We start from the raw sequence: 57,671 nt of genomic DNA, 5'->3' as shown, positions 1-57,671 counted from the left end.
TTCCTTCAACTATATATTTTTTTATTAGTTTTATAGCTTCTCTAGCACATTTAATTTGAAGATTATTATCTTGCCAATGTCCTATCCTTGAAACCATTTCATCAGTATTTATTCTCTTTTCATCTATATTTTCATTATAATAAATAGATTTATATATAGAAGTTTTTCCTGCACCATTAACTCCTGCAAATATAGTGTAATTTTTCATATTAATTACCTATAACTTTCATTTGCTCTCTTTGTAATAGGATATTAGATAAATTTGCATAAAAATCTTGTTCTTCTTTTGTTTTTGAGTTTAAAAGCAATTCCATAATATCAGTATAGGAATACTTTAAAAAAATATCATATAAATTGATATACTTATTATCCATATAATCCTCCTTTAGAACTTAATTTATAAATTAATTATATACCAAATAATTAAAATAATAAACCTAAGATCTAATAATTTGGGTTCCCATAGATACGCTTCACCTTACCATAAGTAAAAAAATTTAGACTTTCAAATATACATCTTAATCAGTATTATTTCAAAATGAAGTTTTAATTATATTTTTTTATAAAAAAATAACTAACAAAACATTTATTATTTTGAATAGCTACTTTTCCAATATATTATTTGCCTAATTAGGTATTTTTTTATCTTGCCATATTAGCTTGCCATTTTTTAAATAAATACCTTCTCTTAACACTTCTGTATTATCATATATATTTACTTAATTTAAATCTATTAAGTCTATTAATTTTTACAAAACAAACTTTTTTCATTAGTGATGATTTTCGCTATCGTAACACCATTTTGCTATTTCGGCAATAAGCTCAAGAGGTAATGGCTTGCTGTAAGGAAACTGAACTGCGCCTTTACTTGTCTTGTATTCTGTAAGCTTTTCGCTAAAATGCTCTACAGCTTTATCTCCAGGATATAATCCAATATGCTTTTTAAATGCTGCAAAATGAATTATATTTTGTTTATTCCAATAAGTTGGCATACTCCAAGAAATACGTTCTTCTGCATATGGGAGTGCTTCACGAATTGTATCTCTAATTTGATTTAATAATGGCCAAAGCTCCTCTGATTGCATACTAATATAGTCGTCAATAGTTTTAGGTTTCTCACCACAGTAATGTTCTTGGTTGGTATTCTTGAACTCTTTGCCGCATTTATCACATTTCCACATATTAGATCTTCCTCACTCTCACTCTAATTATTATCTTCATTATAAATATTTTACTCAATAACTTATTAATTTATATAGCTTATAAAAATTATTTGCTTTATTAATTATAACATATTCTGTAAACAAATCATTGATTATTCAACTTTATAACTCTATTAATGAAATAGGATTAAGATTGCAATTATCGCTGGTGTAGAAAGAATTATCACTGTAATAATGAATATTAATTTTATATATTTACTTATTGTATTTTCTTTAATTAAGCTAATTCTTAAAATCAATAATGAAGCAATTAAAATAATAATAGCAATAATACCATATGCCATAAAGGTAAATGTACCTGTCATTGTTGATTTTCCAACACTAACTTCATATGAATTTATTTGATATTTTCTTATAGCTCCTATACATGTTATTAATATAAATAATATAAGCGGGTAAAATTTCTTCACTAATCTCATATACCAAATCACCTCTCTATCATATTTCTACACAAATAAACCTATACCTTTATATCATAATTATATTTTCAAAAAAATAAGATAGACTTTTAAATTCTATCCTAGGTAATTAAAACTCGAAAACTGAAGGAAAGAAATTATAAATAGTTATCTACATATAAACTTTTTATAAATTATCTAAAAGTAAAAAGAAGCTTGTCTCCCTAAATAATTAGTTCAACAAGCTTCTTTTAATATTTATATTATGCTAAAAACATTTTTAAATCATCTTCAACATTTGTTATTCCACCGATTCCAAAGTTTTCAACAAGTACTTTAGCAACATTTGGTGAAAGGAATGCTGGTAGAGTTGGTCCTAAGTGGATATTCTTAACTCCTAAGTATAGTAATGATAATAATACTATAACAGCTTTTTGTTCGTACCATGCAATGTTAAATGCTATTGGTAATTCATTGATATCTTGTAATTCAAATACTTCTTTAAGTTTTAATGCAATTAATGCTAATGAGTATGAATCGTTACATTGTCCTGCATCTAAAACTCTTGGAATTCCACCGATATCTCCTAAATCTAATTTATTATATTTGTATTTTGCACAACCTGCTGTTAATATAACAGTGTCTTGTGGTAATGCTTTTGCAAAATCTGTATAGTAGTTTCTTGATTTAGCTCTTCCGTCACATCCTGCCATTACGAAGAACTTCTTAATTGCTCCTGTCTTAACCGCATCTACAACTTTATCTGCAAGTGCAAATACTTGATTATGAGCAAATCCTCCAATGATTTCTCCCTTTTCTATTTCTGTTGGAGCCTTACAAGTTTTAGCAAGTTCAATTATTTCTGAGAAATCCTTAGCTTGTCCATCCACTCCATCTATGTGCTTACATCCTGGGAATCCTGCAGCTCCAGTTGTAAATACTCTAGCCTTGTAGCTATCCTTTGGTGGTACTATACAGTTAGTTGTCATAAGGATTGGTCCATTGAAGCTTTCAAATTCTTCTTTTTGCTTCCACCATGCATTTCCATAGTTTCCTACAAAGTTATCATATTGTTTGAATTTTGGATAGTAATGAGCTGGTAACATTTCTGAGTGAGTATAAACATCTACTCCAGTTCCTTTTGTTTGCTCTAATAATTGTTCTAAGTCTTTTAAATCATGACCTGAAACTAATATTCCTGGCTTGTTTCCAACACCTATATTAACTTTTGTTATTTCTGGATTTCCATAAGTTCCAGTATTAGCACTATCAAGTAGAGCCATACCGTCTACCCCTACTTTACCTGTTTCTAAAGTTAAAGCAACTAACTCATCTGCAGTTAAAGTATCATCTAATAACTTAGCTAAAGTTTCTTGCATAAATGCACTTACTTCTTCATTGTCATAGCTTAATTCATTAGCATGTTTCATGTATGCTGATAAACCTTTTAATCCATAAGTTATAAGTTCTCTTAAACTTCTTACATCTTCATTTTCAGTTGCTAATACTCCAACTACTGTTGATTTTGCATCATATTCTTCTCTTGTAGTAGCTGTCCATAATGCTGCTTCTGATAAACCATCTTTATTTGATAATTTAGCTAATAATTCTTCTTTTATTTCTAAAACTCTTTTTACTCTATCATAGAATATTTCATCATCAAAGTTAGCATTAGTTATAGTTGTAAATAGATTTATAGTTATGAAATGGTTAACTTCAGCTGAAATTTCTTTTCCTTCTTTTCTAAGTCTAGTTGTAACCTCTGATAATCCTTTTGTTGTATATACTAAAAGGTCTTGCATTCTAGCAAGGTCTGGTGACTTTCCACAAACTCCAAATTGAGTACATCCTGTACAACCTGCTGTTTCTTGACATTGGAAACAGAACATTTTATTTTCCATTTAAAAATCCTCCTCGATAATATAAACTTAATTTATTTCTTTCTTGATTACATTATATGAGGATTTTAATCGGAATTCGGTAACAAGCGTTACCAAAGAATTAAAACTTTTAAAATTAATAAATTAATTTTGTAATACTAGATTAATTATTAATAAAGCCTCTTCCTTTCCATTTTCCTGTTTTCCATCTTATTAGTACTAGTATTGCTCTAAACCATTCATCTATAGCAAATGATATCCACACTCCTACAAGTCCTAAATTTAGTTTTACTCCAAGGATATATGCTAAACCAACTCCAAATGTCCACATTGAGAATACTCCTATATATACTGGAAATTTAACATCGCCTGTTGCTCTTAATCCATTAATTCCAACTATATTTATACATCTTCCTGGCTCTAATATTATTTCTATTATAAGTACCATTACTGCTATATACATTATTTCTGAACTACTTGTTAAAAGTCCTAAAATACTTTTCCCTAAAATAGCTATTAAGAAACTTATAGATATTGATACTATCATTGCTTTTCTTAAGGTATAAATACATAATTTATATGCTTTGTTATCTTCTTTACTCCCTACTAAATTCCCTATTAATATACTTCCTCCTTGCCCTATTGCTGATGCAAATATATAGCTAAAACAAACTATTGTACTAACATAGCTTTTGGCCGCCATACTACTTACCCCCATAAGATTTATAAAACTCGTTATAACTAATTGAGATAAATTATATGAAATTTGTTCAGAAGCTGATGGAATACCAATCTTAAGTATATTTATAAGATGAATTTTAGGAAATGGTTTAAACATAGATATCTTAAATTTATTTAAAATTAAATTATAAATTGCTTTTCCTAAAATTATTAATCCTACCATCTTACTTAAAATAGTTGCTAGAGCTGCACCTGCAACCCCCATACTTGAAAACCCAAGTTTCCCAAATATAAATATATAATTTAGTATTATATTTATAAGATTCATAATAATAGTTGCATTCATACATATCTTAGTTAAACTATGGGCTCTTAATATAGCCGTAAATGTCATAGTTATTGCTTGGATAAATATAAATCCACCAACTATTTTTAAATATTGATTTCCTAAATATATTAACTCTGGAGGGCTATTTAATAGCTTCATCATTCTAGATCCACCAAAGAACATTACGAAGCTTATAATTAAACCTATAATAGAATTTATACCTATAGATATTCCTGCAACTTGAATTATAGTTTTTTTCTCACTTTTTGCTCCTAGATATTGAGCTATTAAAATAGATGTACCAGCTGTTATTATTCCAAACATAAGGTTTAACATCCATATTATTTGATTAGCAACTCCTACTGCTGCAACAGAATTATCAGAATATCGCCCTAACATTATTGTATCTACGCTACCTAATAAAGAAAAAAGTGCACTTTCTATAAATAAAGGCCATGTTACCCTTTTTAATTCTTTCTTTAGATTCCCCTCAATTTCCATAATCTCCTCCATACCTTAAAGTTATTCTTATATACTGAAATTCATTTCTTTTTGTATTATACTGTTATTAATACTATTTTTCTCGTTTAAAATTGCTTATAATTATAATAATTCTGCTCTATTTTTTAAAAGGAGATATCATGGATACTAAAAGCTATTTACAACTTAAAGAACAAGTTAATCATGGAAACTTAAAATTACCTATGGAAGTTTATCACGTGGAGTTTAGAAATTCAGCTGATTTTTATTCACACTGGCATGATGAAATGGAGTTTATATACATACTTGATGGTTCTGCAGAAATTTGCATAGATTTTAAAGTATTTAATGTAACTACTGGAGATTTTATTATTATTCCTAATGGAGCAATCCATTATATGATAGGTAAAGAAAATACAAAAATATCTTATATAGCCCTTGTATTTAGTCTTTCATTAATTGAAGGTAATACTTTAGATTATTCTCAAATTAATTTTGTAACACCAATGATCCAAAATAAATTATTTTTTAAAAATGTTGTGACCAAATCAGATATAGGACATTCAAATATAGTTAATGCTTTTAATTTGTTAATTGAAAGCTACAATAATAAAGCTTATGGCTTTCAGTTATCAATTAAAGGAGCTTTATTTTCAATTTTTTCAACTATCTTTAAAGAAAATTATGTTAGCCTAAATGTAGATCAAGATAAAAATAATGACTTAGTTAAAGTTGAAAAATTAAAAGAAGTTATTAAATATATTCAAATCAATTATAAAAATTCTATATCTATTAAAGAATTAGCTGATATAGCACAGTATAGTGAATATCATTTTTTACGATTTTTTAAAGCTCAAACAGGTAAGACTTGTACTCAATATATAAATTATTTTAGAATTCAAAAAGCAACATTACTTTTATTGGATACAGATTTACCTATAACAGAAATTGGCTATGAAGTTGGTTTTGGTGATGTATCTTACTTTATTAAAATCTTTAAAAAATTCTTATCAATATCCCCTACTAAATATAGAAAAACAAATTTATTTTAGTTCACAGTGCACAACTCACAGTTCACAATTTTCAAATCTCAACTAATTAATAACTGTGCCTTGTGAACTGTGCACTGAAAAATGCTTCTAAATTCATGTCATATGTTCATTTGAAAACTTAAAGAAGTAAAACAAAAAAGTAGTAGATAGTTAAACTTTGAAAACAGCTTTACTTCCTTTATTTGTTGAGCTTACTTCAAGTTTAGTTTCTATTCTATCTTTTAATTCTTGAACGTGAGAAATTACTCCAACAATTCTTCCATCATCTTGTAAGTCTATTAAGCATTCAATAGCTGAATCTAAGGACTCTGGATCTAGGGTTCCAAATCCTTCATCTATAAACATAGTATCTAATTGTATGCCCCCTGAATAACTTTGCACTACATCTGCAAGTCCTAAAGCCATAGATAATGATGCTTTAAAAGATTCGCCTCCAGACAAGGTTTTTACATCTCTAGATTTACCTGTATAATTATCAAACACCTCTAAATCTAACCCTTGACCCTTTCGCTTATCCCCTAACTCTTCTTTTCTTAAAAGCTCAAATCTGTTGCAAGTCATTTGTGAAAATCTTATATTAGCGGCTTCAATTATATCTTCAAAATAAGCTGCTAGAACATATCTTTCAAAACTTATTTTTCTTGGGTTATCTCCATTGATTACTTTTGCAAGTTTACCTACTGTCTTGTATCTTTCTTCATCTTGATGTATTAATTTATTATAATTAATACATTCTCCAATAATCTTTTTATTTTGGCTTATTCTTAAGTAAATTTCCTTTTCAGATTTTTCTAAGTTAATTCTCTCATTATTTTTAACTTCCAAAATCTCTTCTATATTTCTTATGTCAATCTTATTTAAATTCTTACATTCTTCTAAAGACAAATTATAAATTTTTTCAGCATTTGATAATTCAATATTAAACTTACTTATATCCTTTTCCAAGCTATCTATTTCTATTTCTGTCATCCTACTTAAAGAATAATCATTATAATCTTTAAAACCTAATTGTAAGACTTTTTCTTTAAATAACTTCAGAGCTTCATCTAATTCTATCTTTGAATTTTTAACCATTAATTCTAATGAATTTTTATTTCCATTTTCTTTATCATAAATAGTTTTAATATTGTTAAATTCCTTCTCTGCCTTTAAATAGTCTTCTTTTAATTTTTCAAGATTTCTATTTATCTTTATTTGTTCTTCTTCTAACTCATCAACACTTCTTATTGTTCCTTTAAATTCATTAACTATATTTTGTAAGTTTACTTCTTGAGCTTTCACTTCACCTTCTTTTGACAATAGTTGCTTATTCCTATTTTCTAGCTCAACTCTCAATTCTTCAGTATATTTTTCTATGTCTTGCTTTTGCTTTAATTTAGATGATTCTAATAATACTATTTTTTCTATTTCTTGTTTTCTTTTAATTATTTTATTTAAATTATTGTTATTATTCTTAATTTCAGTACTCACCTTATCTATAGATATTTCAACATTATCTTCAAGATTTTCTTCACTAAATATTTCTATAAATATAGGTTTTATAGCTTCATCTTTAAGTGAATTTATTTCTGATTGGATTTTAGTAAGTTCCCTATAATAAGATTCTCTTTTTTCATACAGCTTATCAACTAATACCTTTGCTTCTTTTACAGCTGCTTCATTTATACTATCAGCTTCAATAACTGCAAGCTTTGGATGATGAATAGATCCACAAACTGGACAGCTTTCCCCTTCCATTAAATCTTTAGCTAATATTCCTGCTTGATTTCTTCTAAAAGTTTCTTCTAATTTCTCATAATTTTTTTTCTTTTCTTTATATTCTTTGTCTGCTTTTTCATAAAATTCTATTCCCTTTAAATGTCTTTGACTTTCTAATTTATACTTTTCTAATGAGCTTAAAAGTTTATTAAGTTTTTCTTGTTTAGAGGTATTAGCTATTTCTTCTATAGATAGTGTGTTTTTTTCTTCTTTTAATTTATTAATACTTTCTAATTCTTCTAATAATGATTTTATTAAATCATTATTCTTATTTCTATCCACATCAATTTGTTTAATTCTTTCAATAATATGCTGTGATTCTTTTTTTAGTTTATAAAGCTTTTCTTTATTACTTTGATAGTTTAATGATTTTTCTTTTAATTTCTCAATTTCATCAAGTTTTTTTCTTAAATCATTTTTTAATTCTTCTTTTTCATTTTCTATTTTTAAATTTCTTTCTGCATTTTCAAATTGTTTTTTATATTTCTCTAAATCTTCTATACTTTTTTTTAAGGTTTCTTCAACTCTAAGTAATGCTATTTTCTTTTCTCTATATTTATCTTCAAAACTTAAGGCTGTTACAGCTTTTTTACCATTCTCTAATTTTATACTTTTAGTTTTATATTCATCCTTTAATAAAGTTAATTTATCTAAGTCTAATTTATACTTTTCTAAATTATCTATTTTTTTATTTATATCATTGGCTAAAACTAACTCTTTTGAGATATTATTAATTTCTAAATTTATATCTTTTAAATTTTTCTTTATTAAATCTTCTTCAACTTCATCTTTATTTACTGCATCTTCAAACTTTGAAAGTATTAATTCTATATTCAAATCCTTAGCATTTATAATTCTTCTTAGTTCATCATCATCTTCTCTACATAAAAATGATTTTACTCTATTTTCTCTATCTCTTTGTATTTGCTCTATAGACTTTTTGAGATTATTAGCTTCTATTTTTATATTTTGTTGTATATCTGAAAAAACCTTAGTTCCAAAGATTTTTCTAAAAATCTCTTCTTTCTTATCACTATCTGAATTTAATAACTTTTTGAATTCACCTTGTGGAATCATAACTAATTGTTTAAATTGTTCACATGTAATTCCTAATATTTCTTCAATTAATTTAGTAACTTCCTTTGGTCCTGTTACTGTTTTGTCTCCAATTTTAATTTCAGCAGAAGGCTTACTTTCTGTAAATCCATCACCTCTTTGCTTAGCTCTAAAGTATTGTGGTGATCTTTTTATATAATAATCCTTATTTCTAAGTGAAAACCACAGTTCTACTTCAGTTGGAGTTAATTTATCGGCAAAGTCACTTCTTAAATTTTTACCATCTCTTTCACTACCACTTGCTTCTCCATATAAAGCAAAATTTATGGCATCAAAAATTGTAGTTTTTCCAGCTCCCGTATTACCTGTAATAACAAACATATTCTTACCATCAAGGTTTGCTTCAAAGTCTAATTCTTGTTTTTCTGCATATGGTCCAAAACCTGTTATTACTAGTTTTCTTATCTTCACCTTACTCTCCCCCCTTTTCTGCTGACTCTATTATTTGCTCAATAATATTCATCTCATCTTCACTACAAACTTCATCCATTATATCTTCATAAAAATTCTTAAATAAAGTTATTTTAGATTTTTCTTTTATATTAGTTGCTACATTCCTACTACTATTTCGTGAAACTCTTTCTTCTCTAGTTAGCTCCATAACATTTGGATATATACTTCTAAGCTTTGCTATTGGGTCTAAAAGCTCACCTTTATCTTTAAGTATCACCTTAATATAATCCTCATAATTTTCAGATGAATTATCAAAACCTTTAATAATTTCCTCTAATGTTCCAGTTTTTATTCTAAAATCTCTTCTAGGTTTTAAGTTATAAATTTCTAACTCTATATCTCCCTTTTCATTTATGTCTACAATTGTTATACCTTTTTTTTGATTTACTTCTGAAAATGAATATTTCATAAGTGAACCTGAATATCTTATTTTATCGCTTCCAACCTTTTGAGGCCCATGCAAATGTCCAAGTGCTGTATAGTTAAATTTTTCAAAATGCTTTGAATTAATATATTCAGTTCCACCTATGGAAAGAGGCTTTTCTGAATCACTTTCTTCTAATGTTTCAAAGTTATCTTCTTTCATTTGAGTTACATAACCATGAGCAACTGCAATATTTCTTTCATCTTCATTAAAATCATTTAATATTTCAGAAATTATTTTTTGCATAGCCAAATCATGGTTTTTTATATTTTCATCTTCAAATAAGTCTCTAACAACAGGTACATCTGCATATGGTATTGGGTAAAAATTAACTTTCCCATGCTCATCTTCTAAAACTATTTTCTCTATTTTTCTTTTTAAATTCCCAACTATATATAGCCCACTATCACATAATAATGAACTTGCAAATTCAACTCTTTCATTGCTATCATGATTTCCTGCTAAAGCTATTACCTTAGTATTTAAATCCTTAACTATTTTTCTCATAGTTTTATTTAATAATTCAACAGCATGAACTGGTGGAACTGACCTATCGTATAAATCACCTGCAATTATAACAACATCTGGTTTTTTCTTTTCAATTGCTTCATAAATTTGATTTATTATAAATTCTTGATCTTCTGTCATATAAAATCCATTAACAAGCTTTCCTATATGCCAATCTCCCATATGAAAAATCTTCATAATATCACCTCAAATATTTACATAATATAGGTAATTATATCACATTTATGTTAATTAATATTTTACAAATAACAATTAATAACTTATTGTGAATTTATAATTTTTCATTTATTTTCTTTAAAGACAAAAGATGCCTTTAGATATAGTATTACAGATATGAATATGAAAATTTTATTATGGTATTATTGATTTCTTATATTATATAATTAAATTATAAGTTAATAAGTAATCGTGAAAAAGTACAAAGATTATTTATATAACAGGCTGTTAAGAGGTGATGATAAATGAATGATATCCAAGTAATTATATGGCTTTTTCCTATACTTTTTATTTTCCATGATTTTGAAGAAATAATTTTTATACAACCTTGGCTAAGTAAAAATAGATATTATTTAAGTGTAAGATTTCCTACATTATCAAAAAAGCTATTACCTCATTTTGATAATATTACAACATCATCTTTTGCCCTTGGAGTAGCAGAAGAATTTATTTTAATTAGTATAATTACAGTTGTTTCATATATAATGAATTCGCATAGACTATGGGCAGGATTATTTATTGCATTTACTTTACATTTAGTAATACATTGCTTTCAGGCATTGATAATAAGAAGATATGTGCCTGCTATAGCTACAAGCATTATTTGTTTACCTATATGTATTTATATTATTAAGTATATAGTGCAATTATTTACTTTGGATACCGTTGTTATATACTCAATTTTGGGATTTATAATTATGGTAATCAATTTAGGCATTGTTCATAAGTTTATGGATGTTTTTAGCAAGTGGTTAGCAAAATATGAAAATAAAGGTTAACGAATAATCTTATACCAATTGAATAATAAAAACTCCAAAATATCCTTTGGAGTTTTTATTATTGAACCATATTACAATATATTATACATTCTCAAAAAATTTTATCTCTAATAATTTTTATAGGCTTAAACTTGATAATATATACTTCTCTTCTAACTAAATTTCAAGAAACTTTTTCAAATCAGCTGATAACTTTTTTGCATCTTCGTATCCTTGATTATATATTAATTCTAATTTTTCTTTATCTTTTTCAAATCTACTAACTTCTAAAGGACTACTTGGCCTTATAACAAAACATTTTCCTTCTGCTTCTAATTCATCTATTTTATCTAATGTATCATTATATATTTTATATCTATTTTCCATGGCATTAATAAGCCCTTGATGATTCTTATATTTTCTTTTTATTATAGGCATCATCTTGTTTTTGCCTTTTCTATATCCTTTATGCTGAGTTAGTATAACAACATGCTTTTTAATTCCATCATCTATTGCCTTTTGTATTGGTATTGGCGCAGCTATTCCACCATCCATTAGCTTTTTATTATCAAAGTCAATTACTTTAGCAACTAATGGTAATGAAATAGATGCTTTTATTGCATCATATCCATCTTCATTAAAATCTTTAATATGATAAAATTCAGGAAGTCCTGTTTTACAATTTGTTGCTCCAACTATAAACTTAGCTCCGGAATTTTTAAATCCTTCATGATCAAATGGCTCTAATTCATTTGGTATAATATTAAATAGCATCTCCATACCAAAAGCTGATCCAGTTTTAATTAAATTGCTAAAGCTTAAATATCTCCTATCATTTATATAATTTAAATTTACTCTATAATTTCTCTTATGTTGCTTTGAAATATATGAAATACAGTTACATGCTCCTGCTGATACTCCTACGCAATATTTTATATCTATTTTTTCGTCTAATAATAAATCTAATACTCCAGCTGTATAAACGCCTCTCATTCCTCCCCCTTCTAGAATAAGAGAGGTACTTTCCACATTTTCCACTTTAATTCCTCCAATTTTTTTCAAATAACAATTTACACTGCACAATTACCAATTATAATATTATAATATCACTTTTTTAAAATATATTCGAGTAATCATCTTATACAAAAAATTGAATTAATTTTCATTTATATAAAAATAAAAAATTGAATTTTAAGTTTTATAATGTAAAACTTAAAATTCAATTTTGAAAATATATTTTATTTAAAAATCTCTTAAAAATTTTTCTTTATAATTCTTTCATTTCTAATTACTTTGACTTACAAAATCTTATGCTGCTTCACTAGAAAATACTTCGTATATATCTTTTCTTCTTGCTTTTGATAATGCTTTAGCTAGTGCATATGAAATAGTTCCATCAACAAAATGATGTAAAATAGTTCCTACAGCTACTACAACTATAAATTGATAAACTGAAAAACCAAATGGTATAACTATAAGTCCTTCTAAAATTCCATGAATAGGTGCTGTTATAGCTATTGCCTTCTTAAAGTTTTTATCCTTTGTAACTATTTTTGCTCCTATATATCCAACTATTATATGCATAGACGCCCTAGCTGCAACAACTAATGGAGTTGTTATAAAGAATCCAAGTGCAGAACCTACTCCTACGAATATAGCCACAGATGGTGATATTAGCATCGCTAAAAACATTGGAACATGTGAGGCTATAGTTGCTGTAAAAGGTCCTATAACTATCTTTAAAAATCCAAATTGTGTTGGAATTATAATTGCAATTGCTGTTAATACTGCTGCAAAAACCATTTTTCTTACTCTTTCTCTGCTTTCCATATAAAAAATCCCCTCTCCATACTAGTGTATATACATTAGTATATTATATATGTTTCCATTTGTAAATATTTTATTTGCACTATTATAAGCAAAAGAAACTCATTATAAAATTTAATGAGTTTTTTTGTTAATATTTTTATATTTATTTATAGATTTTTTTCCTGTATTTATGCTTATATTTACTGGATAAAATATTCCTTCATATACTTTGTTTATTTTATTTCTAGACAAAATAAATATTATTATAAACGGGCTTATTATAATTAATATATTTTGTATTATACTAATATTCCATCTTGGTATGAAGAAATAAACTAACACAACTAAATAAATATGAAAAATATATATGTTCATAGTTGCTTTACCTATTTTTGAGAAAAACTTTTCTTTACTAGGAACTAAACTTATAACACAAATACTAAACACAATTGCTGAAATGTATAATAATACTCTAAATATAGTTCCTTTTATTAAAGATAATCCCAATGCATTATATGAATAGGAATTATATAAAAATTTATAATCTACAAATTTATTCTCAACTATAAATACTGCAAATAATAAAAATAACATTAATATAATTATGGATAGTTTATTATTAAAAGTTTTTATCTTATTTAAATGTTCTTCTTTAGCATAATAACCAAGTAAAAAAAATGGCAAAAATACAATGGTTCTTGATATAGACAAAATACTTCCTATACTAGGAATTAATCCAACAAAAATTCCTATAATAAAGCTGACGCCTAAAATATATCTTATTTTAAGCAAATACTTTAAAGAAACTCTCCAAAAAAATAAGCTTAATAAATACCACAGTGTCCATCCTGGATATATTAAAGAAAACATATTTTTCTTAGTACCTATATAAACAGCTAAGTACCAAATCATATTAAAAATTACATAAGGTATCAATAAATTTTTGATAGATTTTCTTTTCATTTTATAAAAATTCTTTGATAGATATCCTGAAATAAATATAAAAAGTGGCATATGAAAAATATATATAAAAATATATATAGACATCAAAATATTACTATCTTTTATGTAATATTCAATTACATGTCCAAATACCACAAAAAATATTAATATAACCTTCAAATTGTCTAACAAATAATTTCTTGTTTTAATATTTCTCATATATCTTCAATAAAATCTAAAATTATTTTAGATTCGTTTTCTCCTTTACCTATTACTAATGTTATAATATCTGAATGATATTTATCCTCTAAAATCTTTAATTTAGCATTTCCACCTAAATCCCTTATCTTATTTACAAAACTAATAGAATTTTCAATATCTATTAATGGGTCCTTTTTCCCATGCAAACACAAAACTGGTATATTAATATCATTATTTTCTAATAATTTTATAGGATTTATTTCTATTAATGATAATTCCTTTCCTAAATAATTTTCTATTAACAGAACCGAGTGTTTTGACTTACATTTTTCAAAATCAAGAACTCCTGCTAATGTGATCAACCCACAAAAAATGTTTTTCTTAATATTAAATTCTTTTTGTTTCTTAAAATTAAATACTAGATTGGTTGCAAGCTCTCCACCAGCTGAAAACCCCATAACTATAACTTTTTTATTTTCTATTTTACATTGATTAGATAAATAATAGCTTATTGCTGTAAATATATCATTTATTTGCTCAGGATATTTATATAATGGTGCAAGTCTATAAGCTGGAAGTACAACGGTGTACCCTTTATCGCAGAAAAACTTTCCTATATAACTTGAGGTTTTGGGGCTTCCATGCCACCATCCTCCTCCATGAATAAAGAATATTATAGGTTTATTTATATCTCCATTATAAACTCTATAATACTGTTTTATATTTTCTCCATATTTATAAGTTTTAAAATCAACTTTTTTACTTTGTATATTTTCATTTAAAATTTTGTATGTTATTGGTAGCATCTTAAACTTTTCTTTTATTCTGTTACTTATCATATTTTTTCTCCTGGAAATTTTATATAACTTGCATAGGATCCATTAATATCTAATATATTTATTAATATATCTGCTTAGATTAATACTCTACATTATAAATTACTTAAATACTAATTTTAATTAAGTGTAGGGTATTTATTGCAGCTTATATACTAATTTACTATACGAGGTAATTCTATGTTAGACAATAATTCTTTTATTCCTCTATTATTATCTTTAATAGCTGGGATGTCCACAATAATTGGAGCCCTTATTGTATTTTTTTCTAAAGCTCAAAATAATAAACTTATAACTTTCGCCTTAGGATTTTCTGCCGGGGTAATGATTACCGTTTCATTCACAGACTTATTTATTTCTGCTGAAGACACTTTAATGAAATTCACTGGTAAGTTTAATGGAGTTATATTATCAATATTCTTTTTATTAATTGGAGCATTTATGGCCCTATTAATAGATCAGTTAATTCCTGATAAGCCTAATATTATTCATTCATCTGGGAAATTATATAGGGTTGGATTTGTATCAATGATTGCCCTAATGATACATAACTTTCCTGAAGGTATTGCTACATTCGTATCAGGCTATGAAAATACTACTTTAGGTATATCAATAGCTTTAGCAATAGCACTTCATAATATTCCTGAAGGCATTTCAATAGCTATGCCTATATATTACTCTACTAAAAGTAGATATAAGGCCTTTAAATATACTTTCTTTTCTGGTCTTGCCGAACCAATAGGTGCATTGCTAGCATTTCTATTTTTAAGACCATATATAAATGAATTAATCTTATCAGTAATTTTCGCAGTAGTGTCAGGTATAATGCTTTATATTTCATTTGCTGATCTTATACCTGCTTCTAGACAATATGGGTATAATAAAATTCATGTATTTTCAATTTTTTTAGGAATATGTATAATTCCATTAAGCCACATTTACGTGCATTAAAGGTACTCTCAACCAATGAAAATTTAATTATCAATTCTTAATGGGCTGTCTATGCGACAGCCCATTTATCTATCTTCCATCTTCAACCATAAGATATCCCATATTAGGCTCCTTGTTTACTAAACCTATAATATATATGGTATAAAATTTTCCATTTCTAAGAGTTTTTTGACTTATATATCTTGACAACCCTATTATGGCTGAAAAGCTAAATTTAAAATCATATATTGCTGGTGATAACGGATAATATCCAGTTTTTTCTAAATACTCTACATTTCCGAAAAGTATCGTATTATTTGGCAATGATAATGTTAATAAAGGTGCATTAGGTGATAAATGTATAAATCTTAAAAAACAACTTGTTAATTCCCCCTCAACACTTGCATCATTTAATACAAATATATCAATATTATTATTTAAAGATACTATACTAATGGTGCTTGTAGTATTAGGTAAAATTTCTATAGTTTTACTAAACAAAGGTCTAGCATAAGTCCCTGCAGAATATATTTGAACTTCATAACTATCTGATGATATATTTTCATAGCAGGTTATATCTGAAAATACTAAATTTTCTCCCATTAGATTTCCTGTTAAATAAATATCTACAGCTTGTTCTGATGGTATAGCATGTAAAATCCTTATTTTGCTTTGTAAGTTTGGTAAATTTTCACTAAATAACAAATCTATTCACCTCACTCTTTATTAGAAAACTTTAAAGTTAAGCTAATTATTTTCCTTATTATTAAGGAAGCTATTGGATACGGAATTTTATATATTTTTAATGTAGACATTATAGAACCATAATCTTCCTCTATCTTTTTGAAAATATTATCTATATCGCTATTATTAGATTCTCTATAAATACTTTCATAATCATTTCCTAAGTCTAAGTCTCTTAAAATTTTCATATGAGGAGGTTCGAAGCTATATTTATCGCTATTTATTGATTCATTTATTTTTTCATAATCTCTTATATAATCATCTATATTTTTATTAATATTATAATTTATATCCATAGGATCTAATTTAAAATTATTTTGGAATCCACTATTCATATTAACTGAATTCGGTATATCATAAGTTGGTGGTATATTAGCAGGTTTCAAATTAGTATTGTTTGGATATCCAAAAGTAGGAACCATATTTGTAAAATTCATATTTGTATTAATCGGCATTCCAAATGCTCCTTCCATAGTCATAGGAGCCATGCTAATAGGGTTCGGAAATCCATAGGTTGGTACCATATTTGTAAAATTCATATTTGTATTATTAGTCATTCCAAACCCACCATCCATGGTCATAGGAGCCATACTAGTAGGATTCGGGAATCCATAGGTTGGTACCATATTTGTAAAATTCATATTTGTATTATTAGTCATTCCATTAGTCATACCTATATTTGTAGAATTCATATTTGCATTAGGAGAATTCATATACATAGGAATAAAGTTGTCATTATTTAAATAGTCAGAATCTATATAAGAAAACTCATTAGTATTTATATTATCATTAATATTCTGCCAACTACCGTTAATACTATTTGTATTATTATTTGTAATGTCATTTGGCATTCCAAACATTCCAGTATTCATATTTCCGTTTGTTGTTCCAAACATTTCATTTCCCATATTATTGCTTTCCCATACATTATTCATGTTATTAATATCACCTGTATTAGACGTTGAATTTAAATTCATATTAGTTCCTATATTATTTAAATTATCATTTGAACATTTGGCCTCTTTATTATATGAATATAGCTCTTCCGAAATAGTTTCTGATGGATACTCCAACTCAAAATTGTTATTTCCATTGCTATTATTATTTTGATTATTTTTTGTTCCATAGTTACTATTATTCATACCATTATTAGATAAAATACTACTAGATATATATCCACTCCCATTAGCAGTGCCTTGATTATAGCTATTAGTAATTGTATTAGTATCATAAGTATTAAGTGTATTTTCACCTGTATAACTAATGCTTGGTATATAATCTATTGATTCTAGAAAACTTTCATCTAATTTTTCACCATTTTTAGGTGAAGAGAATCCTAATATAAAATTATTAGTCATACTACTTATATTAGGAGAGTTCATATTTACTATTGGAAACCAACTAGAATCTTTTTCTGCAAATGGCTCTTTTATATTTAAAGGTATAAACTTTAAATCGTCATCATCTTCTTTTCTATTTGAATTATTATAATACATATATTTCCTCCAAAAAATCTTTCATTATAAGTATATGTTTTATATTTATATATGTTTCCTAATATTACATTAGAACCTACTACTTTTTACTTTAATAATCACCATCAATATATTAACTGAATAGGATATATGGGAGGTAGTGCTATGTTTAATTTAATGGATAATTCTTTACGAAATCTATTTATAGGACTTGATAAGAAAGTTCCTATATTAAATAAAAATTATATAATACCAATTAATTTTGATAATGCTGCTACAACACCTGTATTCAAAAGTGTTGTAGATAAAATTACTAAAGCATGTGAGTTTTATGGTTCCATAGGTCGAGGCCTTGGACAAAAATCAGAGTATTCTACAAAACAATATTTAGAATGTAGAAATTATATACTTGATTTTTTTAACGCTCCAAAAGATAAGTACACTGTTATATTTGTAAATAATACTACTGAGGGAATTAATAGGTTATCAAATATATTAATAGAAAATAAAAATGATATAATTATAACTACGCGAATGGAACATCATTCCAATGACCTCCCTTGGAGAGGAAAATGTAATTTAAAATATATAGAAGTAGACAATAATGGTAGATTAAATCTAGATGAGTTACAATACTTACTAGAAAAATATAATGGATTAGTTAAATATGTTACAATTACTGCTGCTTCAAACGTAACAGGATATATAAATGATTTGTCCTATATATCAAAACTTGTTCATAGTTATAATGCTAAGCTAATAGTAGATGGTGCTCAAATAGTAGCTCATAAAAAAATTAATATAAAGGGTTGCTCTACCGATGATTCTATAGACTTTTTAGTGTTTTCTGCTCATAAAATGTATGCTCCATTTGGAAGTGGTGCAATAGTTGGTTTAACGGAAACCTTTGAAAGATTAAATTCTGATTTTAAGGGGGGAGGAACTGTAGAAACTGTTTTAGATGATTCTGAAATATTATTACCACCTCCTGAAAAAAATGAAGCAGGTAGTCCTAATTTTTTTGGAGCAATTGCATTAGTAGAAGCAATGAAGGAAATTGATAGAATTGGATTTGATACTATTGAAAAAAATGAAAAGTTATTGTTAAAAAGAGCATTGAACGGATTAAGCTCTATACAAGGGGTTATAAATTATGCTGATATTGAAAATATAGACGACAGGCTAGGAATAGTAGTTTTTAACATTGAGGGAATGTATAATGCTGAAGTAGCTAAACTTTTGGCTGATCTTAGAGCAATAGCTGTAAGACAGGGAGCTTTTTGTGCGCATCCTTATGTAAAGAGATTGCTTAATTTAACTAATTCAGACTCTGTTAGGCATTTAGTTGATTCAACATGCAAAATGCCAGGAATGGTTAGAGCAAGTTTTGGATTATATAATTCGCTTAGAGAAGTGGATTTCTTTTTAAATACTGTGGATTTAATATGTAGATTAAGATCTTAAAATTTATTTTATATTTTAAGAGTTAAGCTAAAATAGAATATCTTAATAATCTAAATTACAAAGTCTCAATTGAGACTTTTTTGCTTAACTCTTCATAATTTGATTTATTTTCTTCTTGCTATTAAAAATTTTATTTTTATTCCTTGTTCACTAAACATATTTTCATGTTCTGTTCTAACATTTCCTTCAAAGTCACTATTATGTAAATCATATGTAATATATTCAATCTCAAAATTTGTTTCTTTAAAATACTCTACCGATTCTTCAAATAATTCATCATCATCTGTTTTAAAATATATTGTCCCATTTTCTGATAAAAAGTTCTTATAATTTTCTAACTGTTTAGTATAGGTAAGCCTTCTTTTTTTATGTCTTTCTTTTGGCCATGGATTACAAAAATTTATGTATATTCTTTCTATAATATCTTCTTCGCTAAAAACATCATTAATTAATGATATTTCTTGTGCCATTAGCTTTAAATTATCTATGTTTGTATATTTATCATTATATGCCTTTTCTATATTTCTTTTTGCTAGCACTAATACCTCATCTTTAATATCAATGGCTATATAATTTATATCCTTATTTTCTGAGCCATGAACAGCTATAAATGTTCCTTTACCACATCCAAGTTCCAAATATATAGGATTATCATTATTAAACAACTTTCCCCAATTTCCTTTATTATCACTTGGATTTGTTATAAAAAAATTGCAATCTTCTAATTCAGGTCTAGCCCATGGCTTTTTTCTTAATCTCATTTTATTCACTCCATATTATATATATACCTCAATTAATAACTAAATTATTATAATCTATAAGATTAAAATTTATTAAGCTTATTTAAATAAAGTATTAAAATTAAAGCACATATATTATTTAATTTTTTATATAAATTACTAAAATACTATTCATACTTAAAAGCTATAAATTTCAAAAATAGCTTATTTAAACATATAATATTTGTTACAACTTATATAATTCATAATTATTATACATTAATAATTAATAGTTCACAATTCATTGCTTACAGTTTTTTCAGTTGATACTAAAACTATTAGCAGATAGCACTTTAGTATATTTAATACTAATTATATTACTTATATACATCAGCTGCTAATGCTTCAAGTTTTTCATAATCTAATATTGTATAGCAATCATTTTCTTTCATTAAAATATTTTTATCGCATAAATTATTTAATGTTCTTAATAAATGTCTATAACTTGTTCCTAATAGTTCTGAAATTATAGTTAAAGTTTCGTCAAATCTAATAACTTTACTATTAGAATTTCCAATAGAAATAATATAACTTGCTAATCTGCTTTCTAATGGATACATTAAATTTATAGCTGAATTTCTTGAAGATCTTTTCAGCTTTTTCCCTAATGAACTACACAAAAAATTCAAAAGCTTCGTATCTTCATGATATATATTCTTTAATGTTTTTAAGGGTATTCCTAAACATACACATGGCTCTATTGCTTCCACATTACAGCTTGCAAGGTCATTAGTTATTAATTCTAGATCTCCTAATGTATCTAATTCTTTATAAAAGTCTAGTAATAATAACTTCCCATTTTTCAAACTTGAATATACCTTTGCTTTTCCTTCTACAAAAAACATAAGATATTCTACCTGACCTCCATCTCTAAAAATTAGTTCTCTTTTGCTAAAAAATAAAAGCTCCAAATTACTTCTTATATTATCATTAAACAAGTCTTCTATATTATGAAGTTTTATATACTTATTTATCAATTCTTTATCTTTTATCCTTCTCATTTTTTCTCCTTAATATAACAGTTTAATTTATATATGATAAGTATGACATATGTCCTAATAAAAATTAATCATTTTATGTTAAATTTATAAAAAAGATTTAAGGAGATTTTATATGTATAACTTTCTATCATTATTTACTGGAATTTTAATAACTCTAATGGTTAGTTTAAATGGAATTTTATCTGGGCGAATAGGCAATTACTCCTCTACTTTAATTGTCCACTTAAGCGGCTTTATTGTTATATCTATATTTATAATATATAAAAAATATAAAATTGATATAAAGAAAAGTATTCCACTAGTTTTATATAGTGGCGGAATAATTGGAGTACTTACTGTGATTTTCAACAATATAAGTTTTAATGTCCTAGGTGCTTCTTTAACTATATCAATAGCTTTATTAGGACAGACATTATCATCTCTAATTATAGATCATTATGGATTGATGAAGATGAAAAAAGTTAAATTTGAAAAGAAAAAACTATTAGGCGTATCTTTTATTATGCTTGGAATCTATATTATGACATTTTTCTAGGAGGTATTTATATTATGTTATATATTTTATTAGCAATTTTATCTGGAGTATCTGTTGTTATATCAAGAATCATTAATTCTAAACTGGCTGAAGAAATTGGAACTTTTCAAGGAACATTTTTTAATTACCTTACAGGTTTAATAACTTCTACCATATTCCTACTTATAACTAAAGATTATATAAATATTCCTCCAATTCATGAATTAAATTTGCCTATATATTCTTATTTAGGAGGAAGCATTGGTATATTGGTTGTTGTTTTATCAAATTATACAACTCCTAAAGTATCATCTTTTTCCTTAACTTTACTAGTTTTTATAGGCCAACTTTCTATTGGAATTATCATAGATTACTTTAATAGTAATACTTTATCAGTAGGAAAATTAATTGGTGGACTGTTCATTTTAATAGGCTTAACCTACAATATAGTAGTTGACCAAAAAATTGAAGAATCAAAGTCTATTGATATGTTAACGTAAATTAATATAAAAAGAAGTTGTCTTAAACTTTAATTTAAGACAACTTCTTTTTATAATTTCTCGTATATATTAGTTTTGACCAAAATATCTATCTAATAATCCCTTAAATGCTTGTCCGTGTCTAGCTTCATCTTTACACATTTCATGAACTGTATCATGAATTGCATCTAAGTTTAATTGTTTTGCTAATGTTGCTAAGTCTTTCTTTCCTTGGCATGCTCCATGTTCTGCATCTACTCTAGCTTGTAAGTTTGCTCTTGTATCTGCTACTACTACTTCTCCTATAAGTTCTGCAAATTTTGCTGCATGTTCTGCTTCTTCAAATGCTATTCTCTTATATGCTTCTGCTACTTCTGGGAATCCTTCTCTATCTGCTTGTCTTGACATTGCTAAGTACATTCCTACTTCTGTACATTCTCCTACAAAGTTAGCTTGTAATCCTTCCATTACTCTTGGATCTACATCTTTTGCTACTCCTACTCTATGCTCATCTGCCCATGCTAAATCTGCTGATTGTTCCACAAACTTATCAGCTCCTACCTTACATACTGGACATTGTGCTGGTGCCATATCCCCTTCATGAACGTATCCACATACTGTACAAACAAATTTCTTCATAATCTAAACTCCTCCTAATTTCCACATTATTTATATAATTAGATTATATATAATATTTATTAAATTATATATAATCTCTTTTCGATGTTTTTATTATATAATAATAATTATTACTTGTAAATAGTTTTTCTTAAATTTAATAAAAAATTTCTAATATTTAGTATTATACTATACTTCGTAAAAATATAATTAATTTATAATTAGCTTTAATACTCATTTAATATGGAATAACATTATATAATTATAATCAAAGGGAATCTAAAATCAAAAGAAGATAGGTAACAAGTGATAAATGTTAGATTTTTAAAATAAAACATCTATTACTCAGTACCTATCCCCTATCATCTATAAGATCAAAAAACTATTATTTGTCTATTTCAAATTTTGAACCTTATACTTATAAAACTTGCTACTACCATATTTATTAGTGTTTTATACTAATTACTTAGTGCTATTCACCAATATATTAATCTCTATATTTATTTACTTCTTTTTTTACGGATACTAATAGCTTATTAAGTTCATGTATTTCTCCATCTTCTATTAGTTTATTTAATGAACTCTCATACCTACTTGCTTCTGCAAATTTCCCAAGAGACGTTAGCGTTAATATATTATGCATTATACTTGATATTATATCAGATTTTATTTCAAATAGTTTTTGAGCATCTTTTATTTCGTCCTTTATATCTAACATTTGTTCATCTAACTCAAAAGCTGCATCTGCTGCCTTCTTTAGTTTTTCTCTTACATTGTCAGGCAGTTGCTTTTTATATTTATAATTTAAAGAATGCTCTATTGTTGCCCAAAAATTCATGGCTAAAGTTCTTATTTGGAATTCCGCTAAAATTTCTTTTTGCCCTTCTGCCATATTAATTGGATATTTTATTATCATATGATAACTTCTATAGCCACTTTCTTTTACGCCTCTAACATAATCTTTTTCATAAAGAATTTGCATATCCTTCCTTGCTCTTAATATTTCTACAACTCTATCTATATCATCCACAAATTGACACATAATTCTAATTCCAGCTATATCTTCAATTTCATATTGAAGTCTATCTATTGGAATCCCAAATTTATTAGCTTTTTCTAGAAGGCTTGATATCTCTTTTACCCTTCCGGTAACAAATTCTATTGGGGAGTATTCATTTTTCTTTCTATATTCTTTTCTTATGCTTCTAAGCTTTACCTTTAATTCATCTACAGCCTGTTCATAAGGCATAAAAAAACTTTTCCAATCTTGAATCACCATATTTTATCACCCTTTTCAAACTTCACCTTAATCATTATATCAAAAATCTTTAAATGTGTAATCAAATTGTTAATTGAAATAAATATAATTTATTTCAATTTTATTTGTAAATGTTTTATAAACAAACTATATACAATATGATATAATTATATATGAGTTGTAATAAAACATTAATATTTAACTAAAATAAATTATTTTACACCTATATTCTAAGTTTTGCGTAGCAAAACCTCATCAATTGTTAACTATCAATTGTTAATTAAATTATATATGTAAAAATTAGAGGTGATAACTTATGATAAAGAATTCAGCAGATATCAATGCTAAAGATTTGATAAACAAAGACGATAATAGTAACACAATTAAAAGTTTATTTCTTAAAGAAATATCCTGTCCAGTTTGTAAAAACTCATTTAGAACAGCAAGTGTAAAAGTTAATGCACCTAGAATTGCATCAAGGGACTCAGATTTATTTATAAGATACTCTGTTATAAATCCTTACCTTTATGAGGTCTGGCTATGTCCAACTTGTGGTTATGCAGCTTTAAAAGTAGATTTTAGTAAAATAAGAGAATTTCAAATAAAGCTTATTAAAGAAAAGATAACACCTAAGTGGGTTAATCGTGAATATGATATTCCTTTTACTGAAAAAATTGCGATTGAAAGATATAAGCTAGCTTTACTTAATGCCTTAGTCATTGAAAGTAAAAGTAGTACAAAGGCTATGATTTGTTTGAAAATTGCTTGGATGTATAGGTTACTAATGGATGAGGCTAATGAAAAAAATTACATAAAGCAATCATTAGTAGCTTTTAATGATACATTTATAAATGAAAAACTTCCAGTCTATGGACTAGATAGATTTTCTATAATGTTCCTTATAGGCGAGCTACATAGAAGAATAGGGGAAGATTCCTTAGCACTTAGATGGTTTTCGGAAGTAATTACATCTATAGGTGCTCCCCAAAAAGTAAAAGAAATGGCTAGGGATGGAAAAGATAAAATTAGGAGGTACTAAAATGGGTTTATTTTCTAAATCAAAAAAGAAGGAAGTTGACAATACAAACGAAAATATATCTAATGAGTTTGTAGCAAACAGTATCAATGAAAAGGAAAATACAAATGAGAATCTAAAAAATGAAATGGTAATGCTAAGTGAAACTAGCTCTAGTATATCTAGTGCTATTCAAGATGTTAATAGCTCATTATCTAATTTGACTAATGCTACGCTTACACAAGCAGAAGAAATTAATAATGTAAATAGTATTTTAGAAAACTTCAATACTCGTATGGAGCAATTAGCTTATAATGTTACTAATGTTCAAATAACAGTTTTAGATACAGATAAAGTGGCTGATGAAGGTTTAAATACTTTCACAGACTTAGATGAATCATTAAAGTCTTTACAACATGCGTTTACAATAGTTAGTGCAACAGTAAACTCGCTTGTTTCAAAACTAGAATCTGTAAATACAATAACAGATTCTATAAGCCAAATTGCAAGTCAAACTAACCTACTTTCTCTTAACGCTGCAATAGAAGCTGCAAGAGCAGGGGAAGCTGGTAGAGGTTTCTCTGTAGTAGCTGGGGAAGTTAGAAAACTTGCTGAAAACTCAAAGCAATCTGTTGAAAGTATCACTAAAATATTGGATGATATAAAATCTGATATACTTGATACTTCAAAGGCTATGCAAGCTGGTAGCTCTGCAATAGATAATCAACAAAAAACATTAATTAGTACTAAAGGTAGCTTTACAAATATAAAATCATCTATTAGTGATTCCATTAAAGAAATAGAGGACTGTATAGGAAACTTAACAATAGCTTCTTCTGAAAAAGATGATGTTTTAGCTATAATAGAAAAAGTTTCTACTCTTTCTCAAGAACATTCTGCTTTATGTGAAGAAATTGCTGCAAATATGGATATTCAAACAACTAGTTTAGAAAAACTTGACTCTACTATATCTTTATTAAATTCTGAAATTTAAAATCATTTATATATAATTTATATAAATAATAAATGGCTGTGCATAACTAATTTAGTGACATTAGTTATACACAGCCTTATATTTTAATCGTTTTTAAGAATTTTTTAATATATAAGTTTTTTATTAAATAAATAAATTGATATTAGCATCATCTGCTTCACCAAGATAATATCCAACTCCACCATAAGTTATTCCATCTATTAATTCTTCCTTTTTTATTCCCATAACATCCATAGACATTGTGCAGGCTACTACTTCTACGCCATTTTTTATAGCTGCATCCATTAACTCTTCTAATGATTGAATGTTTTTATTTTCCATGACCCCTCTAATCATTTTAGCACCCATTCCGCCCATATTCATTCTTGATAATCCAAGCTTTTTACTACCTCTTGGCATCATCATTCCAAAGGCTTTCTCTATTATATTTTTAGGTGTTTTTATTTTTTCAGGCTTTCTTAAAATATTTAATCCCCAGAATGTAAAGAACATAGTTACCTTTTTTCCCATTGTAGCTGCACCGTTGGCAATTATAAATGAAGCAATTGCTTTATCTAAGTCACCACTAAACACAACCATAGTTTGACCATTCTTACTTGGGACTGTAGTACAAGTATTAGAAATTTCAGTTCCAGATAGAATTTGCTCTGAACACTTCATAATTGTTGCTTCTATAATACCTTTATTTTTGTCTAAACTCATAAGTCTATTATTAGTTTTCTTAGTCCATGCTTCTATATCTCTGCAAAATCCCTCATCTGATACCTTTACTTTTAAAACTTCTCCATCAATCATATCATCCATGGTTGCCTTTACTTGCATTAGAGGACCTGGACAAGATAACCCAGTTGCATTTAACTCTCTTACTTTATCAGCTGCTACCTCTCTCATTACAGAATCTCTCTCCTCACTGTTATTTATATTATCAATTTTTCTATCTAATACTTTAGCCTTATAATTCCAATTCACATAAGACTTATATCCACCATTTAAGTTTCTAACTTTAAATCCATTGGCTTTTAATATTCTTGCTGCTATATATCCTCTAATTCCTACTGCACAATAAACTAAAATTTCTTTTTCTCTATCTAGCTTATCTAAATTATTTCTTAAGTCATTAACAGGTATATTTATTGAATTTTCTATTTTTCCAAGTTCAACTTCTTGTGCATCTCTTGTGTCTAATAATATTTGTTTTGACTTATCAAATTTATCTAAATCTTCTATGTTTATAACATCTACTAGTCCTTTGTTTTGATTTTGAGCTATAAATCCAGCCATATTTGCAGGAGATTTTGCTGATAGAAATGGTGGTGCATATGCAAGTTCTAGCTCTGCTAAATCCTCCATTGTACCTCCAAACTTAATTGATGTTGCTACTACATCTATAAATTTATCAACACCTTCATATCCTAAAGCTTGAGCTCCTAAAACTTTCCCTTCAAGATCATATATAACCTTTATTGTTAAAGGGGTTGCATCTGGATAATACCCAGCATGGTTCATTGGATGAAGATAGACTTTATTAAATTTAATTCCATATCGACTTAAAGTTCTTTCGTTATTTCCTGTAGATGCTGCTACCATATCAAATATCTTTATTATTGATGTCCCTAAGGTTCCTTTATATACAGAATTTAATCCTGCTACATTGTCTGCTATTATTCTTCCTTGCTTATTAGCTGGTCCTGCAAGTGGTATAAAAGCTTCCTTACCATTTACATAGTCTCTTACATTTACTGCATCTCCAGCTGCATATACCCCTTCTTTATTTGTTCTCATATACTCATCTACTATTATATGTCCTCTTTGACCAAGCTCTATGCCGCTATCTTTTATAAACATAGTATCTGGTGTTACTCCAATCGCTGAGACAACCATATCAACATCTATTTCTTTTCCACTTTCTAATTTAACCTTTATTGACTTATCTACTTCTTCAAATCCATTAACTTTCTCATTCAGCATTATACTTATATCATTTGAGTTTAACTCTTTTTCGATTAGACTTGAAAACTCTGAATCAAAAGGTGCCATAACATGTGGCGCTGCTTCTACTAAAGTTACTTCAATTCCTCTTTCCTTTAAATTTTCTGCCATTTCTATTCCTATAAATCCACCGCCAATAACAACAGCAGATTTAGTATCTCCAGAATCTACAAATGTTTTTACTTTATCTATATCTGCAACATTTCTAACGGTAAATATTTTATTACTATCTATTCCTGGCAAATTAGGTCTTATTGGTTTTGCTCCTGGTGCTAAAATTAAATAATCATAACTTTCTTCATATTCTTCATTATTAACTTTTTTTACTTTTACCTTTTTATCATCTGTATTAATTTTTATAACTTCACTATTAATCCTTACATCTATATTAAATCTGCTCTTCATTTTTTCTGGAGTTTGAAGCAATAATGCATCTCTTTCTTTTATTACTTCTCCAACATAATAAGGAAGACCACAGTTTGCAAAAGAAATATATTCTCCCTTTTCAAACATTATTATTTCTATATTTTCATCCAATCTTCTAAGTCTCGCTGCTGCAGATGCTCCACCCGCAACTCCACCAACTATTAAAACTTTTTTATTCATTGAAATCCTCCTAAATTTAATCAAATTATTTTATTATAAATTCTATAATTTGTTTATTAATATATTATAATAATACGATATTTGTTTTAAATTTTAAGAACAGCTTAAAGGTAGCTGTTCTAATTTAATAAGTAAAACTTATTAACAAATTAAGCCAATAATATATACTATCACCTTTTATATTAGAGCTTGTATAATTTTTTCTACTCTTTCATCTACTACTTCATAAACTATTTCAAGTCCGTTTCTTTCACCTTTAATTATTCCTACACTCTTTAACTTTTGGAGATGTTGAGAAATTGTAGATTGAGGCATACCTAAACAACTATGCATATGAGTTACATTGCAAGAACCTTTTCCTAAAAGATTTTTTACTATACAAAGTCTAACTGGATGAGCCAAAACTTTTAAAAATTCTGCTACATCTTCGTATTGCTTATAATTACCATCCAAGATATCACCTCTTCTCATTCACTATATTTATTATGCTTTTAATTGTTATTAATATATCAATAATATTACTATATTCAAATTTTAAGATATTGTTACTATAATGTCAATACTATTTTAAAAATTCCAGTTTTTTATTTTAATTTTTCCTCTTCCTAATTCTAATATTCCCCTTTTTTCTAATGACTTTAAACTCCTGCTAACCACTTCTCTAGAAGATCCTATATCAGCTGCTATTTTTTCATGTGTTGTATATATTATTTTACTATTATTATTTTCTTTCATTCTTTCCTTAAAATAACCAATAAGTCTATTTTCAATACTATTAAAAGTCACTTTTTCTAAGCCTTCAACTACATTTTCAAATTTATCATAAAGATTTTTAAATATATATTTTAAAAAACTACTATTATCTAATAGATATCTTTTTGAAAAATCCATTGGAAGCAAAGCAATTATTGCATTTTCTTCAACATCTGAAAATGACTTTTCTTCAGAATCAGTTAATGCGCATAATATAGTATTAAAACAGTTATCGCCCCTGCCTAATCTATATAATGTTATTTCCTTTCCATCATCCCCTATCTTATATACTCTTATTTTCCCTTCCAGTATAAAGGAAAATCCTATACAACTTTGTTTATTATTAAACATACTTTCTCCAGCTTCATAACTTTTTATTGCTATTTTACTAAAAAACTTATTTAATATGTCTTCATCTAATTCTTGTAAAAAAGGATAATTCACCATTAATTCTTTTCTTAAATCCATATTCATACCTCTTATAAATTTTAATATATTAAAATACTAAGGAATTGATATAATCATATTCTCCTAACTATAAGTTTTATACTTTTTTATGCAAAAAAAAAGTAAAACTAATTATATTTTAGTCTTACTTTTTCTATTTATCAACATATTTGATAATTACTTATAATTTATAATCCTAATATAGAATCAATTCTATTTTTATCAAAGCCAACAACAATTTTACCATCTATATCTAAAACTGGTACTCCCATTTGTCCACTTTTATTTACCATTTCTATAGCTGCTGCTCTATTTAACCCTACATTTACTTCTTCATAATTTATATTATTACTTTTTAAGTAATTTTTTACTTTAGTACACCAAGGACAAGTATTAGTTGTATATAATCTTATATTGCTATTCATTTATATTTCCTCCAATATCATATTATTTATTTATGATATAATTATATTCTTATATCCTTGTTTTGACTGTAACAAAGTCACAAAACTTACGTTTTTCTATAATAAATAGAAAGACTATATACTACCTATATTTATACTATTGTTTTTTCTTCTGATCTTATTGTTTTTATTCTAAAAATAAAATAGTAGTACTTACATATTATAATTACTACAATCCCCATCCTTATGAACATGTTGTTTAGCAATATTAATGGGAATGCCAACATAAAATCTGCAAATACTAAAACACTTATCTTTTCTTTTAGTGTCATAGCTCGCTTATTCACAAATGATTCCAAGTGATTTTTATATAGCTTTGTTCCTATAAACCAATAGTTAAACCTATCTGATCCCTTTGCAAAGCAATAAGATGCTAATAACAAAAATGGAGTTGTTGGAAGTATTGGAAGCACCACCCCTACAGCACCCAAAATTGCTGAAATTAATCCTATAGTTATATAAGTATATTTTTTTATCGACTTCATAATAATATCTCCCATTTTAATAGTATTTAACTTAATAAATAATAGTTATATATCTAATTACTTACATTATAATATTTTACAAAGCAAAATTTCTAGTTTGTAGTGCACAAGGTACAGTTCACAGCGCATAATTCACAGTTCACAGTTTTGGGAATAAAGTAACAGAGAACAAGCTCAATTATAGTCTGCTACACTTAACTAAGTTTTTAATTTCCATCACCAATTATTTTTTATCAATAACGTAATTCATTATTAATTTAAATTCTTAATATAAGTTGGCGAAGGTAAATAGACGGTGAAATAAGCATATTTATTTATCGTAGCCTTTATATTCTCAATTTAAATCTTATATTATATTTCTTATTATTTCCTCTAAAGAGTGAACTGTGCTATTATGATTATTTATTATTTTTATATTTTTTCTATCTGCTTCTTTTTTTGCCTTTCTCACCATTTTATGAGATACTACATTAGTAAATAATATTATTACATCTGGATTCCCTATTTTATCATTAAGTCCAGCCTTCATTTGTGTAAATATTTTGGCCTTGCAATTATATTTTTTACAGACATCAAGATATTCTCTACTCATTCTGTCATGTCCCCCAACTACAACTATACTCATTTATATCTTCCTTCTTTCTATTTAAATATATAATTGGTCATAATTATAAAAGCTTATATTACTAATTATTTTATCTATAGGAATTCCACTTAATATGTTCTTCATAGTTTTTTCTCTAATTTCATCATAGTTTTTAAAAACTCTCTTAGCCTCTTCATAATTACTGTAGACTTTCCAATATCCACAACCTAAACACCTCTTACTGCTACATTCCATAAAATCTTTTACATCATCAATTGGAATTCCTAGAAAAATACCTAGCTCATGTGGACAATTAAACTCTTGATATCTTTCCTTTAACTGCTGAACATATTCATAAATACTGTCTTCTTTTTTATAACCTAGCATATTTAAAAATTCTATATTTTCTTTTTTTAAAATATGCTCTTTAAGTATATTTTCATTGTATACCAATATTATTGAGGCGTTTTTTTCTTCTCTTAAACAAAGTGATTTTAAATTTATATTTTCTAAAAAATCTTTTCCATATTTTATCCAACTTTCATATGTGTTTTCTGGAGATTTTTTTATTGTTAAAGTAACTGAAGGTTTTACACCTGCTATTACTAGAGAACTATTATATACTAAAAAATTTTTTATAGCTTCTCTATCCTCCATACTTTGTAAGCTTTTATAAAATTCAACCTTTTCCATACCATAACACCTCTTTAATAATTAATGATTTTTATATTAAATTTACTTTTTATTCATTTTGCTAATATTGATTTTCATTATCAATTAGATATTATAATATAATTATAGTTTTGTCAATATTTACTTTATTATGCATTGTAACTATTTTCATAATGAATTTGTTTATAAAAAGGACATATGTAAGTTTAGATTAAGAAAACTTACATATGTCCTTTTTCTGGCTGAGGTAAAAAATCAAAAAAATAGGCTATATATAACTGATTAATATAGCCTATTCATATTTATACTTATTTTGTTAAATGGGCTGCCTCACCTACTGAATCCTTATCAAAATACTTAATAAGCATTAAAATTGCTAATGCAACTATTGCTACAAATACTAAAAATTGTATTACATAGCTTGCTGTTAATCCGCCCGTAACAAGAGTCGCTATAAATCTAAATAAGTATGCACCTACCCATGCTAAAACAAATTGATATACTATTGATATAGTCATCATTTTATTCCCATATTCTTTTCTCATAACTCCAATAACTGCAAAGCATGGAGTATATAAAGATACGAAAACTAAGAAAGTTAAAGCTGTTATGCTTGTAAACATTGTTGGTAATATAAGTGCTAAATCTCCATAAACTATTTCCATAGTTCCTATAATAACTTCCTTTGCCGCAAGCCCAGTTAATATTGATACTCCTGCTTCCCAAGTACCAAATCCTAGAGGCTTAAATATTGGAGCTACTATACCTCCAAGTTTTGCAAAGAAACTTGTGCTTATCTCATCTGTATACCCACTCATATTGAAGTAAGTTAAGAACCATACTACTATTGAAACTGCAAAAATTAATGTTCCTGCTCTAACTATAAATCCTTTTGATTTATCCCAAGCATTTAATATTATACTTTTTAAACTTGGAAGTTTATATTCTGGTAATTCTAAAATAAATGGTTGTTCATCTTTTTTAAACAATGTATTTTTAAATAGTAATCCAACTAGGATAGCTATAACTATTCCTAAAAGATAAATTCCCATTACCACTAACTCTTGATTGGTACTAAAGAATATTGATGCGAATAAAGCATATACTGGTAAACGTGCTCCACAAGATACCAATGGTGCTATTAATGCAGTCATTTTTCTATCCTTTTCACTTTCTAATGTTCTTGTTGCCATTATAGCTGGTGCAGAACATCCAAAGCCCATTATTATAGGAATAAATGCTTTTCCTGATAATCCTATCTTTCTCATTATTCTATCCATAAGGAAAGCAACTCTTGACATATATCCACTATCTTCTAAGAATGATATTCCTAGGAAAAGAGCAAATACTATTGGGAAGAATACTATTACTCCTCCAACACCTGCTACAACTCCATCAAGAATTAAAGAGCTAAACCATATTGAGGAATTTTTCAATAATCCTTCTACAAAAGGTGTAAAAGTGTCAGCTACAAAAGCATCTAATCCATCTGCTAAAGGTTGTCCAAACCAACTGAATGTAAATTTAAAAATTAAAAATAGTGCTAATAAAAATATTGGGTAAGCAAGGATTGGATTAAGTACTAGTTTATCTATTTTTTCACCTATATATTTAGAATTTCCTTTTCCTTTTGAACTTTTACTTATAGCTTTATCTATATATGAATATGCTTCTTTTTCTGTTTTAAAAGACATTGTATAATTTGGTGTAATTTCTTTTGATTTCTTTATTACTTCTTCTATATTATCTAAACCTTCTTTTGTTTTTGCTGATATAGGTAATATAGTAACTCCAAATTCTTTTTCTAATTTGCTATAATCAATATCTAGTCCTCTTTTTTTAGCTATATCTATCATATTTAGAAGTATCACTATTGGCTTATTAAATTGCATTAATTGAGTTGTTAAGTATAAATTTCTCTCTAAATTTGTTGAGTCTACCACATTAATTATTACATCTACATCTTCATTTTCTAAATAAGCTCTTGCTATTTTTTCTTCATTAGAATAAGTATCCATAGCATATATACCTGGTAAATCAACTATTTTTATATCCTTATTCATAAATCCGTATTTTTTGTCTATAGTTACTCCAGGCCAATTTCCTACATATTGTTTTGAACCTGTTAAAGCATTAAACACTGAGGTTTTTCCTGTATTAGGATTACCTATTAATGCTGCATTTATCATATCCCCCACTCCTTATACATTTAAATATATATTTTTTGCATCTCTTTTTCTAATTGCTAAATCAAAACCTCTAAAAGATATTAACATAGGATCTCCAAGAGGTGCTACTAGTTTTATCTCTATCGGTGTCCCCTTCACACAGCCTAGAGCCATTAGCCTTTTTGCTAATCTAGGATCTCCTAATATTTCTTTAACTATACCAGATTGACCAACTTTCATATTGTATATAGTCACATCATTTCCCCCTTACAGTATTTTCTATATCTATAATTATACTCAATTGATATTGAATGTCAATAACTCTAAGCATATATATAAAAAAATTTGTTAGTTTTTTAACTAATATTTAGAAAATAATAAATGTAGCTGCTACAAAATTAAAAATGCAAAATAAAAAAACTCCCTCAGGAGTTTTATAGACTAAATTATCAATTCTTAATAGAGCTGCCATTAGGCAGCTCTATATTTTATACTATTCTCTTTGGATCGAAATTTAAAAAATCACAAGATGTCATTATATATTCTATCCCTTCATGTTCTTCATTAACTACATTAGATAATGAAGGCCCATGTAAATGTCCATATATAACTTTTTCTACATTATATTCCTTGAATAATTCTGTGAAAGCTGATTCTTCTCTTTTTTCATTCATTGGCGGATAATGTATCATTACTATTATTTTTTCATATCCATCTTCTTTAGCTTTATCTAATGAAAGCCTTAGCCTTATAAGTTCTCTATGGAATATTTTTTTATCTTTTTCTGTAAATTTATCGCTTCCTTCTAATATCCATCCCCTTGAACCACAAATTGCATAGTCTTCATATGTATAAAAATTATTTTGAAGAAATTTTGTATTTTCATACATGTTATTAAGCTTTGATATTCCACTCCACCAATAGTCATGATTTCCTTTTGATATAATCTTTTTCCCTGGTAATTTATCTATCCAATCTAAGTCAACCTTGCTTTCATTTGCTCTCATTGACCATGATATATCTCCTGCTATAAGAACCATGTCTTCATCTGTAATTTTATTTATCCAATTTTCTTTTATTTTTTCATCATGCTTCAACCATTTTGATCCAAATATATCCATAGGTTTATCTGTTGTAAAAGCAAGATGAAGATCTGAAATAGCGTATAAGGCCATTTACTTACTCACCTTTCCGACATAAATTTCTTGGCATTGAATGCTTAATATTCTTCTATTACTTATCTAAATCTGCAACATAAGCTATAATATGTGCTACAGCTTCATAAAGCTCAGAAGGTATATAATCTCCTATATCCACATTGCAAAGCAAATCTGTCAATTCTTTATTATACACTATTGGAACATCATTTTCTTCAGCTTTTTCAATTATTTTATCTGCAATATGCCCCATTCCACTTGCTGTAACAGTAGGTGCCATCAAATTTTCTTCATATTTTAATGCTGCCGCTTTCTTTCTTGATTTCATAATTTCCTCCTAGGATCTTTAACTAGACTCTCCTATCTATAGATATTCCTGATGCTGAGCTAAAGAATTCTCTACATGTTGTTAATGATACTTCTTCTTCTTTCTTCGAAACTTTAACTTCAACTAAAAATCCTAAATCTTTAATATTATTGACTAATTTAGTCTTTGCTATATCTATTATCTTTACAAACTTTTCTTCACATTTTAAATCTATATCTATTTTTTTATCTAAAACTTTCATATATCCATCTACTATACCTAAAGTTTTAGTATCAATTGTAATTACCATTTTAACATTTGTGCTATCTATTCTTTTTCCTTCTTTTCTATTATCTTTTACAATTATCTTACAAGGGTATTCTCTCTCCCTTATATTTACAGGAATATCTGCATAATAATATTCTGAACTTATTTTATTAAATATTTTTATATTATTTATATTGTTTTTTATAATATCTAACACTTTTTCTGAAACAATAGAATCACCCTTTATATTAGAAATTATATCTTTAATTATTTCTTTATTATCTTCTGCTCCTTTATTTAATGAGGATTCCACTAAATTTTTTGTTGGAATATTATTATTTACATTTTTGCTTAATATATTATTTGGATTTATTTGTTCCTTATTACCATTGACTTCTTGTGAAACTTTGCCACTAATATCATTATTTAAGTTTGCTAAATTCTCTTTCGTTATACTTTTATCTGTATTATTTAATTCTACTTCTGTAATTTCTTGATATTTCAAATTTATAATATCCTTCAATTTAAAAAACTCTTCTTCCGTTAAAGTTATACCTTTTCCCATAACGCTTGAAAGAACTTTTTCTAGTTCTCCTTTACTTAAGTCTAAAGCTCCTATTATCCCTAAAGCTTCATTATTACTCTTATTTAAATAATTATTAAAATCATCTACAATATCCTTTGCTCCAATTTCATTAAATTGAAATATAGTATCTTTAATCATAGATATAAATTCTTCTGGTTTTAATGAATTTATAGAATTTAAAGTTCTATCAAATTCATTGCTTGTAAACTCCATTCTTCTATTATTTAATATATCTTTTAGAGAAATATTAATAAGGTCCTCATTTTGTCCTGAAAGTGATCTTAATAAAGATAGTACGCTAACCTTAGAAGATAATATATCTCTTTTTTGATATACATCATTCGCTAATTTATTATTTGTGTTGGATTCTTTTTCATTATTTTCCTGTACATCTAATTTAGGTGTAAGTGCTTCACCCAAATCTTCTTGTACCTCTAATTTTTTTATATTACCATCCATTCTAAAATTTAAATTTTCTTCACTTACCTCTTGTGTAATTTTCTCTTTTACACTATTTGACATAACTTCATTATTTAATATTTCTTCCTTAGATTTAGATATAGAGTTTGAAATATCCTCAAGCAATTTTGATATATTTTCTTTTCCTTTAAATATATCCTTATATCCCTTTATATTCTCTTTAGTAAATTCTATATCATTTTCAAAAAATAATAAAATATCTTCTTTAGATAAAGTTTTAAATTCGCTTAAAAACTCCTTTAAAATATTATTTATTTTTCTTCCCTCTTCGCTATTTTGAGATATACCTTTACTCATTAAGTATTTATTTGCAAACTCCTCTATTTCTTTTGGATCTCCTTGTATTTTGTCTAAAAACTGAATTAGCCCTTTAATTTCTTTTATATTTTCCTTAGTAAGTGGAATTTCAAATTTTATCATTGATTTTACTAATTGAATATCTTCCTTTTTTAATCCTAATTTTGAGAGTATTTCCTTTAACTCACTTTGGGAAGCTTCTTCTCCATTTACATTTTTTTCGATAAGCTTTAACTTTAACTTGCCACCTTCAAAACCCTCAACTTGAAACCTTTGTAATCCCTTATCTAAAGAGTCCATATCTCCATCTATTTCTGCTGAAAATTCCCATCCATCTATTAATCTTATAGTTGCTTCATTACTTCCTTCTTTTTTTATTATCTTCCCAGAAAACTTTTCACCAGTATCAAAGGTTAACTTACTAGATATTCTTTTATTATTAATATTATAGTTATTCCCTACATTAAATACTCCTGGCATATCTTCACCCCGTAAACACTTATATATTATTTATAATATCGAATGTATAAGAGACTTTCTTAATAGAAATAGTTTTGGAAATAAGTTGGAAATATTATTATTATCTTTAGAAATCTCTTAAGAGTACTATAAAAATATAGAAATATTTGGAGGTTAAAAAAATGAAATTATCTATTATAAAAAAATTATTATTTTTAATTATTACATGTATTCCACTAACTGTTTTATCTTGTAGCAATACATCTAAAAAAATTACTTTAAGTGAAAATACAGAAAATGAAATTTCCTTAGAAGAAAGTGAAATTATAAAATCTATAACAGCTGGTGAAAAACTTTTAGATGAAGGAAAACTTGAAGAAGCTAAAGAAAATTTTAGCAAGGCTATCTCTCTTGATAAAACAAATAAGGATACCTATTTAAGAATAAAAGATAAATATATATCTATAAACAAGTTAGATGAAGCCTATAACATTGTTAAATCAGCAATATCTAATAATGTTGATATTGAAAACATGAAATTATTATTAAAAGAAATATCATCTAAGTTTGAAGTGATTAACTTAACTTCTTCCATATATCAATATAGCAATTATGCTCTACCTAAAAATGCTAATATAACGATACTTGGAGACTCAGTGCAAATTCCTATAACCTGGGATAATGAAATTGTTGATACAGAAAGTTTAGGCACATTTAAATATGAAGGTTTTAATGAAGAATATGGACGAAAAGTAATAATGAATATTACTATTTTAGAAAATGTTTATGATAAGCAAATAGGATGGGTAAAAGACTTTTATAAAGAAAATGGACAATTATATATTAATTTAGATTTAGTTGAATTTTATTTAGGCAGAGAAGAAGCTCTTAGGGAAGCAATTAAAGATGGAAAAGCTGGAATTGATGAAAATGGAGAATATTTTTTGCCAGCCCCAGTTTGGATAAGAAATAGCTCTAGTGCTATTACTAGTTATCCTATATCTGATGATTGTATATATTCTTTATGTTCTGCCACCATAAATCTTGAAAATTATGAAACTAGAGGGACATTAGTAAATATTTCTTATACCGACTTTTTAAAAGCATTTAACGATACTAAGAATAATAACGCAAGAATATTACTTGTTTGGGTTGATATAAAGAATGGTTCTATCTTTAAAATTTCTGAACAATATCTTCCATAATAATAAGCTTAAAGGAGAATCTATAATGAATAATAAATTTATAAAACTGACTATCACTGCAACTTTTTTAATACTAAGTATTTCACTCTTTTCATGTACTGACACAAGCAAAAAGGTAACTGTTTCCAATAATACTGAAGAAGAAATTTTAGTTGAAGAAAATGAAGTAACTGAACTTATAAATAATGGAACAAAGCTTCTTAATGATAAAAAATATGATGAAGCTAGCGCTTATTACAATAAAGCCATTGAATTAGATAAATCAAATAAAGACTTATATTTAGAAATTAAAGATATTTATTTAGAAGCAAATAGATTAGATGATGCTTATTTTATAACTAAAACTGCTATTTCTAATAATATAGATGCTGAAAATATGAAAAAAGTAGCTGAAGAAATCTCATCTAAATTTGATGTAATTAATATTAATGATAAAGTTGAACAAAATTCCGAGTATTATTTTCCTAAGAACGTAACTGCAGTAATAAATGATCAATCAATTACTTTACCTATAAAATGGGATTATGCTAAAGTCGATACAAGTAATAGCGGAACCTTTGAATACTATGGTTTTAATGAAGAATATGGCAGGAAGATAAAAGTTACTTTAACTGTTCCACAAGTTGTTTATGATAAACAAATAGGCAGTATTGAAAAGATCTATTCATCTAATGGTAAAACTTATATTGATGTTGATTTAGTTGGCTTCTATATAACTAAAGATCTATCTTTACAAGAGGCATTTAAAGATAGAAAAGATATTCCAATTATTGAAAGCACTGAAGAATTCTATCTTCCGGATGGCTACTATATAAAAAATGACTATAGCACAATAACCACCTATGAATTATCTAATGACTGTAGTTTTCAATTATTGCACCACGACTTTGTTGAAACTTTAGGTTTAAATCGTGATTATCCTGGTAATTCTTCTATAAATCTAATAGCATCATTTGATAACTTTAAAGATTATATAGATTTAAGAAATCCAATGGATATAGGAGATCTTGTTATTGATGATAACACCATATTAACTAATAGAGGAACTTTATGTTGGATTGAACTGAAAAATAATGTTGTATATTCTATCTATAGGCAATATACACCTTAAAAATTAAACTAATATCATTAAGAAAGTGGACTTATATAAGTTTGCCTATAATCTCATCTTGCTCTAAATCATCCCAAACTTATATAAGTCCACTTGAAAACTGAATGAAAATATAAAATTATTATATTGGAATGCTTAAGACATAATATAATCGCATCCCTCCCATTTTATATTTTCTCATATATTAAATTGTCCTTATACTATTTATTTATTGTAAAGTATTCCATATAATAGAATATATAACATTAAAGGAGAAGACTATATGGCTAATGAAATACTCATTGTTGAAGATGATAAATCTATAAATGACATATTATTTTACGCATTAAAATCTGAAGGATATAATTCTTACAGTACTTTCACTTTAAACGAAGCTAAGGAGTATTTAAATATAAATTTACCTGATTTAATTTTACTTGACTTAAATTTACCTGATGGAAACGGCTTTGATTTATGTAAAGATATAAGTTCTAAATGCTCTATTCCTATAATAATCCTTACAGCTAAAAACGATGTTGTTGATAAGGTATTAGGTCTAGAACTTGGAGCCGATGATTATATAACCAAGCCATTTCATATAAAAGAAGTATTAAGTAGAATAAAAGCTGTTTTAAGAAGAATAGAAAAGTCATCTTCTGAATCTAACACTCTCTTCATTAATATAAATAAAGATATCATGATTAACTTTAAAAATAGAACAGTTTTAAAAAATGATAAGGTTATTCAGCTTAAACCTAAGGAATATGAACTTTTAGAGTTTTTTGTCCAAAATAGAAATAAAGTCTTTTCAAGGGAACAACTTATAGATAATGTTTGGGAATTTTCTTATGATGGGGATATAAGGACAGTGGACATTCATATAAGAAGGCTTAGAAGTAAATTGGACACGCCTAATGAAGCATCAATAATTGAAACAGTATTTTCTGTGGGATACATTATGAGGTAAATTATGAAACTAAAATATAAGTTCACTTTAATAATAACTATTACTATGATTTTTCTCGGACTATCTCTTAATATTTCTGTTAGAAAAATTCTAAAAAGTAATATGGAAAATTCAATTACGAATTCACTAAAAGAAGTTATGAAAAGTACAAGAGAATCAATAAAATATACTCTATCTATACGAGATTATATCTTTAAAGATAAGGCTTTAGTTCAAGAAGCTGATTATCTAATAGAATATATTTCATTAAACTATGAAAGTCAAATTCAAATATGCGATGTTAATGGTAATTCAATTGCTACTAATTTATTAGAAAACCCTATTGAATTTTCTAATAATCTTAATGAAGTAAAGGATGGAAAAACTATAGTTAATATAAAATATAATAATAATTCTCTTACTGGAGTGCTTTCATATCCTTTAATAATAAACAAATCTTATCTAGGAATCATAAATTTAACTAAAGATTACACACCTTTGCTTATTGACTATAAAAAAGCCACTAACACTTTGACATTAATTGAAATATTTCTTATTATTTTTATATTTACTATTTCCTATAGGCTTACAAATAAAATAGTTAGACCTATAGAAATACTAACTTCTGCTTCTAAAAAGTTAAGTCAAGGAAATTATGATATAAATATAAATGTAGAAGGAAATGATGAAATATCTATATTATCAAAAGAATTTATTAATATGAAAACAAAAATTCAAGAACAAATATTAGATATAGAAAAGGAAAAAGAAAAGGTTGAAAAATTGGCCTTAAGTAGAAAAATATTTTTTGACACTGTAACTCATGAACTTAAAACTCCACTTACATCTATTATTGGATATTCTGAAATGATGATAGAAAATATAGTTGATGATGAAGAATTTAAAGCTCGAGCTCTTGATAGAATATACTCTGAAAGCCAACGATTAAATAAACTAGTTCTTGAAATAATAAATATTTCAAAGGGGTTATCTTCTATAAATGATGAGTTTATTAATATGGATATTGCACCTTTGATTAAAGCCATTTGTTCAGATATGAGTATTAAAGCTGAAAAATATAATTTTGGAATATATTCTATTATAGAAAGTGGTAGTGTTTCTATAAAGCCAAACAAAATTAAAGAAGTTTTGATAAATCTACTTGATAATGCGATAAAATACTCTATTGAAAATTCCACAATAATTCTTAATTCTTATGTTTGTAATGATTTTTATATTATTGATGTAATAAATGAATCTCTTCCTATTCCAGAATATATATTTGAGCATATATTTGAACCCTTTGTTAAGTCTAATGATTCATCTGATTTATCTAGTACAGGACTAGGATTATATTTATGCAAAGAAATAATAAAAGACCATGATGGCATAATAACCTTAGATAATGGTTATGAAATAATTTCAACCATAAAGCTACCTTTAATAAAAAATCACAATTAATATAAATTTTTAATCTTATACTATATTAATTGCTTCTTTAAACATATATAAAAGCTATTAATATTAATACTTATCTAAAGCCTAAACTTTAAATAAGGGTTATATTAATAGCTTTTTTAATCATTATTTAATTTATTCTACAACTATCTTATTGTAGTTTTTCTTTCCCCTTTTAAGAAGTGCTGAACCATCTTCTAAATCTGACTCTTCCAAAGTTCTGGTAACTTCAGTTACTTTTTCTCCATTTATTGATAAGCCACCTTGTTGGATTAGTCTTCTTCCTTCTGCTTTAGATGGAACTATTTTATTTTCAGCCATTATATCTAATAAGCTTACACCTAATTTTTCTTTACTTATTGTTACTGTAGGAACATTGCTCATGTCAACTCCACCAGAGAATAAAGCTTCAGCAGCATTTTTAGCTTTAGTTGCTTCTTCTTCTCCATGAACTAGTTTTGTAACTTCAAAAGCAAGACGCTTTTTAGCTTCGTTTATAGCTGCTCCTTCAACAGAACATATTTCTCTTACTTCATCCATTGGAACAAATGTTAATAATGATAAGCATTTTTCTACATCTGCATCATCTACATTTCTCCAGTATTGATAAAAATCAAATGGTGAAGTTTTATCTGGATCAAGCCATAAAGCTCCCCCCACTGTTTTTCCCATTTTTTGACCTTGGCTATTAGTTAATAAAGAACAAGTCATTGCCATTGATTGAGCTTGAGCTTTTCTTCTAACTAATTCTACCCCTGCAATCATATTTGACCATTGGTCATCTCCACCTAATTGCATTTTACAGCCATACTTTTGATTTAGTACGTAGAAATCGTATCCTTGCATTAGCATATAATTAAACTCTAAGAAAGAAAGTCCTTTTTCCAATCTTTGTTTAAAACATTCTGCTGTAAGCATTCTATTTACTGAAAAGTGAACTCCAACTTCTCTTAAGAAATCTACATAATTTAAATTTAATAACCAATCTGCATTATTAACTAATATTGCTTTATCATCAGAAAAATCTATAAATCTTTCCATTTGTTTTTTTATTGAATCCACATTATGTTGAATTTGTTCTTTCGTAAGCATTGTTCTCATATCAGTCTTGCCTGATGGATCTCCTACCATTGCTGTTCCACCACCAAGAAGCGCTATTGGTCTATGTCCTGCTTTTTGCATATGTGCCATAAACATTAACGCAATAAAATGTCCAACATGTAAACTATCAGCTGTTGGATCAAATCCTATATAAAAAGTTATTTTCTCCTTTTCTAGCAATTCTCTTGTTTCATCTTCATGAGTGAATTGCTTTATGTATCCACGATCTAATAACTCGTCTAAAACATTAGCCATTCTACGTAACCTCCTATTTATTTTTACTTATTATAGTATATCTTTTTATTTACATATTATCAACTATAAAACCATTGATTTAAATTGCGAAGCAATTTATATAGTTCACAGCGCACAGTTCACAGTTCACAGTTTTTGGAATAAAGTAACAGGGAACAGGTTATGATATAAATTGCAAAGCAATTTATAAATGAAAGAATGAAAAAATTAAAACAACTGTGCACTGTGCCTTGTGAACTGTGAACTGAAAAATGATTCGCAATTTAAAACAAAGGAGTAATTCTTAACAATAGAATTACCCCTACTTACTACTTTTTCGACATTTAATTTTTATTAATTTAGATTTCCCGAATTATTACTAGAATTCCTTTACTTAATATTTGAACTTTAAATTCCAAATAAAACTTACTTATTTAACAACTTAATTCTTATAATCCGGTTTATCTAAGACAATCTTTAACTACTTAAGCTTTTCTATTTAAGCTTTTCTTAACTCTCTAATAACGTATCAGTTATAAATTATCCAGTCCTTTAATCTTTAAATTCTATAATCCACTCCCGATAAATTACTTAATTTTTAATAAAATTTTTAACTAATTCATTTTACCAATTCTCTAAGCCACATATTCTCTTATACAATCTGGTAGATCATCAGTACATTCACAATTTAAATTTATATATAAATTTAAATTATATCTTTGAGAGAATTCCTTTAATTTTCTAAAGAGATTCGTTGATTCCGATATATTATTAACTATACTAGATAAAGCGTCTATATATATATTTTCTACATCATAATTTTGAGATATAACTCCACAAAGTAAACCATAAAAGCTCTCACAATCTATTACGCCAAGTTCATTAGTATTTATAAACCTTATCTTACCTCTAAGCTGCATCATACGTCTTGCATCGTCATCAATATAAACTGAATCTCCTTTTGCTTTATTTGAATGTTCATTAGCAAGTTCTATTAACCTTTTGGTTTTACCTGCCCCTCTTCTTGCACAAAAGACTTGAATCATTGGAATCCACTCCCCCTAATAGAATTTTTTTTATTCTCTTAATATATGTATATTCTATTTAGTTGAAAATATTTACAGAATATTTTAAAAAATAAAAAGATAGTGTGTTCTATTACATCACTATCTTTTTACCTAAAAAAATGAGAACTCATTACTTTGTTTTTTCCTGCATGCTTTGCTTTATAAAGGTATTTATCTGCACAATTAATAACAGCTTCTAGATTTTCTCCATCATATGGATAAAAACCAACCCCAAAGCTTGCAGTAATATTTCTTCCAAGTTCTTCTTTTGATATAAAGTTTTCTGATACCGCTTCCCTTATATTATCGATTCGCTCGTATACCTCTTGATTACTGTCTGTACAATCTATATATAATATTATTTCTTCTCCACCATATCTTGCTATTATATCCTTTGGATATAGCATATTCCTAATTAAATTTGCGGTTTCTATCAATACTTTATCTCCAAATTGATGTCCTAAAGTATCATTAATCCTTTTAAAATTATCTAAGTCAATCATAACTATTGCATATTTTTCTATTTTACCATTAGTTAATCTTTCCTCTATAATTTCATAAAATGTCTTTCTATTATAAATTCCAATTAAAGCATCACATTGTGCTGCCTTTTCTATCTTTTTATATAAAATAGAGTTTTCTAAAGCAATTGCTATTTGACTTGCTATTGAAGTTAAGAAAATTTCGTGAAATTCAGATAGAAAATTATAGTGGGTATGATCCACTATTATATAACCTATAAAATTTTCTCCAACTTTAATTGGCACACCCATTCGTGAATGAATAGATATACCATTTAACTCGTCTTCTATTATTGGCTCCTTTGAATTTAAAATAAAAGTCTTATGTTTACTTATGTATTTTTTACATTCTTCTGTAAGGCCTATACTTTCTTCTGTGCCATTAGTAGCTTTTATCACAAATTTAAAATCTTCTAGTAAATATATGGTGGATTGAGTAACTCCTATAATTCCTATAATCATATCATTTATCATTGGTATTATATTTTTACTACTTAAATTTGAATTTATATAATTGCTAATTAATATTACATTAGAAAGCATATCAAGGTTTTTTTCATATTGAACATTAGCAGAACTTAATTCCTGTATTTTTTCTTCTGTGATTTTCTGATAGCTTTCGTACTCTGACTTAAGTTGCTGATACTTAACTTTATAATCGTCCATACTCCCTCCCTATTTCATCTAACATAGTATGAATCGAATCCAGACAATCTATAAGTTAATATTACTTTATTTTCCTTTTAATATCAATAGATTTTTACATTCAAAATTGTTTTCAATATAATATTTGTAATATAGTATAACTAAACTATCTATAAACTATCTTTAATTAATCCTGTTCCTTCAACTATTATGTTTACATTTACTTCTAAGTCAGTTTTTGATATAGGATTATATACTGCTGCCCTTGGATAATGTATATCCAAAAGTCTTTCTATTTCAAAAATATCAAGTTCCTTTTCTTTATATTCAGCAAATATATTTTTAATATAACTTTCTACTTCCTTTTCTTTAACCTCTTTTATATATTTTAATAATTCCTTATCAACAATTAACCTTCCTTGTGTTTCTGCAACAGATACTTTCATCTCTAAATTTTTAATTAATTTAATATTCTCTCCATCGTATTGAATTTTACTTTCTGTGTTATTATCTAATATATCTAATGTTATAAATCCTTGTTGTGATTGAGGATTAGACATTTCTAGAGTTCCTCTTCTTATATTATTCATAAGTAGATTGTAACTCATTGCATCTTTAGCATCAATTCTTTCCACTAATATGTTATCTTTTATTATTGCTCCTCCGCCAATTTCAATTTTTTTATCTAAAGCGTCTTCCCTTATTTCAATAACTCCCACTATATATGTATCACTAGCTGTTACTGAATTATTTAGGTAATCATTCATATTAGCTCTCATTGCCCTTGGATTTCTTTTATTTTTATGTACTAATTCTTCCAAATATAGTCCTAAATACTCTTCATCACTTGAGGTTATTTTTAGTAAGTCCTTAACTTCTCCAAAATAAACAAACATATCTGGTTTGATTTGGAATTCTTGACTATTATTTATTAAGTCTATGTATCTTTTTATACCATCTCTTGCAGCATTTTCTGTAAAAATATAAGCTCTATTTTGAGAGTAATTCAATTCAAAACTAGATGCTAAATTTACATCTCTTAGTGCTTCTAACGCTGTTTTACCTATACCCTTATATATTATTCTCTTTCCTTTATCTGAACTTTCATTAGTACTTCTGTAAGGTTTCACACAATCTACATAAACTATTGCTCTTCCAAAATCATCTGTATCAAAAATAACACTTGTAGCAAAACTTACTTTATTTATATCTCTATAATTAAAGCACCCTACTAAGAATAAGGGGATAAAAAATACTGTTATAATTTTACTTAACTTCTTGAACTTCATTTTTCATCCCCCTTTTTTATGAAATCTTTTGAAATTTTTTCTAAGTTTCCTCTGAGTACAACATCTTTAAATCTATATTCATTAATACTTCCAATTGGGAATAAAAATTGATACCCTACTGAATCTAGCTCTGCTAATTGAATTAATAATAATAAAGCTCCACATAAAAACCCAGGTATTCCAAAGGCTGCCGAAAACGCAACTAATACTAGTGCCCAGAATGATAATGCTCCATATAGCTTTGGAATTAAAAAATATGATAGGGTACTTAATGCAACTACTATTATAGTTATTCTTGATGCTATACCAGCTCCTACAGCAGCTTCTCCTAGAATTAAACCTGAAACTATACTCATTGCTCCACCTATTGGTTGTGGAAGTCTTAGCCCTGCTTCTTTTATAAATTGAAATGCAAGCATCATTAATATAACTTCAACAAATGTTGGAAAGGGAACTCCTGCCCTAGATACCGCAAGCCTAAACATAAATAATGATGGTATAGTAGAAAAATGATAAGTTATTATTGCTACATAAATTCCTGGTACCATTGTTGCAACAAAAAACGCACACCATCTTAATATCCTATTAAAATTTGTATGATATTTATTCAAATAATAATCATCTGGCATTTGAAAGTTTTCTAAAAAAAAGTATGGTACGGTAATTACAAAGGAAGTTCCATCAACAATTATAGCAACTCTTCCTTCTAGTAGTTTTGCACCAATCTCATCTGGTTTTTCAGTATATCCTACTGTATCAAAAAGACTTTTTTGACTCTTAAGCTCATCTTCTATATAGTTGGTATCAAATATAAATCTTAAATCCAAATTTTTCACTTTTTCTTTTATATCATTAACTAATTCCTTCGGTGCAACACCATCTAAATAACATACAGCTACTGCAGTATTTGATTCTTCACCTACTACTATTGCTTCAAATTTTAGATTCGGATTTTTCACTCTTTTTCTTATTAACGCAACATTATGTACTATTAATTCATTAAATCCTTCTCTTGGTCCTTTTAAAACTGATTCTGTTTCAGGAATTCCAACGCCTCTTACTGGAAACCCCTTAGTTTCTACATATATTATCTCTTCAAAATCATCAAATACTATTATTGGATCACCAGATAATATATGCATTATTGCATCATCTCTATCTTTAGCAATATCCGTTGCACCTATATTTAATGCATTTTCTATTACTTCTTTAACAGAAGTTATTTTACCTCCATTTGGATGAAGTTCACCAAAACCTCTCAATGGTAAAACGACGTATTCACTTATCATTTGCATATTACATAGATCATCAATAAATATTACTGTTGCTTTACCTAAAACCGTTTGAACCGGCCTATATTTAACATCAAAAGAGTTTTTCATTTTCTCTTTTATATATTCTAAATTATTCATATACATCACCTGATTGTATTATTTGCTGAAAAATTGTTTAATATTCATTTTTTTGCTAATACTAAAAAGAGTGAAAAAGTGAAAGATTTAAAAAGTGAGCGAATTAAAGTTAAACTCCTTTGGAGTTTTTTATTAATTAAGTCCTTAATTTGGCAAAGCTAAATTATTTCAATAATTTTTCATTCTTTCTCTCTTTCACTTTTCCCATTAACTTTAGAAGGGTGGTAAATATGAATAAAATTTCTAGTAAACATTTTATATTATTTATAATTGGTGTAGTAATCATATCACTAAAAACATATCCATCAATTTTCATAGATATAGGGGGAAGAGATACTTGGCTTGCTTCTTTAATAGCTTCAATAATATTTGTTATTTTCTTAATGTATATAGTCAATATTTGCAATGTTACTAAAACCTTTGATATAAATTATATTTTTGCGCATTCTATGCCAAAAGCACTAAGCTTTATTCTAATGCTTATATTTATAATCACTTTATTTATAAATGCAATTGAAGCTGGAGCTCTAGAAGCTAATATATTACATTCTACATTGTTTCTTGAGACTCCTGTTTGGTATGCCTTGGCATTTTTCCTACTGCCATCACTTTTTATCTTTAATAAAAGACTACGTACTATATTAATATTTGTTTTAGTTAGCGTATTTATAATAATAATAAATGGAATTATCTTCTTTGCTCTGTCTCAAAGTTATAAAGATATAAATAACTTACTTCCTGTACTTGGTAGTAATATTTCTTATGGCTTTGTTATTTCAACTTTACTTATTTTAGGTGGATTTTCTTCATTTATGATAGCTATTCCATTTTTAAAGTTTATTGATAAAGTTGAGCATATTAGAATACATACACTTTACGCTGGTATTATTTCAGCTGCATTTATTATTATCTCTTTTGTAGGGGTTATAACTGCCTTTGGCCCACTAAGAGCTGCTAATATATTTTATCCTGAATTTATACTTGGGCAAAGGATAGAATTTGGTGGATTCATAGAATTTGGTGAACTATTTTTCTTGATTCAGACTGTAATTGGATTTTTTGTTAAATATGTATTATCAACCTATAGCATTTTATTAATTTGTGAAAAATATATTAAAAATAAGCGCATTTTTATTGGAATATATACATTTTTAATATTTGTTTTTTCTAATTTCTTAGGAATGAATAATTACTTACTTTATGATGCTTTGAAGTATTTACAAATACTTAATTTATTCAGCTTTGTTTTATTACCAATTATAGTATTTTCATTATATTACCTGAGGCATAGCCCCAAAAAAAGCTTAATGAAAAAATCTAAATAATTAGAAATTTCAAAATAATCTGATTTTTTTTATTATATACTCTTGAAATAATATCATTTTGTGGTATAATTATTTTGAAAATTTAAATGATTAGGAAAAATTTCGATATATTCTCTCCCCTTAAAGTTCATTATTCACCTTAAGGAAGAAATTATCAAGTTTGTCCTTATGAATTTTAAGGAGGATTTCAAAATGGAAGATAAAAAAATAATTTGTAAAGATTGTGGAAAGGAATTTGTTTTCACAGTTGGAGAACAAGAATTCTACAAGGAAAAGGGATTTGATAATGAGCCAGTAAGATGCCCTGATTGTAGAAGAGCTAGAAAAGCACAAAATAACAGAAGATAGTTTCTGTTTTAAAAGACTAATCATTAATTTGATTGGTCTTTATTTCATTTTTATCAAATTATAAGAAATCCTATATTTTATAAGTATTTTTTCTTTAAATCTACATAAACTATTATCTGCAGCTAATATTTTTCGAAGGAGGATTTTTTTAATGAAATTAATAAAGATGTTTTTTACAATATCTGTTTTATTAGGATTATTTGCTTTAATATTTAAATATTCAATTTGGTCAATAAATATAATATTGCTTGCGGCTATTTTATTATTAGTAGTAGATATTTTTTATGCTAAGGCTTAAATTTATTATCTACGTACTTTGAAAGAATATCTTATAAGATAACTTTATTTTATGATAACTTTGAGATTAATAAAAATATTTTAAATTATATATTTTTTATAGTTCAATTATTGTTAGTTTAATATTGCTCCCTCTCATAAATTATTAAGCTTAATATCCCATACTTTTATTTAGAATACTTATTTATACATAAATTTAAATTCATACTTTTCCTCTTATTTCATTTCATGTTCTTCGTGCCTCTTAATTTTGATCCATTGACTAATGTTAAATTAAAATAATCAAATCTAAACTTATATATTAATCCTGTATAAGCTAAATTTAATCATATATTTCATATACTCATCATAAATACCAATCTATAGTCTTATTCCTTGTTGACATGGTAAATTTCCAAATTTATAATTAATTGTATAACTATAAGTCTTATATGTTAGTATGCACAAATGAAAGGAGTGCTTTAATTGGAAAGTAATACAGATAAAAAGAAGGTTATTTTTAGTGGAATTCAGCCTTCTGGTCAATTAACTTTAGGAAATTATTTAGGAGCTATAAAAAATTGGGTGGCTCTTCAAGATGAATTTGATTGTTATTTTTGCGTAGTAGATTTACATGCAATAACTGTTAAACAAGAGCCAAAGGATTTAAGACAAAGAACTCTTGAAGTTCTTGCAATATATATAGCTGCGGGTATAGTTCCTGAAAAGAATACTTTATTTATTCAATCACATGTTCCTGCTCACAGCGAATGTGCATGGCTTTTAACATGTAATTCTTATATGGGAGAACTTAGTAGAATGACTCAGTATAAAGATAAATCTCAGAGATATGGGGATTCAATAGGTGCTGGACTATTCACTTATCCTGTATTAATGGCTGCTGATATTCTTTTATATAATACAGATTTAGTACCTGTGGGTCAAGATCAAAAGCAGCATTTAGAAATAGCTAGAGATATTGCTAATAGATTTAATAATACTTATAGTCCAACATTTAAAATTCCAGATCCATATATTCCAAAGGTTGGTGCTAAGGTTATGAGCCTTCAAGAGCCAACTAAAAAGATGTCTAAATCAGATGATAATCCAAATGGATACATCTTAATTATGGACCCACCTGAAGTAATAAGAAAGAAGGTTTCTAGAGCTGTTACTGATAGCCTTGGAATTATAAATTACTCTGATGATCAACCAGGTGTTAAGAATTTACTTGATCTTCTAATTGCAATAAATGGTTCAACCCCACAAGACCTTGTAGCCTATTATAAAGATAAAGGCTATGCTGATTTAAAGAAAGATGTAGCTGATGCTATAGTAAATGAGTTAGAACCAATTCAAAATAAAGTTAATGAAATCCTTAAAGATAAAAAAGCATTAGAAGAAATATATAAATTAGGTGCTGAAAAAGCAAACTATATATCAATGAAAACACTTAGAAAAATGCAAAAAAAGATTGGATTTATTCCTAGAGGATAATACCAAATATAAATAAAGCTCCTTAATAGGAGTCTTTATTTATAATTAATGTGAAAAAATGAGGTTTATATTATGAAACTGTATAAAAACATTCTAAATATTTTAATAATACTATTTATAGTTCTATACCCTATTTTGCCCAGTTATGGAATTATAAATTCAGACTTGATTCTATATTCAATACTTTTAGTACAAACTCTAGGCATAATAATTTTAAATGACGAACGTCAAAATATAATAAAAAATATTCCTCTATTATTAAAAGATAAAATTTTTCTATCATTATCATTATTAAATTTAATTATGTATGCCTCTACAATTATTTCTATTGACAAAAAGATCACAATTGTGAATAGTATAAGATTCTCTATGTATATATTTATATATTATTCAATTTCTTATAAGCTAACTGGTAAAAATATATTTAAAATATTGATGAACTCATTTTTAAGTGTTTCAATATTATCTAGTTTTATAAGTATATTTCAATTAATCAAATATAAGTTTTCAAATATTCAATTAAATGAAGAACATAGAATTTCTTCTTTTTTAGAGAATTCAAATAATCTAGGTGCTTATACAATATTATCTATCTTTATAATTTTATTATTACTTATAAACACTAAAAAAAAGAGCCAAAAGATATTTTTATTTATATCCTCACTTTTACTTTTTTCAAATATAATATTATCTCAATCTCGTAATGCTTTGCTAGCATTACTTTTTGGTTCAGTTTTAATTTCAATAGTTTATGATAAAAGATTTATAATAGCATCAGTAATTATTCCTGTAATACTATTTATAATTCCTCAAAGTAGAATTAGATTATTAGATATTTTTAATTTAGATCAAAATAGTAGTAGATTTAAAATTTGGAAGTCTGCTGAGCTTATGATAAAAGATAATCCTATATTTGGTCTTGGATATGAGAATTTTACATCTGCATATCCTACTTATATCTACCACAATCAAGAGTTAATGGTCCATGGTAGTTATAAAGCGTTACATCCACATAATATATTCTTGAAGATACAATCTGAATTAGGAATTTTAGGTAGTATATTATTTGTTTTATTTTTATCTTTTACAATAATAACATTATTATCTTATATAAAAAATTGTAATGATACTAAGATTAAAAATATATTAGTTGGAATAACTATTTCATTTACTAGCTTTCAATTTATGAATTTATTAGATTGTTATTATAATTCACTAAAAGTAATTATTACTATGTTTATTATCTTGGCAATTGCAAGTTATTATAATAATATTAATAAAAACTTATCCTAATTAAATAAAAGCTATAAAACTAACTTATGATAGTTTTATAGCTTTACTTATTATTTATTCCAGTCTCTACTTGTTAAATATTGAATAAAAGGTTCTCTAAGTTCTTCTCTTTTCAAAGCATATTCTACTGTTGCTTGCAGGAAACCTAATTTATCTCCCACATCATATCTTTTTCCTTCAAAATTATAGGCATACATAGCTTCATTTTCAATTAAAGTTTGTAATGCATCTGTAAGTTGAATTTCTCCGCCTTTACCTGGTTTAGTATTTTGTAAAATATCAAATATTTGTGGAGTTATTATATATCTTCCTAATATAGCAACATTACTTGGAGCTTCTTCTATAGCTGGTTTTTCAACCAATTTTTTTACTTTATAAACCCTATCTTCAATATGAATTCCATCCACTATTCCATATTTATTTACATCTTCTTGATTTACTGTTTGAACCCCTAAAATAGAAGTTTTATATTCCTTATAGCAATTCATTAATTGTTTTAAGCAAGGAACTTCTGAGTCCACTACATCGTCGCCTAATAATACTGCAAAAGGCTCATTACCAACAAATGCTCTTGCACATGAAATTGCATGCCCTAATCCCTTAGGCTCTTTTTGTCTTATGTAATGAATATCTACCATATCAGATATTCCTCTTACAAGTTCCAAAAGATCTTCTTTATGATTTTTTTCAAGTTCCATTTCTAATTCTACTGATTTATCAAAATGGTCTTCTATGCACTTTTTATTTCTTCCTGTGATTATAAGAATTTCTTCTATTCCTGATGCAACAGCCTCCTCAATAATGTATTGTATAGTTGGTTTATCAACTATTGGAAGCATTTCTTTAGGCTGTGCTTTAGTTGCTGGTAAAAATCTAGTTCCTAGCCCAGCTGCTGGTATAATAGCTTTTCTTACTTTCATATTTATCCCTCTCATTCATATATCTTTACATAATATAACCAATTTTTATTTTAACATATTAAAATATATAATTCAATTTATACGCCAATTTAATTGAATTATTTTACAATTTTATCAATAATACTTATAATCTTTTTAATAAAACTATGTTCTTTTAATATTATAGATTATTATACTTATAAAATCATGATTATCTAATACTTCTTATAAATTCTATATATTTATCATGATTAATTGCAAAATTTCCTGATACTTTTTCACCATCATTAATATTTTTAGTCACTACAGATCCAAGACTTATACTAACATTATTCCCTAAAAGTAACCCATTAGAAATAATAGCACCTAGCCCAACCCATGAATCCTCTCCTAATATAGTTCTTCCCCCAAAAGTTGTTCTTGATGCAACTAAACATCTTTTTCCTATTTTAACACCATGCTCTATATGAACTAAATCATCTAGTTTAGAATAATCCTCTATTATTGTATTATCCCAAGTATAAAGTGCTTTATCTATACATGAATTATATTGAATTTCTACATTGTTTCCTATAATTACTCCGCCGCAATGATTAACATTCATTATTATTCCATCTACTCTCTTATATTCATATCCTTCACCACCTAAGACTACACCAGATCTTATAATAGAATTATCTCCTATTACTGTATTCTCCCTAATAACAACAAATTCTTCTATTTTTACGTTATTACCTATCCTTACATTTTTTTTACTTATAGAAGCTAGAGGATTTATTTCACAATTTTCTCCAAATATAGTATCAAACTCTTTCCTTTTATAACTATCTATTTGAGACAATTTATTATGTAACTTGAAATAATCCATTCTAGGATTACTTGAGATTATAATTCCATATTTATTTTTAAGTTTATCACCTATTTCTTTTGTTGTTATTAAACAAGTAATTTTATCACTTAACCCACTAATATATTTTTCATTTTCAATAAAAGAAAGTAACTTTTCTTCACATACTGAAACTGCTAGACCTAAAGATGTGAATTCCCCATCTTTAAGAAGATTCAAGTTTTCTATTAATTTTGTAATTTCACTTAATAACATTTTATTTCCTCCTAAGCCTTCTATATTTAATAATAACTTCAGATATAAATTTCAAATATATTATACCATTTTTTCACTAATGTTTTAATTTATTAATTCATTGAATATATTGTCGTATTATGTTAATATAAAACCTGCATATTTAATATTTATTTAAAAAAGTTATACTTTTCTTGTTGAATTATTAAGTTTTTATTATTTATGATATTTTTGACTCAATTAAATTTATTAGTTGAAAATTATATAGAAAGTATTTATATGGAGGAAATAAAATAATGAAAAAAAGTACAAAAGATTCTATTATTGTTGGCTTTGCCTTATTTTCAATGTTCTTTGGAGCAGGTAATCTTATATTTCCAGCCTTCCTTGGAAATAAAATAGGAAGCGAATATTTATTAGGTATTATAGGATTTATTACTACTGGAGTTGGACTTCCACTCCTAGCTATCTTTGCTTGCTCAAAAGGAGATGGAACTTTTGAAACCCTTTCAAATAAAATAGGTAAAAAGTTTTCAATAATACTTACTGCTGCTCTATTCATAGCCGTCGGACCCCTGCTTGCAATTCCAAGGACAGCAGCTACTACTTTTGAACTTACAATAAGCCCCTTTTTCCCTAGTGTATCTCCATTTATAGTTATGACTATATATTTTATAATAAACTTATTTTTTGTTTTAAAAAGTACTTCTATAATTGATACACTTGGTAAATACTTAACACCAGCTTTAATAATTTTACTTGTAATTCTTATTACTAAAGGATTTTTTATACCTATTGGAAATATAGTTGAAACTGATGCTATTAATGTTTTCCCATCTGCTTTGCTAGAGGGATATCAAACAATGGATGCTATAGCTGCTCTATTATTTGCAGGTATAATAACTGATTCATTAAAAAATAAAGGATACAAAGATAATCAAATGTCTACTATGATATTAAAATCAAGTTTTGTTGCAATTATTGGGCTTGCTTTTGTTTATGGAGGACTAACTTATATAGGTGCTCAAACTGTCAACTTAGCATCAAGTGATATTGGAAAAACTACACTTCTAGTATTAATAGCTAAAAATATACTAGGTCAAATTGGCCCTATAGTAATTGGAGTTGCTATGGGTCTTGCATGTTTAACAACATCTATTGGATTATTAACATCAAGCTCAAAATTTTTTGAAAGAGTATCAAAGGGTAAGTTACCATATAATTTAAATGCTATTGTTATATCTATTATTAGCTTAGCAATCGCAACTCTAGGCGTTGATAAAATAATAGTTTTATCAATTCCAATACTTAATATATTATATCCTGTATCAATTACTTTAATTGCTACTACTCTTTTATCTAATATATTAAAAAATATTAATGCTATAAGATTTGGAGTTTATACTTCATTGATTTTTGGAATACTCTTTGAAATTCCTTTGATTAATTTAAGTTTTATTCCACTTTCAAATCTAGGATTTGGATGGGTACTTCCTACTATAATTTCAATAATAATAGGATACGTTATTTTTTCTCCTAGAAACAAAAATGCTATACAATTAGACTAAGTAAAATTTTTAGTTTGCAGTTCATAAAGCACAGTTTACAGCTTTTTATTTTTATAGGTATTAGGGAACATGGTTAAGTATAAAATCGATAATTAAAATTTGAGGAATATTTAATTAAGTATATACTTAATTAATGAGCTTCATTCTAAATTATAACTGAGTTCAATCTATTAAGTATCCAGTGATTAATATTAAAAACCTTGATTTGTTTTTCCATAATGTAACTTTTATGAAAAAACAAATCAAGGTTTTCCTTATTTACTATTTAACGTAAGCGCTTCAGAAAATGGCGTCTATAATTATTTTTAAGCAAATGATACCCTATCACTATAGAAATTA

55 protein-coding genes (1 of these 55 running past the window's edge) are annotated in these 57,671 nt (G+C 26.6%); 18 read left to right on the top strand and 37 right to left on the bottom strand.

From position 1 onward, the window contains the following. The 6 genes from ABDZ60_RS17495 to ABDZ60_RS17470 form a co-directional block, all read right to left on the bottom strand. On the bottom strand, window positions 1–208 hold the beginning of the coding sequence (locus ABDZ60_RS17495) for an ATPase (protein WP_343779911.1). 356 nt of this gene lie to the left of the window's left edge; 208 of the gene's 564 nt are visible here — the first part of the coding sequence; it begins with the start codon at window positions 206–208; its stop codon lies off the left edge, out of view. Window position 209: 1 nt separating this feature from the next. Next, on the bottom strand, window positions 210–374 hold the full coding sequence (locus ABDZ60_RS17490; RefSeq protein ID WP_343779909.1) for a hypothetical protein: 165 nt from the start codon (window positions 372–374) through the stop codon (window positions 210–212). Between the two features lie 396 nt (window positions 375–770). Next, window positions 771–1,181, bottom strand: coding sequence for an iron chaperone (locus ABDZ60_RS17485; RefSeq protein WP_343779907.1), 411 nt, complete (start codon window positions 1,179–1,181; stop codon window positions 771–773). Window positions 1,182–1,336: 155 nt separating this feature from the next. Next, window positions 1,337–1,642 carry a hypothetical protein gene (locus ABDZ60_RS17480; protein WP_343779905.1) on the bottom strand — a complete coding sequence of 102 codons (306 nt, stop codon included), beginning with the start codon at window positions 1,640–1,642 and terminating at the stop codon, window positions 1,337–1,339. 242 nt (window positions 1,643–1,884) lie between these two features. Continuing rightward, a complete protein-coding gene (hcp, locus tag ABDZ60_RS17475; protein ID WP_047000334.1) occupies window positions 1,885–3,522 on the bottom strand; it encodes a hydroxylamine reductase in 1,638 nt (545 codons plus the stop codon). Between the two features lie 142 nt (window positions 3,523–3,664). After that, window positions 3,665–5,011 (bottom strand): MATE family efflux transporter, encoded by a 1,347-nt coding sequence (locus tag ABDZ60_RS17470; protein WP_343779903.1) that lies wholly within the window; start codon window positions 5,009–5,011, stop codon window positions 3,665–3,667. A 140-nt stretch (window positions 5,012–5,151) separates the two neighbouring features. On the opposite strand from ABDZ60_RS17470, the gene ABDZ60_RS17465 reads away from it, so the two are divergent. Next, window positions 5,152–6,042 carry an AraC family transcriptional regulator gene (locus ABDZ60_RS17465; protein WP_343779901.1) on the top strand — a complete coding sequence of 297 codons (891 nt, stop codon included), beginning with the start codon at window positions 5,152–5,154 and terminating at the stop codon, window positions 6,040–6,042. Window positions 6,043–6,192: 150 nt separating this feature from the next. On the opposite strand, the gene ABDZ60_RS17460 is transcribed toward ABDZ60_RS17465, so the two are convergent. Beyond that, window positions 6,193–9,327: an AAA family ATPase gene (locus ABDZ60_RS17460; RefSeq protein ID WP_343779899.1), complete on the bottom strand. Its 3,135-nt coding sequence runs from the start codon at window positions 9,325–9,327 to the stop codon at window positions 6,193–6,195. A gap of 1 nt (window position 9,328) precedes the next feature. After that, on the bottom strand, window positions 9,329–10,498 hold the full coding sequence (locus ABDZ60_RS17455; protein ID WP_343779897.1) for an exonuclease SbcCD subunit D: 1,170 nt from the start codon (window positions 10,496–10,498) through the stop codon (window positions 9,329–9,331). A 284-nt stretch (window positions 10,499–10,782) separates the two neighbouring features. Between ABDZ60_RS17455 and ABDZ60_RS17450 the strand changes: the two genes are divergently transcribed. Beyond that, entirely contained in the window at window positions 10,783–11,316 is a 534-nt protein-coding gene (locus ABDZ60_RS17450; RefSeq protein WP_343779896.1) for an HXXEE domain-containing protein, read from the top strand. A 156-nt stretch (window positions 11,317–11,472) separates the two neighbouring features. On the opposite strand, the gene ABDZ60_RS17445 is transcribed toward ABDZ60_RS17450, so the two are convergent. The 4 genes from ABDZ60_RS17445 to ABDZ60_RS17430 form a co-directional block, all read right to left on the bottom strand. Beyond that, window positions 11,473–12,333: a patatin-like phospholipase family protein gene (locus ABDZ60_RS17445; protein WP_343779894.1), complete on the bottom strand. Its 861-nt coding sequence runs from the start codon at window positions 12,331–12,333 to the stop codon at window positions 11,473–11,475. Window positions 12,334–12,603: 270 nt separating this feature from the next. Continuing rightward, window positions 12,604–13,125, bottom strand: a complete 522-nt coding sequence (locus ABDZ60_RS17440; RefSeq protein ID WP_016207701.1) for a hypothetical protein — start codon at window positions 13,123–13,125, stop codon at window positions 12,604–12,606. Window positions 13,126–13,236: 111 nt separating this feature from the next. Beyond that, window positions 13,237–14,265, bottom strand: coding sequence for an acyltransferase family protein (locus ABDZ60_RS17435; protein WP_084820717.1), 1,029 nt, complete (start codon window positions 14,263–14,265; stop codon window positions 13,237–13,239). Further along, entirely contained in the window at window positions 14,262–15,086 is an 825-nt protein-coding gene (locus tag ABDZ60_RS17430; protein ID WP_343779891.1) for an alpha/beta hydrolase, read from the bottom strand. Before ABDZ60_RS17430 ends, ABDZ60_RS17435 begins: the two co-directional genes overlap by 4 nt. Before the next feature lie 177 nt (window positions 15,087–15,263). On the opposite strand from ABDZ60_RS17430, the gene zupT reads away from it, so the two are divergent. Then, complete coding sequence (gene zupT / locus ABDZ60_RS17425; protein ID WP_343779889.1) at window positions 15,264–16,034, top strand: zinc transporter ZupT; 771 nt, start codon at window positions 15,264–15,266, stop codon at window positions 16,032–16,034. 69 nt (window positions 16,035–16,103) lie between these two features. Here the strand turns inward: zupT and ABDZ60_RS17420 are convergent, their stop codons facing one another. Continuing rightward, window positions 16,104–16,718 (bottom strand): DUF4397 domain-containing protein, encoded by a 615-nt coding sequence (locus ABDZ60_RS17420; protein WP_016207705.1) that lies wholly within the window; start codon window positions 16,716–16,718, stop codon window positions 16,104–16,106. Between the two features lie 11 nt (window positions 16,719–16,729). Then, window positions 16,730–18,253, bottom strand: a complete 1,524-nt coding sequence (locus ABDZ60_RS17415) for a hypothetical protein (protein WP_343779887.1) — start codon at window positions 18,251–18,253, stop codon at window positions 16,730–16,732. A 144-nt stretch (window positions 18,254–18,397) separates the two neighbouring features. On the opposite strand from ABDZ60_RS17415, the gene ABDZ60_RS17410 reads away from it, so the two are divergent. Then, window positions 18,398–19,696, top strand: coding sequence for an aminotransferase class V-fold PLP-dependent enzyme (locus ABDZ60_RS17410; RefSeq protein ID WP_343779884.1), 1,299 nt, complete (start codon window positions 18,398–18,400; stop codon window positions 19,694–19,696). Between the two features lie 104 nt (window positions 19,697–19,800). Here ABDZ60_RS17410 and trmB read toward each other — a convergent pair whose 3' ends face one another. After that, a complete protein-coding gene (gene trmB, locus ABDZ60_RS17405; protein ID WP_343779882.1) occupies window positions 19,801–20,457 on the bottom strand; it encodes a tRNA (guanosine(46)-N7)-methyltransferase TrmB in 657 nt (218 codons plus the stop codon). A gap of 335 nt (window positions 20,458–20,792) precedes the next feature. Beyond that, window positions 20,793–21,476: a transcriptional regulator YeiL gene (yeiL, locus tag ABDZ60_RS17400; RefSeq protein ID WP_343779879.1), complete on the bottom strand. Its 684-nt coding sequence runs from the start codon at window positions 21,474–21,476 to the stop codon at window positions 20,793–20,795. Between the two features lie 112 nt (window positions 21,477–21,588). Here yeiL and ABDZ60_RS17395 point away from each other — a divergent pair, with 112 nt between their 5' ends. Next, window positions 21,589–22,011, top strand: coding sequence for a DMT family transporter (locus tag ABDZ60_RS17395; protein ID WP_047000355.1), 423 nt, complete (start codon window positions 21,589–21,591; stop codon window positions 22,009–22,011). 14 nt (window positions 22,012–22,025) lie between these two features. Further along, on the top strand, window positions 22,026–22,490 hold the full coding sequence (locus tag ABDZ60_RS17390) for a DMT family transporter (RefSeq protein WP_343779876.1): 465 nt from the start codon (window positions 22,026–22,028) through the stop codon (window positions 22,488–22,490). Between the two features lie 69 nt (window positions 22,491–22,559). On the opposite strand, the gene ABDZ60_RS17385 is transcribed toward ABDZ60_RS17390, so the two are convergent. Together ABDZ60_RS17385 and yjbM are read right to left on the bottom strand one after the other, a co-directional pair. Next, window positions 22,560–23,108, bottom strand: coding sequence for an NADH peroxidase (locus ABDZ60_RS17385; protein WP_343779874.1), 549 nt, complete (start codon window positions 23,106–23,108; stop codon window positions 22,560–22,562). A gap of 466 nt (window positions 23,109–23,574) precedes the next feature. Beyond that, a complete protein-coding gene (gene yjbM / locus ABDZ60_RS17380; RefSeq protein WP_047001879.1) occupies window positions 23,575–24,366 on the bottom strand; it encodes a GTP diphosphokinase in 792 nt (263 codons plus the stop codon). A gap of 295 nt (window positions 24,367–24,661) precedes the next feature. Between yjbM and ABDZ60_RS17375 the strand changes: the two genes are divergently transcribed. Together ABDZ60_RS17375 and ABDZ60_RS17370 are read left to right on the top strand one after the other, a co-directional pair. After that, window positions 24,662–25,384, top strand: a complete 723-nt coding sequence (locus ABDZ60_RS17375) for a DUF2225 domain-containing protein (RefSeq protein ID WP_343779870.1) — start codon at window positions 24,662–24,664, stop codon at window positions 25,382–25,384. A gap of 1 nt (window position 25,385) precedes the next feature. Further along, window positions 25,386–26,354, top strand: coding sequence for a methyl-accepting chemotaxis protein (locus ABDZ60_RS17370; RefSeq protein WP_343779869.1), 969 nt, complete (start codon window positions 25,386–25,388; stop codon window positions 26,352–26,354). Window positions 26,355–26,477: 123 nt separating this feature from the next. On the opposite strand, the gene ABDZ60_RS17365 is transcribed toward ABDZ60_RS17370, so the two are convergent. The 12 genes from ABDZ60_RS17365 to ABDZ60_RS17310 form a co-directional block, all read right to left on the bottom strand. Next, window positions 26,478–28,949, bottom strand: a complete 2,472-nt coding sequence (locus ABDZ60_RS17365) for an FAD-dependent oxidoreductase (protein WP_343779868.1) — start codon at window positions 28,947–28,949, stop codon at window positions 26,478–26,480. A 177-nt stretch (window positions 28,950–29,126) separates the two neighbouring features. Continuing rightward, on the bottom strand, window positions 29,127–29,402 hold the full coding sequence (locus tag ABDZ60_RS17360; protein ID WP_343779867.1) for an ArsR/SmtB family transcription factor: 276 nt from the start codon (window positions 29,400–29,402) through the stop codon (window positions 29,127–29,129). Window positions 29,403–29,516: 114 nt separating this feature from the next. After that, complete coding sequence (locus tag ABDZ60_RS17355; RefSeq protein WP_047001883.1) at window positions 29,517–30,170, bottom strand: Crp/Fnr family transcriptional regulator; 654 nt, start codon at window positions 30,168–30,170, stop codon at window positions 29,517–29,519. A 167-nt stretch (window positions 30,171–30,337) separates the two neighbouring features. After that, window positions 30,338–30,574 carry a glutaredoxin family protein gene (locus tag ABDZ60_RS17350; RefSeq protein WP_016207719.1) on the bottom strand — a complete coding sequence of 79 codons (237 nt, stop codon included), beginning with the start codon at window positions 30,572–30,574 and terminating at the stop codon, window positions 30,338–30,340. 131 nt (window positions 30,575–30,705) lie between these two features. After that, on the bottom strand, window positions 30,706–31,098 hold the full coding sequence (locus ABDZ60_RS17345; RefSeq protein WP_016207720.1) for a YbaN family protein: 393 nt from the start codon (window positions 31,096–31,098) through the stop codon (window positions 30,706–30,708). A gap of 346 nt (window positions 31,099–31,444) precedes the next feature. Next, on the bottom strand, window positions 31,445–31,723 hold the full coding sequence (locus tag ABDZ60_RS17340) for a DUF2325 domain-containing protein (protein ID WP_047001884.1): 279 nt from the start codon (window positions 31,721–31,723) through the stop codon (window positions 31,445–31,447). Window positions 31,724–31,744: 21 nt separating this feature from the next. After that, window positions 31,745–32,377: a DUF3793 family protein gene (locus tag ABDZ60_RS17335; RefSeq protein ID WP_343779862.1), complete on the bottom strand. Its 633-nt coding sequence runs from the start codon at window positions 32,375–32,377 to the stop codon at window positions 31,745–31,747. Window positions 32,378–32,664: 287 nt separating this feature from the next. Then, complete coding sequence (feoB, locus tag ABDZ60_RS17330) at window positions 32,665–34,545, bottom strand: ferrous iron transport protein B (RefSeq protein WP_343779860.1); 1,881 nt, start codon at window positions 34,543–34,545, stop codon at window positions 32,665–32,667. 12 nt (window positions 34,546–34,557) lie between these two features. Further along, complete coding sequence (locus ABDZ60_RS17325; RefSeq protein ID WP_047001887.1) at window positions 34,558–34,779, bottom strand: FeoA family protein; 222 nt, start codon at window positions 34,777–34,779, stop codon at window positions 34,558–34,560. Window positions 34,780–35,012: 233 nt separating this feature from the next. Continuing rightward, on the bottom strand, window positions 35,013–35,699 hold the full coding sequence (locus ABDZ60_RS17320; RefSeq protein ID WP_047001888.1) for a metallophosphoesterase: 687 nt from the start codon (window positions 35,697–35,699) through the stop codon (window positions 35,013–35,015). 58 nt (window positions 35,700–35,757) lie between these two features. Then, window positions 35,758–36,009 (bottom strand): EscU/YscU/HrcU family type III secretion system export apparatus switch protein, encoded by a 252-nt coding sequence (locus ABDZ60_RS17315; protein ID WP_016207726.1) that lies wholly within the window; start codon window positions 36,007–36,009, stop codon window positions 35,758–35,760. Window positions 36,010–36,031: 22 nt separating this feature from the next. Then, window positions 36,032–38,098: a PC4/YdbC family ssDNA-binding protein gene (locus tag ABDZ60_RS17310; RefSeq protein ID WP_343779855.1), complete on the bottom strand. Its 2,067-nt coding sequence runs from the start codon at window positions 38,096–38,098 to the stop codon at window positions 36,032–36,034. 161 nt (window positions 38,099–38,259) lie between these two features. On the opposite strand from ABDZ60_RS17310, the gene ABDZ60_RS17305 reads away from it, so the two are divergent. From ABDZ60_RS17305 to ABDZ60_RS17290, 4 genes are all read left to right on the top strand, one after another. Then, window positions 38,260–39,282, top strand: a complete 1,023-nt coding sequence (locus ABDZ60_RS17305; protein WP_016207728.1) for a tetratricopeptide repeat protein — start codon at window positions 38,260–38,262, stop codon at window positions 39,280–39,282. 25 nt (window positions 39,283–39,307) lie between these two features. Further along, complete coding sequence (locus ABDZ60_RS17300) at window positions 39,308–40,393, top strand: tetratricopeptide repeat protein (protein ID WP_343779851.1); 1,086 nt, start codon at window positions 39,308–39,310, stop codon at window positions 40,391–40,393. 262 nt (window positions 40,394–40,655) lie between these two features. Continuing rightward, window positions 40,656–41,339, top strand: coding sequence for a response regulator transcription factor (locus ABDZ60_RS17295; RefSeq protein WP_343779849.1), 684 nt, complete (start codon window positions 40,656–40,658; stop codon window positions 41,337–41,339). A gap of 3 nt (window positions 41,340–41,342) precedes the next feature. Next, window positions 41,343–42,779 carry a HAMP domain-containing sensor histidine kinase gene (locus tag ABDZ60_RS17290; RefSeq protein ID WP_343779847.1) on the top strand — a complete coding sequence of 479 codons (1,437 nt, stop codon included), beginning with the start codon at window positions 41,343–41,345 and terminating at the stop codon, window positions 42,777–42,779. Between the two features lie 132 nt (window positions 42,780–42,911). Here ABDZ60_RS17290 and tyrS read toward each other — a convergent pair whose 3' ends face one another. The 5 genes from tyrS to ABDZ60_RS17265 form a co-directional block, all read right to left on the bottom strand. Next, the gene (gene tyrS, locus ABDZ60_RS17285; RefSeq protein WP_343779845.1) at window positions 42,912–44,132 is read right to left on the bottom strand and encodes a tyrosine--tRNA ligase; all 1,221 of its coding nucleotides are present in this window, start codon (window positions 44,130–44,132) and stop codon (window positions 42,912–42,914) included. A 614-nt stretch (window positions 44,133–44,746) separates the two neighbouring features. Continuing rightward, window positions 44,747–45,157: a hypothetical protein gene (locus ABDZ60_RS17280; RefSeq protein ID WP_016207733.1), complete on the bottom strand. Its 411-nt coding sequence runs from the start codon at window positions 45,155–45,157 to the stop codon at window positions 44,747–44,749. Window positions 45,158–45,285: 128 nt separating this feature from the next. After that, complete coding sequence (locus ABDZ60_RS17275; protein WP_343779843.1) at window positions 45,286–46,365, bottom strand: sensor domain-containing diguanylate cyclase; 1,080 nt, start codon at window positions 46,363–46,365, stop codon at window positions 45,286–45,288. Between the two features lie 149 nt (window positions 46,366–46,514). Continuing rightward, window positions 46,515–47,633, bottom strand: coding sequence for a Ger(x)C family spore germination protein (locus ABDZ60_RS17270; RefSeq protein WP_047001896.1), 1,119 nt, complete (start codon window positions 47,631–47,633; stop codon window positions 46,515–46,517). Then, window positions 47,630–49,045 carry a spore germination protein gene (locus ABDZ60_RS17265; RefSeq protein ID WP_016207736.1) on the bottom strand — a complete coding sequence of 472 codons (1,416 nt, stop codon included), beginning with the start codon at window positions 49,043–49,045 and terminating at the stop codon, window positions 47,630–47,632. The genes ABDZ60_RS17270 and ABDZ60_RS17265 overlap by 4 nt, the downstream gene beginning before the upstream one ends. Before the next feature lie 230 nt (window positions 49,046–49,275). On the opposite strand from ABDZ60_RS17265, the gene ABDZ60_RS17260 reads away from it, so the two are divergent. The 5 genes from ABDZ60_RS17260 to ABDZ60_RS17240 all read left to right on the top strand — a co-directional run bounded on the left by ABDZ60_RS17260 (window position 49,276) and on the right by ABDZ60_RS17240 (window position 53,784). Next, complete coding sequence (locus ABDZ60_RS17260) at window positions 49,276–50,370, top strand: endospore germination permease (RefSeq protein WP_016207737.1); 1,095 nt, start codon at window positions 49,276–49,278, stop codon at window positions 50,368–50,370. 192 nt (window positions 50,371–50,562) lie between these two features. Beyond that, entirely contained in the window at window positions 50,563–50,718 is a 156-nt protein-coding gene (locus ABDZ60_RS17255; protein WP_016207738.1) for a zinc-ribbon domain-containing protein, read from the top strand. Window positions 50,719–50,869: 151 nt separating this feature from the next. Then, a complete protein-coding gene (locus ABDZ60_RS17250; protein ID WP_156174343.1) occupies window positions 50,870–51,016 on the top strand; it encodes a hypothetical protein in 147 nt (48 codons plus the stop codon). Window positions 51,017–51,480: 464 nt separating this feature from the next. Further along, window positions 51,481–52,491, top strand: a complete 1,011-nt coding sequence (gene trpS, locus ABDZ60_RS17245; RefSeq protein WP_343779838.1) for a tryptophan--tRNA ligase — start codon at window positions 51,481–51,483, stop codon at window positions 52,489–52,491. A gap of 72 nt (window positions 52,492–52,563) precedes the next feature. Then, the gene (locus tag ABDZ60_RS17240) at window positions 52,564–53,784 is read left to right on the top strand and encodes an O-antigen ligase family protein (RefSeq protein ID WP_343779835.1); all 1,221 of its coding nucleotides are present in this window, start codon (window positions 52,564–52,566) and stop codon (window positions 53,782–53,784) included. A 50-nt stretch (window positions 53,785–53,834) separates the two neighbouring features. Here ABDZ60_RS17240 and galU read toward each other — a convergent pair whose 3' ends face one another. Together galU and ABDZ60_RS17230 are read right to left on the bottom strand one after the other, a co-directional pair. Further along, window positions 53,835–54,704, bottom strand: coding sequence for a UTP--glucose-1-phosphate uridylyltransferase GalU (gene galU / locus ABDZ60_RS17235; protein ID WP_343779832.1), 870 nt, complete (start codon window positions 54,702–54,704; stop codon window positions 53,835–53,837). Between the two features lie 190 nt (window positions 54,705–54,894). Then, window positions 54,895–55,785, bottom strand: a complete 891-nt coding sequence (locus ABDZ60_RS17230; protein ID WP_343779829.1) for a UDP-3-O-(3-hydroxymyristoyl)glucosamine N-acyltransferase — start codon at window positions 55,783–55,785, stop codon at window positions 54,895–54,897. A gap of 275 nt (window positions 55,786–56,060) precedes the next feature. On the opposite strand from ABDZ60_RS17230, the gene brnQ reads away from it, so the two are divergent. Continuing rightward, window positions 56,061–57,332: a branched-chain amino acid transport system II carrier protein gene (gene brnQ, locus ABDZ60_RS17225; RefSeq protein ID WP_343779827.1), complete on the top strand. Its 1,272-nt coding sequence runs from the start codon at window positions 56,061–56,063 to the stop codon at window positions 57,330–57,332. Window positions 57,333–57,671 lie beyond the last annotated feature (339 nt).

Source organism: Clostridium sartagoforme, from assembly GCF_039521405.1.
Classification (GTDB): Bacteria; Bacillota; Clostridia; order Clostridiales; family Clostridiaceae; genus Clostridium; species Clostridium sartagoforme.
The sequence above is the reverse complement of the archived record's forward strand: the minus strand, read 5'-3'. Positions and strand labels throughout refer to the sequence as shown.

What these genes read in the sequence shown, in the direction of transcription:
- ABDZ60_RS17490 (WP_343779909.1), bottom strand. Translation starts at nt 374, where the DNA reads ATGGATAATAAGTATATCAATTTATATGATATTTTTTTAAAGTATTCC.
- ABDZ60_RS17485 (WP_343779907.1), bottom strand. Translation starts at nt 1,181, where the DNA reads ATGTGGAAATGTGATAAATGCGGCAAAGAGTTCAAGAATACCAACCAA.
- ABDZ60_RS17480 (WP_343779905.1), bottom strand. Translation starts at nt 1,642, where the DNA reads ATGAGATTAGTGAAGAAATTTTACCCGCTTATATTATTTATATTAATA.
- hcp (WP_047000334.1), bottom strand. Translation starts at nt 3,522, where the DNA reads ATGGAAAATAAAATGTTCTGTTTCCAATGTCAAGAAACAGCAGGTTGT.
- ABDZ60_RS17470 (WP_343779903.1), bottom strand. Translation starts at nt 5,011, where the DNA reads ATGGAAATTGAGGGGAATCTAAAGAAAGAATTAAAAAGGGTAACATGG.
- ABDZ60_RS17465 (WP_343779901.1), top strand. Translation starts at nt 5,152, where the DNA reads ATGGATACTAAAAGCTATTTACAACTTAAAGAACAAGTTAATCATGGA.
- ABDZ60_RS17455 (WP_343779897.1), bottom strand. Translation starts at nt 10,498, where the DNA reads ATGAAGATTTTTCATATGGGAGATTGGCATATAGGAAAGCTTGTTAAT.
- ABDZ60_RS17450 (WP_343779896.1), top strand. Translation starts at nt 10,783, where the DNA reads ATGAATGATATCCAAGTAATTATATGGCTTTTTCCTATACTTTTTATT.
- ABDZ60_RS17440 (WP_016207701.1), bottom strand. Translation starts at nt 13,125, where the DNA reads ATGGAAAGCAGAGAAAGAGTAAGAAAAATGGTTTTTGCAGCAGTATTA.
- ABDZ60_RS17435 (WP_084820717.1), bottom strand. Translation starts at nt 14,265, where the DNA reads ATGAGAAATATTAAAACAAGAAATTATTTGTTAGACAATTTGAAGGTT.
- ABDZ60_RS17430 (WP_343779891.1), bottom strand. Translation starts at nt 15,086, where the DNA reads ATGATAAGTAACAGAATAAAAGAAAAGTTTAAGATGCTACCAATAACA.
- zupT (WP_343779889.1), top strand. Translation starts at nt 15,264, where the DNA reads ATGTTAGACAATAATTCTTTTATTCCTCTATTATTATCTTTAATAGCT.
- ABDZ60_RS17415 (WP_343779887.1), bottom strand. Translation starts at nt 18,253, where the DNA reads ATGTATTATAATAATTCAAATAGAAAAGAAGATGATGACGATTTAAAG.
- ABDZ60_RS17410 (WP_343779884.1), top strand. Translation starts at nt 18,398, where the DNA reads ATGTTTAATTTAATGGATAATTCTTTACGAAATCTATTTATAGGACTT.
- trmB (WP_343779882.1), bottom strand. Translation starts at nt 20,457, where the DNA reads ATGAGATTAAGAAAAAAGCCATGGGCTAGACCTGAATTAGAAGATTGC.
- yeiL (WP_343779879.1), bottom strand. Translation starts at nt 21,476, where the DNA reads ATGAGAAGGATAAAAGATAAAGAATTGATAAATAAGTATATAAAACTT.
- ABDZ60_RS17395 (WP_047000355.1), top strand. Translation starts at nt 21,589, where the DNA reads ATGTATAACTTTCTATCATTATTTACTGGAATTTTAATAACTCTAATG.
- ABDZ60_RS17390 (WP_343779876.1), top strand. Translation starts at nt 22,026, where the DNA reads ATGTTATATATTTTATTAGCAATTTTATCTGGAGTATCTGTTGTTATA.
- ABDZ60_RS17385 (WP_343779874.1), bottom strand. Translation starts at nt 23,108, where the DNA reads ATGAAGAAATTTGTTTGTACAGTATGTGGATACGTTCATGAAGGGGAT.
- yjbM (WP_047001879.1), bottom strand. Translation starts at nt 24,366, where the DNA reads ATGGTGATTCAAGATTGGAAAAGTTTTTTTATGCCTTATGAACAGGCT.
- ABDZ60_RS17375 (WP_343779870.1), top strand. Translation starts at nt 24,662, where the DNA reads ATGATAAAGAATTCAGCAGATATCAATGCTAAAGATTTGATAAACAAA.
- ABDZ60_RS17370 (WP_343779869.1), top strand. Translation starts at nt 25,386, where the DNA reads ATGGGTTTATTTTCTAAATCAAAAAAGAAGGAAGTTGACAATACAAAC.
- ABDZ60_RS17365 (WP_343779868.1), bottom strand. Translation starts at nt 28,949, where the DNA reads ATGAATAAAAAAGTTTTAATAGTTGGTGGAGTTGCGGGTGGAGCATCT.
- ABDZ60_RS17355 (WP_047001883.1), bottom strand. Translation starts at nt 30,170, where the DNA reads ATGGATTTAAGAAAAGAATTAATGGTGAATTATCCTTTTTTACAAGAA.
- ABDZ60_RS17350 (WP_016207719.1), bottom strand. Translation starts at nt 30,574, where the DNA reads ATGAATAGCAATATAAGATTATATACAACTAATACTTGTCCTTGGTGT.
- ABDZ60_RS17345 (WP_016207720.1), bottom strand. Translation starts at nt 31,098, where the DNA reads ATGAAGTCGATAAAAAAATATACTTATATAACTATAGGATTAATTTCA.
- ABDZ60_RS17340 (WP_047001884.1), bottom strand. Translation starts at nt 31,723, where the DNA reads ATGAGTATAGTTGTAGTTGGGGGACATGACAGAATGAGTAGAGAATAT.
- ABDZ60_RS17335 (WP_343779862.1), bottom strand. Translation starts at nt 32,377, where the DNA reads ATGGAAAAGGTTGAATTTTATAAAAGCTTACAAAGTATGGAGGATAGA.
- feoB (WP_343779860.1), bottom strand. Translation starts at nt 34,545, where the DNA reads ATGATAAATGCAGCATTAATAGGTAATCCTAATACAGGAAAAACCTCA.
- ABDZ60_RS17320 (WP_047001888.1), bottom strand. Translation starts at nt 35,699, where the DNA reads ATGGCCTTATACGCTATTTCAGATCTTCATCTTGCTTTTACAACAGAT.
- ABDZ60_RS17315 (WP_016207726.1), bottom strand. Translation starts at nt 36,009, where the DNA reads ATGAAATCAAGAAAGAAAGCGGCAGCATTAAAATATGAAGAAAATTTG.
- ABDZ60_RS17310 (WP_343779855.1), bottom strand. Translation starts at nt 38,098, where the DNA reads ATGCCAGGAGTATTTAATGTAGGGAATAACTATAATATTAATAATAAA.
- ABDZ60_RS17305 (WP_016207728.1), top strand. Translation starts at nt 38,260, where the DNA reads ATGAAATTATCTATTATAAAAAAATTATTATTTTTAATTATTACATGT.
- ABDZ60_RS17300 (WP_343779851.1), top strand. Translation starts at nt 39,308, where the DNA reads ATGAATAATAAATTTATAAAACTGACTATCACTGCAACTTTTTTAATA.
- ABDZ60_RS17295 (WP_343779849.1), top strand. Translation starts at nt 40,656, where the DNA reads ATGGCTAATGAAATACTCATTGTTGAAGATGATAAATCTATAAATGAC.
- ABDZ60_RS17290 (WP_343779847.1), top strand. Translation starts at nt 41,343, where the DNA reads ATGAAACTAAAATATAAGTTCACTTTAATAATAACTATTACTATGATT.
- tyrS (WP_343779845.1), bottom strand. Translation starts at nt 44,132, where the DNA reads ATGGCTAATGTTTTAGACGAGTTATTAGATCGTGGATACATAAAGCAA.
- ABDZ60_RS17280 (WP_016207733.1), bottom strand. Translation starts at nt 45,157, where the DNA reads ATGATTCAAGTCTTTTGTGCAAGAAGAGGGGCAGGTAAAACCAAAAGG.
- ABDZ60_RS17275 (WP_343779843.1), bottom strand. Translation starts at nt 46,365, where the DNA reads ATGGACGATTATAAAGTTAAGTATCAGCAACTTAAGTCAGAGTACGAA.
- ABDZ60_RS17270 (WP_047001896.1), bottom strand. Translation starts at nt 47,633, where the DNA reads ATGAAGTTCAAGAAGTTAAGTAAAATTATAACAGTATTTTTTATCCCC.
- ABDZ60_RS17265 (WP_016207736.1), bottom strand. Translation starts at nt 49,045, where the DNA reads ATGAATAATTTAGAATATATAAAAGAGAAAATGAAAAACTCTTTTGAT.
- ABDZ60_RS17260 (WP_016207737.1), top strand. Translation starts at nt 49,276, where the DNA reads ATGAATAAAATTTCTAGTAAACATTTTATATTATTTATAATTGGTGTA.
- ABDZ60_RS17255 (WP_016207738.1), top strand. Translation starts at nt 50,563, where the DNA reads ATGGAAGATAAAAAAATAATTTGTAAAGATTGTGGAAAGGAATTTGTT.
- ABDZ60_RS17250 (WP_156174343.1), top strand. Translation starts at nt 50,870, where the DNA reads ATGAAATTAATAAAGATGTTTTTTACAATATCTGTTTTATTAGGATTA.
- ABDZ60_RS17240 (WP_343779835.1), top strand. Translation starts at nt 52,564, where the DNA reads ATGAAACTGTATAAAAACATTCTAAATATTTTAATAATACTATTTATA.
- galU (WP_343779832.1), bottom strand. Translation starts at nt 54,704, where the DNA reads ATGAAAGTAAGAAAAGCTATTATACCAGCAGCTGGGCTAGGAACTAGA.
- ABDZ60_RS17230 (WP_343779829.1), bottom strand. Translation starts at nt 55,785, where the DNA reads ATGTTATTAAGTGAAATTACAAAATTAATAGAAAACTTGAATCTTCTT.
- brnQ (WP_343779827.1), top strand. Translation starts at nt 56,061, where the DNA reads ATGAAAAAAAGTACAAAAGATTCTATTATTGTTGGCTTTGCCTTATTT.